Genomic DNA, 56,216 nt, shown 5'->3' with positions numbered 1-56,216 from the left:
CCTGCGGGGGCTTGACCAGCGGATCGTAATTACGCGCCACCGCGATCCGGGCCTTGAGGATCTCGGCGTCCCATTGTGCATCCAGCTGTTTGACCCGGCTGATCAGGTCACGGCAACGGGCATAGTCCAGGGTCGCGTCGGTGTCGGCCATGATGTATAGAAGCCCCAGCATCGCCACGAGCAGAAGGGCCAGGCGCGGCAGGAGGACCCGGTTCAGGAAGCCGCTGGTCTGCGTCATAGCGGTTTACCTCCCAGTTCGCCGGTCAGGGTCTTGAGAAACAGCACGATCAGGCGGATGTCCTCGGTGGACGGGACACGTCCCAGTTGGTAAGTGAACATGATATGGACGGCGTCTTCCAGGGTCTTGGCCGAGGCATCGTGAAAATACGGCGCGGTCAGTGCGACGTTGCGCAGGCTGGGGACCTTGAACACGTTGCGGTCGTCTTCTTCCCCGGTTGCCAGGAAGCGCCCCAGGTCGGCCTCGGTAGGGTTGCCCCGGGCCTTGAAGTAGTCGCCCATCACGCCGAACTTCTGGAACATGTTGCCGCCGATATTGACCCCCTGGTGGCAGGCGATGCAGCCGTAGTCCTTGAAACGCTGATAACCGTATTTCTCGTCGAGGGTCAGGATGTCGGTATTGCCCTTGAGGTACTGGTCGAAGCGCGAGTTGGGGGTCAGCAGGCTGCGCTCGTAGCTGGCCAGGGCATTCTGCACGTTGGTGATGGTCACGCCATCCTTATACGCCTCGCTGAAGGCCTCCTTGTAACTCTGGGTCTGGTTGAGGGTCTCGACCACATGGGGCCAGGTATTGCCCATTTCTATCGGGCTTTTCACCACCTCTTCGATCTGCGCCTCCAGGGTTTCGGAGCGACCGTTCCAGAACTGTTTGAAGTTCAGCGCGGCGTTGAGCACGGTCGGGGTGTTGATGCCCAGGCTGCCGCCCTGGAAACCGATGGAAAAGGGTTTGTCGTCCGCCCCGCCTTGCTCCAGGTGATGGCAAGTGGCGCAGGACGTGGTGTTATTGATCGACAGTTGCTTTTCATTGAACAACTGGCGCCCCAGCTCGACTTTGCGCGGATCCTGCACCGGGATATCCGGCAATGGCTTGAGCGGCTCGTCCAGCGGCGCGGCGACCAGGGGTGTGCAGAGCAACATCCCGCAGCAGGCGAGCGATCTCGCCAGCAACGACAGCGGTGCGCGAGGCATCATGAGCATGTCCTTGGCAAAAGAGGCGGATTCCGGGGTCAGGTCTGTGCCGGTCGTTCGAAGCGCTTGTCCTGCAACAGGCTCAGGAAAGTCTCGGCTTCGACCGCCTTGCTGAAGTAGTAACCCTGGCCTTCCTCGCAGTCATGGGCCTTGAGGAAGGACAACTGGTCCTGGGTTTCCACGCCTTCGGCGATGACGTTCAGGTGCAGGCTCTTGCCCAGGCTGATGATCGCGCTCACCAGCGCGGCGTCGTTGCTGTCGCCATTGAGGTCTCGGACGAACGACTGGTCGATCTTCAGTACATCGATGGGGAAACGTTGCAGGTAGCTGAGGCTCGAATAGCCGGTGCCGAAATCGTCGATGGCCAGGCGGATACCCAGGGTCTTGATGGCTTTCAGGGTTGCAATGGTGTGGTCGACATTCTGCATCAACACGCTTTCGGTGATTTCCAGCTCCAGCCGGGTCGGCTCCATGCCGGTTTCTTCCAGTATCTGGCGGATGCTGTCGAGGAAATCGCGCTGGCGGAAGTCCATTGCCGAGATATTGAGCGACAGGATCAGCGGTTCGCTGATCTGATCCTGCCAGGCCCGACCTTGCAGGCAGACCTGGCGCAACACCCAACTGCTCAATGGGACGATCAGGCCACTGTCTTCGGCCACCGGGATGAAATCCGCGGGGTGGAGCAGGCCGCGTTCGGGATGCTGCCAGCGGATCAGCGCCTCGGCACCGACCACCTTGGCGGTCTTTAGGTCCAGCTTGGGTTGGTAGTGCAGCACGAACTCGTTACGCTCCAGGGCCAGGCGAATACCGGACTCGATGGATTGATGCTCGCGGGCCCGCAGGTTCAGGTCCTCGATGAAAAAGCCGAAGTTGTTGGCGCCCTGTTCCTTGACGTTGCGCATGGCGGCTTCGGCTTTCTTGACCAGTACCAGCGGGTCCTCGCCATCGTCGGGGTAGAGGCTGATACCCAGGCTCGCGGTCACGCGCAGGCCATGGCCGGCGACTTCATGGGGCGTATTGACTGCCGCGAGGGCTTTCTCGGCGGTGCCACGGGTCTGTTGCGGGTGGAGGAACTCGGGCAGCACCAGGACAAACTCATCGGAGCGGTAACGAAACACCGAGTCTGATCGGCGCAACGCCCCGACCAGGCAGTCGGCGACATGCTTGAGCATTTCATCACCCGCCGGATAGCCCAGGGCATTGTTGATGCGTTTGAAGCGATCCAGCCCGATAAACATCACCGCCACCTGTTCGCCGTGCCGTTTGGCCAGGGCGATGGCCTGGCCCAGGCGGTCGCCGAGCAGGGTGCTGTTGGGCAGTTCGGTGAGCACATCGAATTGCAGCAACCGGGAAACCTGCAGCAGTTCCTGGACCCGCTCCTCGACGGTTCGCTCCAGAGTGGCCATCTTCAAGGCCATGTCCCGCGCCAGTTGCCACTTCCAGGTCAGGGCACTGGCCATCTGACGAATTTCCAGGGCGTCGAAAGGCTTTTTCAGGATCAGCAGTTGGTCACCGAAGGCGACGCGTTCGTCCATGGACTCCCAGGAGTAATCCGAGTAGGCGGTGCACAGGGCGATTTGCAACTCCGGGTCGACGGCCCACAGTTGCTCGATGGTTTCCAGGCCATCCCAGCCCGGTGGCATGCGCATGTCGAGAAAGGCCATGGCATAGGGGTTCTCGGCGGCCAGGGCCAGCTTCACCAGCTCCAGCGCCTCCTGCCCCTGATAGGCGGAATCGATCTCGAAGCTTTGGCGCTGTGGGCGAGTGGTGCCGAACAGCAGGTGTTCGGTGGAGTCCAGGCTCAGTTCGTCCTCCTGCTCGGGCCCGAGGATCTTGCGAAAGTCCTGATGGATCGACGCGGTATCGTCGATGATCAGGATGCGCTTGTTGGCGGCACCGGCTGCGCGGTTCATAGGCGGATCTCCGGCATTGGGCGAGGAGCGATATGACCGGCGTGCAGCAGCTCGCTGGCACGTTGGCTATCGACGGCCTTGCTGAAGTAATAGCCCTGGGCCGTCATCGGTGAGCCAGCGGCCATCAATGAATGGCGTTGCTCCTGGGTTTCCACGCCTTCGGCGATGATGCCGATCCCCACTTCGCGGGCAAAGTTGATGATTGCCCGCAAGGTGGTAGCGCTTTCCACGTCCTGGCTCGCGTGGTTGATCAGCGACTGGGCCAGCTTCAGGTGGTTGACGCGGTAGGTCTTGAGGTAGTCGAAGGACGAGTAGTCGGTGCCGAAATCGTCGATGGCGATCTTTACGCCGAGTTCGCGCAGCTTGGGCAGTACGTCGTTCTTTGTCCATTTGGTGTGGGCCAGGGTCGCTTCGGTGACGTCGAACTGCAGGTCCGCGGGCGACAACCCCCATTTGCCGGTGGTCTCGAGCACGTCCCGAATCAGTTCGCCGCCACTTTTGAGCTGGGCCAGAGACAGGTTGATGGCAATCACCGGCGGAGCCATGCCGTCCCTGCGCCATTGGTGCATCTGCCGGCAAGCCTGTTCCAGTACCCAGCGCCCCAAGGCGACAATGGTGCCGGTCTTTTCCGCGGCGGGGATGAACTGGTCGGCGCCGAGTATGCCGCGCTCGGGGTGGTTCCAGCGCACCAGCGCCTCCATGCCGAGGATCTTGCCGCTGCCCAGGTCGACTTCCGGCAGGTAGTGCAGTTCCAGTTCGTTCTGTTCGATGGCCTTTTTCAGGTCCTGGGTGATGGCGACCCGGTCGATGACTTCCTGGTTGATCTCCTCGGAATGGAAATGGTACTGGTTGCGCCCGCTGTCCTTGGAGCGATACAGCGCCATGTCGGCCTGGACCAGCATGCTGTCGGCGCTTTCGCTGTCCTGGGCATAGGTGCTGATGCCGACGCTGGCCGAAATCCGCACTTCATTGCCTTCCAGTTGGTAAGGCTCCACCAGGGCCTTGAGGATCTTGCTCGCCAGGGCGCCGGATTGCGCCGGGTCGAGCATTTCCATCTGCAACACCGCGAACTCATCGCCACCCAGGCGCGCCACCACATCGTTTTCCCGGGTGCAGGCCAGGATGCGTCGAGAGACTTCCTGCAGCAGCAGGTCGCCCACCGGATGCCCGAGGGTGTCGTTGATGCGCTTGAAGTGATCCAGGTCCAGGTAGAACACCGCGAACGACGAGGCGCCACGCCGGGCGCCGGCAAAGCTCTGGTGCAGGCGCTCGATCAGGGTCGAGCGGTTGGCCAGCCCGGTGAGCCCGTCGGTGCGGGCGAGCAGGGCGATTTTCTCTTCGGCGAGCTTGTGTTCGGTGATGTCGATGATGATGCCTTCGACTTCCAGCAGGCGTCCTTCCGGGTCGCGGACCGGTACGTAGCGGTTTTCCACCCAGCGCAACTGACCGTCACCGGTACGCAGGCGAAACTCGATGGACGCCCCCTCGGCGTCCTTGTCGAGGACCTTGGCCATGGCCGCGTCGACCTTCTCCTGGTCGTCGCCGTGGATCAACTCCGCGGCCCAGTCGGCCGAGGCCAGCAGGCCTTCGGCCGAATGCCCGAACTTGGTGATGTTGTGGGAGATGTACATCAGCGGGAACGACGGCTCGCCGCGCAGGCGATAGAGCAGGGTCGGGCTGTTCTGCACGATGATGTTGGCGTCGGACAGCTCGCGGGTGCGTTCTTCGACGGCCTGTTCGAGCTGGTCCATTTTCAGCGCGGCGTCTTCGGTCATCTGCCATTTGACGGTCAGGGTGCTGGCCAGTTGGCGAATCTCGATGGCATCGAAAGGTTTCTTCAGGATCAGCAGGCGATCGCCCATGTCGACCCGCTCGTTCATCTCTTCCAGGGAATAATCGGAATAGGCGGTGCACAGCGCGACTTGCAACTTGGGGTCGACCTGCCAGAGCCGTTCGAGGGTTTGCAGGCCGTCCCAGCCCGGCGGCATGCGCATGTCGATAAAAGCCATGGCGTAAGGCTGCCCTTGCAGCAGGGCCTGCTCGACCTTGGCCAGGCCTTCCTGGCCCTGGAAGGCCGAATCGAGCTCGAAACACTCGACCTTGCGGGCGACGGCGTCGCCGAACAAGGCTTGCTCAGCCATTTGCAAATGGTCTTCGACTTCTTCCGGGCAGAGGGTCTTGCGAAAGTCTTCGTGGATCGACGGCGTGTCGTCGATGATCAGGATGCGGCGATTGGCGCCCCCCGCGGGGCTGCTCATCGCAAGGCTCCGGTCATACTGACCGCGGGATGTACCGACTTCATGCGGAGTTCCTTTCCTGATAACCACGCTGGCTGTGGCGCGCTGGATTGCTTGCAGCATAGATCGGCTTGAGCTGATTTGCTGATAAACATGATGCCAATTGATGGTCGAACATCTACCCTTAGCGCAAAAGACAGGGACCGTCGGCTGTTCAAGGGGCCCTGGATAGAAGCCACACGCAGACATGAGGTGCTCCATGGATGAATCCGCAGTTGAAGTCGTGATCAAACCCCGTGTCCTGCTGGTCGACGATGAAGAGTCGATTCTCAACAGCCTGCGCCGTTTGCTGCGCAGCCAGGGTTATGAACTGTTCCTTGCCGACAGCGGCGCCCGTGCCTTGGAAATCATGGCCGAGCAGCCCATCGACCTGGTGATCAGCGATGCGCGCATGCCGAATATGGATGGTGCCACCCTGCTGGCGCGGATTCATGAGCTGTATCCGGCCTGCCTGCGGATCCTGCTGACCGGTTATGCCGACCTGGACATGATCGCCAAGGCGATCAACGAAGGGCGGATCTACCGTTACCTGAGTAAACCCTGGAACGATGAAGAGCTGTTGATGACCCTCACCCAGGGCCTGGCCTTCCAGCATTCGGAGCGTGAGCGCCAGCGCCTGCAGCTGTTGGTCCGCGAGCAGAACCGGCAGTTGCAGTCGCTCAATTCGACCCTGGAAAAGCGCGTGATCGCGCGCACCAGCGAAGTCCAGCAGACCGCCGACATGCTTGACCTGGCCTATGAAGAACTCAAGCGCAGCTACGCCGTCACGGCCGAGGTGTTCTCGCGGATGGTCGAGTGGCGCCTGCCCAAGGACAAGCAGACCAACCGGGCGATCATCGATCTGGTCAAGGTCTACTGCAAGGTCCATGTCATGAATGAGGCGACCAGCCGCGACCTGGCCATGGCCGCGGCCCTGCACAATATCGGCAAGATGAGTTGGACCGACAGCATGATGGGCGCGCCGGCCGACCTGTTGCACCACACTGATCGCGAGCGTTATCGCGGTTATCCGAAGCAGAGCGAGTCGCTGTTGATGACCCTGGAGCCGATGCAGGATGCGGCCCGGCTGATTCTGCATCATCAGGAGCGCTGGGACGGCACGGGGTTTCCCGACCACCTCAGGGGCGAGGCTATTCCCCTCGGGTCGCGGGTGTTGAAGCTGGCGGTGGACTTTATCGAGTTGCAGCGTGGCCTGATTCTCGAACGGCAGATGAACAGCGACGAGGCACTGCTCTTTATTCGCAAGTACGCCGGCAAACTCTACGACCCGGGCCTGGTCGAGGACTTCGTCAAGGTCTGTGCCGAGTACCTGAACGATGTGACCCTGGGCGACCCGTCGGTCAAGGTCCTGAGCACCCGCGAACTGGTGGCCGGGATGATCCTGGCGCGCAACCTCAATGCCGACAACGGCATGCTGCTGCTCAACGCCGGCAAGCTCCTCAGCGCGGCGCTGGTGGAGAAGCTGATTGCCTTCGAATCCATGGAGGGCGCCAAGTACAGTGTGTTCGTCAAGATTCCGGAAGAAATCCAGGCGCTGCTGGAACAGGCTGAATGACCTGCAAGACTATCCGCATTGCCGCCGCCCTGTTGATCGGTCCCGATGGCCGTACCCTGTTGGTGCGCAAACGCGGTACCCAGGCCTTCATGCAGCCGGGTGGCAAGATCGAAGCCCACGAGCAACCGGTCAATGCCCTGGCCCGTGAACTGGAAGAAGAGTTGGGGTTGGTCATCGACACGGCTGCCGCCACCTACCTCGGCCGGTTCGCAGCTCAGGCGGCCAATGAGCCGGGTCACGAGGTGGTTGCCGAGTTGTTCCGGGTGGATACCGGCATGGCGCCGGAGCCCGCCGCCGAGATCGAAGAAGTGGTCTGGATCGACCCCGCTGGCGATGGCGGCTTGTTTCTCGCGCCGTTGACACGGGATCTGATCCTGCCGTTTTATCGTGCTTCGCGGGTGCCCGGCGCCTGATGTTTCATGGCGCCGCGGTGGCTGCTGGAACCGCGCCGCGGCGGGTGACGCGCGAGCGCCGACGACGCTGCGGGGCTTCAGCGTACCGCGCTGACCCCATCGAGGGTCGAGAACGAAGTGTCCTTGGCCGTCAGCAGGAAGTCGCGCATGTAGGGCGCATCGAGCATGTCGGTGCGGACCGCCGCATACAGCGTGGCAAACAGGCCTTTCTCGCCCAGCCGCTTGGCCTTGACGTAGCCCCGCGAGCTGTATTCGTGTAGCGCCCAGTGCGGCATGCCGCAGACACCACGGCCGCTGGCCACCAATTGCATCATCATCACCGTCAGCTCGGAGGTGCGCACCTGCGCCGGCTCGACGTCGGCCGGTTCCAGGAAGCGGGTGAAGATATCCAGCCGATCGCGTTCCACCGGGTAGGTGATCAGGGTTTCCTTGAGCAGGTCCTCGGGCACGATATAGGGTTTGTTGGCCAGGGCATGCTGGTTGGCCACCGCCAGCATGGCTTCGTAGGTGAACAGTGGCACGTAGGTGATGCCCGCCAGTTCCAGCGGATCGGAGGTCACCACCAGGTCCAGGTCGCCACGGGCCAGGGCCGGCAACGGGGCGAAGGAAAATCCCGAGGCCAGGTCCAGTTCCACTTCCGGCCAGGCATCGCGGAACTGGTCGATGGTCGGCATCAGCCACTGGAAACAACTGTGGCATTCGATCGCCATGTGCAGGCGGCCGGCGGTGCCGCCGGCCAGGCGCGCGATATCCCGCTCCGCCCCGCGCAGCAGCGGCAAGGTGGCGTCGGCCAGTTGCAGCAGGCGCAGTCCGGCGCTGGTGAAGCGCACCGGTTTGGTCTTGCGCACGAACAACGGCATGCCCAGGCGCTCTTCCAGTTCCTTGAACTGGTGGGACAGGGCCGACTGGGTCAGGTGCAGGCGTTCGGCGGCCTCTACCAGGCTGTCGGCTTCGCGCAGCGCGTGAAGGGTTTTCAAGTGACGGATTTCCAGCACCTGGGACTCCATGAGTAGATTTTGTGAGTGACGGGAAGGGTATGAGTTTGTCTCATGTTGCCCTGGCTGTCGACAGGAGCGCTGTCGCCGGTAAGCCTACCTTCGGGTGTCACTCGGCAATCTTCATCAAACTGTCACTGAACTGTGGCAGCGCCGTTGAACAAATAACATCAAACTCGCGCCTCAATGGGGTTCTGCGTTTCGGTGTTTTCATGCGTGTAGTAATTTTCCTGGCCGCACTACTGTTCGGCCTGCCGTCTTTTGCGGCTTCAAGATGTGATGTCAATGTTCCGACCCAACAGGTCGAACTGGAAAAGGTCAGCCTGGCCTACCAGAGTATCGGGCGTGCCTCGGATCCGGCCTTGCTGCTGGTGATGGGGCTGGGCGGGCAACTGATCCACTGGCCGGACGAGGTGGTGGTCGCGCTCTGTCAGCAAGGGTTCCGGGTGATTCGCTATGACAATCGCGATGTCGGCCTGTCCACCTGGCGCCAGGCGCCGGCCAGCGCCAACCTGACCTTCGAGGTGTTGCGCTACAAGCTCGGCTTGCCGGTGGCGGCGCCTTATACCCTGACTGACATGGCCGGCGATGCCCTGGGCCTGATGGATGCGTTGCAGATCCAGCAGTTCCATGTGCTGGGTGCGAGCATGGGCGGGATGATCGCCCAGCACGTGGCAGCGATGGCGCCGGAGCGGGTCGAGAGCCTGACCCTGGTGATGAGCAGTTCCGGTGCCGAGGGCTTGCCGGCGCCCAGTGCGGCACTGGTGCAGTTGCTCTCGCGGCGCAGCGCGCCGAACCGTGAAGTGGCGATCGAGCAGCAGGCCGATCTGCTGGCGGCCCTGGGCAGCCCGGAGGTGCGCGACGACCGCAACAAGCTGTTGCAGCAGGCGGCGGCCTCCTATGACCGTGCCTTCAATCCGGAAGGGGTGAAGCGCCAGATCATGGCGATTCTCGCCGAGCCGAGCCGGGTGCCGTTGCTCAATCAACTGCGGGTGCCGACCCTGGTGGTCCATGGCACGGCCGATCCGTTGCTGCCGGTGATGCACGGCGTGCACCTGGCGGCGCATATCCAGGGCAGTCGACTGGTGTTGGTGCCGGGGATGGCCCATCGTTTCCAGGAGGCGTTCAAGGCGCCGTTGCTGGCGGCGGTGCTGCCATACCTGCGTCTGCATCAGGCGGATGTCAGTCGCTGGGCACAGCTCTGAGGGAACTCATCGTTATCGCGGCCAACCCCGTCCTGTAGGAGCGTGGCTTGCCCGCGAAGCTTTTAGCGGTCTCAAGGGCCTCTTCGCGGGCAAGCCACGCTCCTACAGGTTATGCGGGGCTTTCCGAACCCGCTTCAGCGGATGATCTTGTCGACGTGGATCGCCAGCTTCTTCAGGCGATACCAGAAGCTGCGTTCGGAAATCCCGATCAACTGCGCCGCGGCCGCCTGCACGCCATTGCTTTCCTGCAGGGCCGCGAGGATATAAGCCTTCTCCACGTCCGCCAGGGCCGCGTCGAGGTCTTTCGGCAGGCCGGGGGCAACGCCGGGTAGCGGGCTGGCGCTGCTCTGGGGCGGCGTCGACTCGAACAGGTAAGCCGGCAGGTCACTCTCTTCGATCACGTGCCCGGCCGCGACGATGGTCGCTCGCTCCACACAGTTCTGCAGTTCGCGGATATTCCCTGGCCAGGGGTAGTTGAGCATTGCCTGCAAGGCTTGCGCGCTGAAACCGTCGATGCGCTTGCCGGCCGTGGCGCCCAGGGTATGGGCGAAATGCCGGGCCAGCGGGGCGATGTCCTCGACCCGGTCACGCAGGGCGGGCAGGGGAATCGGGAAGACGTTCAGGCGGTAATACAGGTCTTCGCGAAACTCCTTGTCGGCCACCGCTTGCAGCAGGTTCTTGTTGGTTGCGGCAATCACCCGCACGTCGACCTTGCGCTCGCGGGGATCACCCACCGGCTCGATGATCCGCTCTTGCAGCGCACGGAGGATCTTGGCTTGCAACGCCAGCGGCATATCGCCGATCTCATCGAGAAACAGCGTGCCCTTGTCGGCCTGCATAAAACGTCCGACACGGTCCGCGACGGCCCCGGTAAAGGCGCCCTTGCGATGGCCGAACATCTCGCTTTCCAGCAAGCCTTCGGGAATCGCCGCGCAGTTGACCGCGACAAACGGCATATCGGCGCGGTTGCCATGCTTGTGGATGGCCCGGGCGACCATTTCCTTGCCGGTGCCGCTCTCGCCGGTCAGCAGGATCGTGGCGTTGCTTTCGCGCACCGAGTCCACGGCTTGCAGGACCCGGCGGAAGGTCGGGCTGTCGCCCACCAGGCTGTCGATCTGCTGGTGTTCGTCGAGCTCGGCGCGCAGGCGCGCATTGTCCCGCAGGATGTCGCGAAATTGCAGGGCCTTGTTGACGGTGATGTCCAGCTCGTCGATGTCGAACGGCTTGGCGATATAGTCGAAGGCGCCGTTGCGCATCGATTGCACGGCATTTTTCACGGTGCTGTAGGCAGTCATCACGATGACCGGCAACTGCGGGTAGCGCAGCTTGACCTCCGAGAGCAACTGCGGCCCGTCCATGCCGGGCATGCGCCAGTCGCTGATGACCAGGTCGATTTCTTCCTGTTCCAGCACCACCAGGGCTTCCAGGCCGTTGCCGGCGGTGAAGACCCGGATATCGTTCTGGCTCAATGCCGAGCTCAGCAGATCGCAGAGCTTGGGCTCGTCATCGACCACCAGGACGTTATGCGTCATCGTCTTCTTCCTCATCCTCGTGGTCCAGGTCGCCACCATGGGCCGGAATGTACAGGTTGAAGGTCGCGCCGGCATCTTTTTCGCTGATGCACTCGATACGCCCGTCATGGTTTTCCATGATCGAATAGACCTTCGCCAGGCCCAGGCCGGTGCCCGAGGCCTTGGTGGTGACGAACGGCGTGAAAATACGTTCGATCATGTCCGGCTCGATGCCCTGGCCGGTGTCGGTCACACTGATGATGGTGTAGCGCGGGTCCTTGGCAATGCCAATGGTCAGGCGCCCGCCCTTGGGCATGGCGTCGATGGCATTGAGGATCAGGTTCAGGCAGGCCTGTTTCAACTGCCGGGAGTCGGCATACAGGGTGGCGCCGGGCGCCTGGTCGTCGATCTGCGCGTCGATATTGTGGATCGCCAGTTCCGGAGCGCAGAAACCGAGGATTTCCTCGGCCAGCTCGCGGGCCGGGTAGAGCGCGCGAATCGGTGCGCTGGGCTTGGCGAAATCGAGGAATTCGGTGATCAGGTCGTTGATCCGCGAGACCTCGCTGATCACGTATTCCAGGTGCCGCTTGTCGGTGTCCGGCAGGTTGGCGCGGCGGTGCAGCAACTGCGTGGCGGTCTTGATGATGCCCAGCGGGTTGCGGATTTCGTGGGCCAGGCCCATGGCGACTTCGCCCAGGGCGTGCAAGCGGTCGCGGCGGCGCAGCTGGGCTTCGAGGTGATGCAGCTCGCCCAGGCGTTCGGTCATGTGGTTGAAGGTGTTGCTCAGTTCCGACAGCTCGTCGCTGCCGGTCACCGGGATACGCTTGCTGTAGTCGCCGGAAATCACCGCGCTGACGCCTTCGGCCAGGCCGCGCAAGGGCAGGGTCAGGCGCCGCGAGACCAGCCAGCCGACACTCAGCGATAGCACCGAACCGAGCATGAAGATCAGGATGAACAGGTTGCTCTGGTTGACCAGGCCCACCAGGCTGGTATGGCGCAGCAGGCCGCTGAAAATCACCCCCTGCAGGTCGCCGGTGTCGTTGAAGATCGGCCAGTACAGGCCGCTGTAGCGGTTGGTGAAGACTTCACTGGGCTGGCGGGTGTCGCGCAGAACGTCGGTGATGCTGTCAGGCACGTTGCTGGGGTGATCTTCGAAGCGCTGGGTGGAGAATATCTCGGAAAAACCCTGGGGGTTGGCCAGGTACAGGCGCAGATCCAGGGAGTGCACATCGGCGACGCTGTTGAGGAAACTGCTGTCCAGGTAGGTGGCGATGACCATCTGGTAGTCGACGCCGTCCTGGGTGGTGTCGAAGGTCGAGACCACCACGCCGGTGGTCACGCCAGCGATCTGAATGGTCTGCAACACCGCGTTGGGCGCGGTACTGATCTGCGAGACGATATCATCCGGCTGGGTGGTGAAGACCACCTTGTGGTCCTGGTTGCGCACCAGCGCCACCAGGTCGATGCCCATGGCGTCGGCGATGTCGGCGGTCAGCTTGTCGTGCTTGGCGGCGCGGTGCGAGCTGGGCGGCCGGGTGTAGAGCAGGAACAATTGTGCGACGCGGGCGTTGGAACGCTTGATCTCGCTGATCTCGTCCTTGACCACTTTGGTCGACTCTTGCAGCCAGATGCGCACGTTGCTGTCGAAAATCTGCGACAGGGTGGTGGCCGCCAGTTCCGCGGCAATCATGGTCGGTATCACGCTGACCAGCCAGAACGCCAGCAACAACTTGCGTTGCACGCTCCAGCGCGAGATCGAGAAGGGGCGTCGTTTTCGGCGGCGTTCTGGCGTGGTGCTCATCAGGTTTCGCTTATCGCAGCAGACATGGCAGGGTCGAATCGATCCGGGCGAACCAACAGTTTGACCCCTCTGAGGACATTGTTGATCAGCCAGTTGCGATGATGGAAAAACATATTGTTGCCCTGGAAGCTGCAGCCCAGGCGAATCTTGCTGGCATAACCGGCTTGCCCTGACTCGTAGACCGGGATCTGGTGGCGAATGCAGTAATCGACATTGGCCAGCCAATTGCGGAAATAGAGATTGGGCTCGCGGCTTTGGTTCACCTCATGACCGAAAAACTTGTCGATCAGGCGGTCGCCGTCGAACAGCACCAGGTTGAACGCCACGAGGCGCTCGCCGGCCCAGTACAGGACACAGGCCGCGCGTTCGTCCATGTGTTCGAGCACATGGGTGAAGTAACCCGCCGGCAGCCGCTCGAATTGCAGTTCGCTGCGCGCCAACGTGGCCTGGTACAGCTCCATGATCCGTGGCAGCACATCGTCGATATTGTGTCGCCATTCGATTCGCGGTCCGGGCGCTCGCAGTTTGCGCCGCAGGTCCTTGCGGGTTGCCTTATCCAGGGTCCCCAGGTAGGCGTCGATGGAGCCGAACGGGATCGGCAGCAGCGCGTTGGGCAGGCTGGGCATGGCCTGGTAGCCGGCGGCCTTGCAGCTGCGGCGCCAGTCGTTGTCGTCGCTGGGGGCGTCCTTGACGGCGATCAGGCGGATACCCAATTGCCGGGCGTCAGCGTGGGCCAGGGCGAGCAGCTGTTCGAGCAGGGCCTGGCGCCGTGCCGGCGGTACATGGCTGGCCGTTCCGGCCGTGCAGCGCTCCGCCACCGGCGAGCCGATGGCGTAGAGCGGAAATTTCAGCAAGCCCGGCAGGAATCGATTGATCCAGCCGGTGATGCGTTTAACCAAACCCTGCACCGTGGTGTCGAGTTTGTAGGAAGTCAGGAAGGCGGGGGCGACGGCCAGCAAACGGTCGTCTTCGAACAGCGCCAGGTAGCGCCATTCAAAGTCTTCGATGCCGGCTTTCTCCACCGCCAGGTAATACTCCCAATTCTCCAGGACGCCGACAAAGCAATCGTTCCAGGCGTTACGGTCGATAGCCTCGATGGTCGAGAAGGCTTGGGCGCTGATCACGGGTCTTTCCTTAGGCCTGTTGCCGCTGTGCTTCAGGCTCGCTCGAGATGCCGCTCAAACGCTCGACGTAGTCGGCGCTCAGCTCGATCACTTCCTTGTATTGCAGATCGACGGTGATCATGTGATAGCAGTTGTCGAGCATGACCTTGGTCACCGGACCGCCCAGGTGACGCTCGACGTAGTCGGCGTTCCATGGGCTGGTGATGTCGTCCTCGATGGAGTGGATCACCAGGGCCGGGGTCTTGATCGACGGCATGCGGCGCATGACCACGGCGTTCATCCGGTGCAGTTCGCGCACGGTGATGCCTTCCATGGTCAACAGCCCGGCATCGCTGCTCTGGCCGGCTTTCATCTGGCGCTCGACGATGGCCCGCAGGCGTTCGTTCTTGATGCCATAGGGCGGCTTTTCCTCGAAACGGCAGATGTGCACGCCGAACGGAATCTTCATCAGCAACGGCGTCAGGAATGCCAGCTTGTGAATGCTCCAGCCGTCGTAGCGCAGGGTCGTCGAGTACATCAGCAGCCCGGCGATCTGGCCCGGGTGTTCGGAGGCCATGTACATGGACATCACCGCGCCCATGGACAGACCGCCGACGAAAACCTGTTCGTGGCGCTCTTTCACCGCCACGAATGTCTTGCGTACGCCTTCATACCAGTCCAGCCAGCCGGTGGCCTGCAGGTCTTCGTTGCCGCCGCAGTGCCCGGCCAGGGTCGGCACGTAAACCGTGCAGTTGCCCTTCTTGGCCAGGCCCTGGGCCACCCGACGGAGTTCCGTCGGGGTGCCGGTCAGGCCGTGGATCAACAAGATCCCGACCGGACCCGAGCCGAGTACGAAGCCAGCATCACCTTCGCCCAGATCGATAGGTGTCATGTTCACCGCTTCATGGCTCGGTTCAGCAGCTGCTCGAGCAGTTTCAGACCCAGGTCGATTTCCGGGTAGCTGATTTCCAGCGACGGTGCCAGGGTGATCACGTTCTTGTAGTAGCCGCCGACGTCGAGGATCAGGCCGAGTTTCTGACCGTCAACCACCATGTCGCCCTTCATGCCTTCCTCGACCATGTAGTCCAGGGTGGCCTTGTCCGGGGTGAAGCCGTCGGTGGTGCAGATTTCGCAGCGCAGGGCCAGGCCCAGGCCATCGACGTCGCCGATGATCGGGAAGCGTTTCTGCAGCTCTTGCAGGCCTTCGAGGAAGTACTTGCCCTTGGCCATGACCATCGCGCCGTAGTCGACTTCGCTGGTCATTTTGAACATTTCCAAGCCAACGGCCGTACCCAGTGGGTTCGAGGCGAAGGTGGAGTGGGTGGAGCCTGGTGGGAAGATCTTCGGGTTGATCAGCTCTTCACGGGCCCAGATGCCGCCCAGCGGGTTCAGGCCGTTGGTCAGCGCCTTGCCGAAGACGATCACGTCCGGCTTGACGTCGAAGTGTTCGATCGACCACAGCTTGCCGGTACGCCAGAAGCCCATCTGGATTTCGTCGACGACCATCAGGATGCCGTGCTGGTCGAGGACCTGCTTCAGCTCGCTGTAGAAGTTCATCGGCGGGATCACGTAGCCGCCGGTGCCCTGGATCGGCTCGACGTAGAACGCGGCGTATTCGCTGCTACCGACTTTCGGGTCCCAGACACCGTTGTATTCGGTTTCGAACAGGCGGGCGAACTGCTGCACGCAGTGGCTGCCGTATTCTTCCTTGGTCATGCCTTTCGGGCCGCGGAAGTGGTACGGGAACGGGATGAACTGCGCGCGCTCGCCGAAGTGGCCGTAGCGGCGACGGTAGCGGTAGCTCGAAGTGATCGAGGACGCGCCCAGGGTCCGGCCGTGGTAGCCGCCTTCGAAGGCGAACATCAGGCTCTTGCCGTTGGTGGCGTTACGCACGACTTTCAGCGAGTCTTCGATGGACTGCGAACCACCGACGTTGAAGTGCACGCGACCGTCGAGGCCGAACTTGTTCTTGGCGTCGACCGCGATCATTTCCGACAGTTCGATCTTGCCTTTGTGCAAGTACTGGCTGGCGATCTGCGGCAGGGTGTCGATCTGCTTTTTCAGGGCGTTGTTCAGACGTGGGTTGGCGTAGCCGAAGTTGACCGCCGAGTACCACATTTGCAGGTCGAGGTAAGCTTGGTCTTCGGTGTCCCAGACGTAGGAACCTTCGCAGCGGCTGAAAATGCGCGGTGGTTCGATGTAGTGAACTGTATCGCCGTAGGAGCAATATTTGGCTTCTTTTTCCAGAAGCACCTGGTCTTCGGCTGTAGCGATACGAATATCAGACATGGTGGAAGAGTTCCTGTTGTTCAAGATCGATAGAGTAGTTGCCGGCGTTCGCCGCGATGTCGTTCGGCAGCAGGGCCAGCATGGCCGGCAGCTCGGCGAAGGAGTCGAAGCGCGCGTAAGGAATGTTGTTGCGTTCGCAATGCTCGGCCAGGCGGCCCTTGGCGAAAACGAAGTCGGCGGTGCCGGCCACGCACATGTCCGATTGACCGTCACCGATCACCAGGATGCGTTTGCCCTTGGGCGCGGACTTGCATTTGCAGTTGCCGGAGGCGGCGCGGCAGGCGTCGCTGGAATACGGGAAATCGATGCGCCAGCTATTGTGGTCGACCTGGCGCAGGCGGTTGGCGAGGATCGGCAGCAAGGTCACGTAGTTGCGCGAGAGGATCCGCGCGATGCCTTGTTCGATACCGTCGCTGACCACTTCGATGGAGGCGCCCAGGCCCATGACATGATCGACGAAGTCCGGGAAGTCCGGGTCGATATCGATGGTGTCGAAGTACGCCAGCAAGTCAGCCGGCGAAGCCTTGACCAGCGCCAGTTGGCGGCTGAGGCATTCACGCGAACCGATATGACCGTCCAGCCACTCTTGCTCGATGCTTTCCCAGCTCGGGTCGGCGAAACGCTCAAGGATGTTGTCGATCGCGTCGGTGCGGGAGATGGTCCCATCGAAATCACACACGATATGCCAGTGCATCATCTACTTGTACCTGTTGAATAAGAGCGCACACTGCGCATGCCCTACGCAGAGCACGGAGTGTGCCAAGTGCTCAAATCCGGTATTCTCGTGGAATATATCCGTTATATGTATCGGGTTTCGTACATGGAGCTACAAAAATTGTAGCTTCCTACAAACAACATCAGTGCTCGCCTACAAAAAGTCGTGTTTGTGAACGCGAAGGCATGTATCTACAAGGACACTTTCATGATTCGTCTCTCCTCCTCATTGCTGCTGGCCGGCCTTTTTTCCCTGGCTGGCTGGAGCCACGTGGCCCTGGCTGATGAAGGTCCGACCGGGCAAGTGGGGGTTGGGGTGGGCTATCAGCCCTATGATCCGTCGGGCAGCCGTTATGAAGTGACGCCACTGCCTTATGTGGACCTGGACTGGGGCAATGTCAGCCTCAGTGGTGATGACGGCCTGACCTGGGACGCGTTCAAGGCCAACGGTTTCAGCATCGGGCCTTTCGCCAATTACGTGCCCGGGCGCAACTCCAACGGCTCGTTGCGCGGTTTGCGCGATGTGCCGGACATGGGCGTGGTGGGTGGTTTCGTGGAATACGCACCGGCCGACTTCTGGCGGTTGTTCGCCGAGCTGGGCAGTGCCGTCGGCGGCGGTAGCGGGCAGGGCGGCGTGCTCGGGCGTTTGGGTGGAGAGCTGGGCTATCCGTTGGGCATGGGGATTATCGGCCGGAGCAATTTCACCGCGCACTATGCCGATGAGCGCCAGGCACAGACGTTCTTCGGTGTGAGTGCCCAGGAGGCGCAGGACTCGGGGATCCGCCAGTATCACGCCGGCGGTGGTTTCCAGAACCTGACCCTGACCCAGAGCTTTGCCATCCCCCTGGGCGGTAACTGGTCGCTGATGACCAGTGCCAGCTGGATTCACCTGGTGGGCTCGGCGGCCGACAGCAGCATCGTCAAACAGAAGGGCGACAGCGACCAGGGTCAGATCCAGACGGCGATCAGCTACAAGTTCTGAGGCCTGACCTTCTTTTGTAGGCGCTGGCGCCGGGATGGCGATGTCATATTCAATGACGCCATCGCCAGCAAGCTGGCTCCTACAGGGTTTTGGGCGCGACGATAATATGCGGCGTGACTCGGATCTGTAGGAGCCGGCTTGCTGGCGATAGCGCTGCGACATTCACCACCATCGCCGGCTAGTTTTTCTCACCTTCTGCCAGCAACGCAATCCCGCCGATAATCACCGCCACGCCGATCCAGTGCAGCAGGCTGATCTGCTCGTTCAGCCCCAGCCAGGACGCCAGCAGCACCGCGACAAACACCAGCGAACTCAGCGGAAACGCCAACGACAGCGTGCTGCGTCGCAGAATCAGCATCCAGACGAAAAACGCCCCGATATAACAGGCTACCGCCACCCAGACACCCGGGTTGAGCAGTACCGCGTGCAGCCATTGCAAACTGAAGTCGGTCTGCCCGAGTTGATCGCCGCCGACTTTGGTGGCGATCTGTCCGCCGCTTTCGCAAGCGATCAGCAAGGCCCAGAGCACGATGGTGCCGAAGCGCCCGTGCAGCCAATCAATGTGTTTTGAACCGCTCATCAACAATTTCCTTCGAACATGAATGGAGCCCTCAAGCGCCGGAAATGGCCACCAGCATCACGCCGGCGGTGATCACCAGCGTGCCGAGCCAGCGGCGGCGGCTGACGGTCTCGCCCAGCACCATCTTGCCGGCCAGCACCACGCCGCAATAGGCCAGGGCTCCGATGGGAAACACCAGGCTCAAGGGTGCCCGGGACAGGGCTTCGATCCAGACAAAAAACTCGATGACATAAGAACCGATCCCGCACCACAGCAGGGGGGCGTTGAACACCTGGCCCCAGAAGGCTTTCAGCCTGAAGCCACCCTCCAGCTCCGGCAGACGGTCCAGGCCCATCTTGAAACAGAGCTGGCCGATCACGTCCAGGACAACGGAAAAAAGTACCAGCAAAAAAACGCCAAGGGTCACGGAAACAGCTCCTAGAACAGCAGGGTCAACGCTTTATGGCGCGCCGGATTGCACAGTCGCTCGGCTTCGCTGCAGCGTCCATGAAGGCGCACAGCGTAAGGGCTTTGCCGGCAAATGCAAAGGACAGGCCAGCACAAAGCGGACGGGGCGCCGGGCGAGGGCGGCGGATCAGCCGTGAAAACGCAGCCAGAGGCTGACCAGCACACTGGCCGCCAGCAACCAGGCGAGTACCGCCAGGGCCAGCGATGTCTCCAGGCGCAGCCGGTCCACCAGCACATACAGGGTCGCCAGGTAGATGAAGTAGGGAATGATCGACCACATGCCGAACAGGATGGTGGTTTTCAGATCATCGATCGAACGACCCTTGCCGACGATGTAGTGCGCGATCAGGGCAAAGGTCGGGAACAGCGGCACCAGCCCGGCAATGTAGTAATTGCGGGTTTTCGACAGGGCGGCGAGCAGCACCACGACCAGGGCGCCGAGGGCGGCCTTCAACAGTAAATCCATCTTGCTTGCCTGCCGTCAGTGACTCAAACCGTACTTCTTGACCTTGTCGAACAAGGTGGTCTTGGCCATGCCCAGTTCGTGGCTGGCCTGGCTCAGGTTGCCGCCGCTGCGCTGCAGGGCCTCGTTGAGCAGGTTACGCTCGAAGGCTTCCACCGCTTCGGCAAAGCCCAGCCCGCCGCCGCTTTGCGCGCCGGCTTTCTTGAAGGGCGGCAGGCCGAGGGCGAAGCGCTCGGCGACGTTGCGCAGTTCGCGCACATTGCCCGGCCAGTCGTGGCTCATGAGGCTGGACAAGGTCTGGTTGTCCAGCTCCGGCGCGATACGGTCGAAACGCAGGGAGGACTGCTGCAGGAAGTGTTCGAACAATTGCAGGATGTCTTCGCGCCGCTCGCGCAGGGGCGGTAGCTCCAGGGTCACCACGTTCAGCCGGTAATACAGGTCGCTGCGAAACTCGCCGGCGCGGCCCCTTTCGTCGAGGTCGAACTTGGTGGCGGCGATAACGCGGCAATCGACGGCCACGCTCTGGTTCGAGCCCAGGCGTTCCAGGGTGCGCTCCTGCAAGACCCGCAGCAGTTTGATCTGCATGGGGATCGGCATGCTTTCCACTTCGTCGAGGAACAGCGTACCGCCATGGGCGTGCTCGATTTTGCCGATGCGGCGTTTGCCGGCACCGGTGAAGGCATTGGCCTCGTGGCCGAAGATTTCACTTTCGAACAGGTTCTCCGGCAGCCCGCCGCAGTTGAGCGCGACGAACTGTTGCGACTTGCGCCGGCTGAAGTCATGCAGGCAGCGGGCAACCAGTTCCTTGCCGGTGCCGGTCTCGCCTTCGATCAGCACATTGGCCGAGGTATCGGCGACATTGGCGATCAGTTCCCGCAGGTTCTGCATGGCCGGCGAGCGGCCGATGATCCGGCCCTCCAGCGAGTCGCGCTCGGCCAGTTGCCGGCGCAACGACCAGACTTCCCGGGCCAGGCCGCGTTGCTCCAGGGCACGGCGGGCGACGTCCACCAGGCGCTCCGGGGAAAAGGGCTTTTCCATGAAGTCATAGGCGCCGTTGCGCATGGCGCCGACAGCCATGGAGATATCGCCGTGGCCGGTAATCAGCACCACCGGCAGGCTGCTGTCGCGAGCCTTGAGCCGGGTCAACAGCTCCAGGCCGTCGATGCCCGGCAGGCGGATGTCGCTGATGACGATTCCGGGGAAGTTGTCGCCGATCCGTGCCAGGGCTTCCTCGGCACTGCCGACGCCTTCGCTGGGGATATCTTCCAGGGACAGCGCCTGCTGGCAGCCGAGCAGGACATGGGGGTCGTCCTCGACAATCAGGACAGTGAGGTCGTTGTTCATATCGGCTCGGCCTTGGCAGGGTTGACCCGCGGTAAAGTGAGGACGAAGGCGGTACCGCCCGTGAGGGGGTGTTCGACCCCGAGGTGGCCGCCGGCCGCCGCCGCGAGGCTGGCGGAGAGGGTCAGGCCGAGGCCGAGGCCCTGTTCTCCCGGCTTGGTGGTGAAGAAGGGTTCGAACAGGTGCTTGCGCGCCTCAGGCTCGATGCCATGGCCGTTGTCGCGTACCAGCAGGCGGTATTTGCCTTCGACGAAGTCGCCTTCCAGCCACAGTTCCGGCAGCGGTTGGGCCTGCATGGCGTCGAGGGCGTTGCCGACCAGGTTGACCAGGATCTGCTCCAGGCGGGTCTGGTCGATGGCCAGTTGCACGTCGTCGAAGTCGCGATGGACTTCCAGGTGCAGGGTTTCGACCCGGCTGCCGAGGACCTGCAGGGAGGCGTCGACGGCCTTGGCCAGGCTCGACTCGCCCTTGTCGTCACCGCGCCGGGCAAAGGCGCGCAGGCTGGCGGTGATCCGGCCCATGCGGTCGATCAGGTCGTTGATGGTGCGCAGGTTGGTGCTGGCGGTGTCCAGTTCGCCGCGTTCGAGGAAACGCACGGTATTGCCGGACAGGGTGCGCAACGCGGCCAACGGCTGGTTGAGTTCATGGGCGATGCTGGTGGACATCTGGCCGATGGCGGCCAGCTTGCCGGCCTGGACCAGTTCGTCCTGGGCGCGGCGCAGGGTTTCCTCGGCCTGGCGCCGTTCGCGGATCTGGTCCTTGAGCCGATCATTGCTGGCGCGCAGGTCGACCGTGCGCTCGGCGATCCGTCGTTCCAGCTGGCTGTTGGCTTCCTGCAGGGCTTCGCGGGCGGCCAGGCGGGTGGCGATGACCTTGCGCCGTTCGTTCCAGGCGATCAGCAGGAAGGCCACCAGGGCAAAGGCCACGGCCACCAGCATGCCCTGGTTGGCGGCTTCGCGGCGCAGGTCCTGCAAGGGGGTGAGCAGGGTGAGATGCCAGGGCGTGTCGCTCAGGCGCCGGGTCTGGGCCAGGTAGCTGACGCTGTCGCCGTCCTTGGCCAGCTCGGTGTTGGCCGGGAAGGTCAGGGTTTCGACGCCCTCGGCCAGGCGTTCGCGGGCCAGGGGTTGCAGCTCGTTCAGCGGCCACCAGTAATATTGCAGGCTGCGGGCCAGGCGTTCCTTGATCTCCGGGGTCAGCGGGCGCACGGACTTGAGGCGTCGGGCCGGGTCGCTGGAGAGGATGATGATGCCGTTCTCGTCCGTGACAAAAGCCTCCAGGCGGGCCCGTTGCCAGCGCTCTTCAAGGGCTTCGAGACGGACCTTGATCACGGCTACGCCGATGATCTTGCCTTGTTCTTCCAGGCCGTGGGCCAGGTAATAGCCGGGTTCGCCGCTGGTGCTGCCGATCCCGTAGAAACGCCCCGGCAGACCGCGCACGGCGTCCTGGAAATAGGCGCGAAAGGACAGGTCTTCACCGAGGTAACTGTCGGCATCGCGCCAGTTGCTGGTGGCCAATACCCGACCGCTGGTGTCCATGACATAGATGGCCCGACTGCGGCTGCGCCGGTTCAGGCCTTCGAGGTAGGCGTTGACCGCCTGGCGGTGTTCGGCGTCGGGCTCCTTGAGCAGGGCCGAGACGCTGGATTCAAGCTCCAGCAGGCTGGGCAGGTAGGTGTACTTGCTGATCTCGCTTTCGACGGTGCGGGCGTGCAGCTCCAGCTGGCGTTCGCCGTTTTCGCTGAGGGTGCGGATGCCATAGTGTTCGCTGATGCGATAGCCGGCGTAGCCCAGGCCGATCATCAGCAGGATGATCAGGGGCGGTAGGAACAGTTGGCGGATCAGGCGGGGTTTCACGGCGAATGAGGGCGGCGTCGCGCGATAGAGGTTGGGGTCGCATTTCATCACGTTTGCCTTGGGTCAACCAGACCGCGTGTCTGCACGGCCATCACCTGAACCCTGTAGGAGGGAGCTTGCTCGCGATGGTGGAGCAGGCGCCATGGGGCATCAGGTACCCCGTGTTATCGTTGACGTCCATCGCGAGCAAGCTCGACTCCTACAGGGGGGCCTGGGGTTTTAGTGCTGCAGGATCTTCTCGAGGAAATGCTGCGCACGTTCCGAACGGGCACTGATGTCGCCGAAGAACTCGTCCTTGTTGCAGTCCTCGATGATCTTGCCCTGGTCCATGAAGATCACACGGCTGGCGACCTTGCGGGCAAAGCCCATTTCGTGGGTCACGCACATCATGGTCATGCCTTCCTGGGCGAGCTGCACCATCACGTCGAGCACTTCGTTGACCATTTCCGGGTCGAGGGCCGAGGTCGGTTCGTCGAACAGCATCACCACCGGGTCCATCGCCAGGGCACGGGCAATCGCCACACGCTGTTGCTGGCCGCCGGAGAGTTGCCCCGGGTGCTTGTGGGCATGGGCCGACAGACCGACGCGATCCAGCAGTTGCAGGCCTTTGCTGGTCGCTTCTTCCTTGCTGCGGCCGAGGACCTTGATCTGCGCGATGGTCAGGTTTTCGGTGATGGTCAGGTGCGGGAACAGCTCGAAATGCTGGAACACCATGCCGACCCGCGAACGCAGCTTCGGCAGGTTGGTCTTCGGGTCGGCGATGGAGGTGCCGTCGACCACGATGTCGCCTTTCTGGAAGGGTTCCAGGGCGTTCACGCATTTGATCAGGGTGGACTTGCCCGAGCCCGAAGGACCGCAGACCACCACCACTTCACCCTTGCTGACCTCGGTGCTGCAATCGGTCAGCACCTGGAAGTCGCCATACCACTTGTTGATGTTCTTGATAGAGATCATACGGCAAACCTTTTTTGCAGACGCTTGACCAGCAGCGAGGCGGCAAAGCTGATTGTGAAGTAGACCAGACCTGCGAAGATCAGGAATTCATTGGAACGGCCGATGATGTCGCCGCTCGAGCGCGAGGCGTTGAGGAAATCCACCAGGCCCACGGTGTAGACCAGCGACGTGTCCTGGAACAGGATGATGCTCTGCTGCAACAGCAGCGGGGTCATCTTGCGGAACGCCTGGGGCAGGATGATCAGGCGCATGGTCTGGCCATAGCTCATGCCCAGGGCCTGGGCGGCGCCCATCTGGCCCTTGGCGATCGACTGCACGCCGGCGCGGACGATTTCGCAGAAGTACGCCGCTTCGAACATCATGAAGGCCACGATGCAGGAGGCGAACGCGCCGATCGGCGTGTCTTCTCCGGTGATCCAGCGCAGGACGAAGGGTACCGCCAGGTAGAACCAGGTGATCACCAGCAGCAGCGGGATCGAGCGGAAGTAGTTGACGTAGGCACCGGCGACGTTGGCCAGCAGCTTGTTCGAAGACAAGCGCATCAAGGCCAGGAGCGTACCGATGACCAGGCCGCCGACAACACCCAGCACCATCAGCTGCAGGGTCATCAGCATGCCGTTCCAGAGACCGGGAATGGCCGGGACGATGCCACTGAAATCGAAGTCCATTATTTACCCCCCACGGAGATCAGGCCGGGCACCGCGACTTTCTTCTCGACCAGGCGCATCAGCAACATCAGGCTCATGTTCAGGGTGAAGTAGATCAGCGTCGCCAGGGTGAAGGCTTCGAACAGGTTGGCGGAGAACTCGGCGGTCTGCTTGGTCTGCGCGAGCAGTTCCATCAAGCCGATCAGCGAGGCCACGGAGGAGTTCTTGAAGACGTTGAGGAATTCCGAGGTCAGCGGCGGAATGATGATCCGGTAGGCTTGCGGCAGCAGCACGTTCCAGTAGATCTGCGGCAGCTTGAAGCCCATGGCGCGGGCCGCCGATTCCTGGCCGCGGGGCAGCGCCTGGATGCCGGTGCGGACTTGTTCGCAGACCCGGGCGGCGGTGAACAGGCCCAGGCAGACGACGACGCTCAGGTAGGCCGAGGTGGTCGGATTGAGGTCCTGTTTGTACCAGTCCTGCAGGTTTTGCGGCAGCAGATCGGGTATCAGGAAGTACCAGATGAACAGTTGCACCAGCAGCGGCACGTTGCGGAAGATTTCCACGTAGACCGTGGCAATGCCCGATACCACGCGGTTCGGTACGGTACGCATCACGCCCAGCAGCGAGCCGAGGATCAGTGCAACGATCCAGGCCACCACGGCGATGGCGATGGTCCAGCCCAGTCCGGAGATGAACCAGTCGAGATAGGTCTCGCTGCCCACACCGGTGGACTTGAAGAACACGCCCCAGTCCCAGTTGTAATTCATTCGGGTCTCCCCTCGGATCAATCAGTGGTCACGCACGTGCTTCCCGGGACTCCGCCCCGCCTGACGTGCTTCGTCAGGCACACACGTTCCGCTCGCGGTCCGAGTGTCTTTCCCATCTCAATAGAAGAAGCCAGTACAGCAGATATCAACAAACTCCCGGATATGCGTTCGTGCCACCGGGAGTTCGCTCAGAGGTGCATCAGATCTTTTTGTCCGGTGCAGGCTTGTCGTTCGGATTGGCCAGCAGGGCCTTGAGCTCGTCGCTCATCGGGAAGTTCAGGTTCAGGCCTTTTGGTGGAATCGGCTGGGTGAACCACTTGGCGTAGATCTTGTTGATCTCGCCGGACTTGTAGGTTGCGACGATGGCGTCATCCACGGCTTTCTTGAAGGCCGGGTCGTCCTTGCGGACCATGCAGCCATAGATTTCGTAGGATTGCGGGGTGCCGGTCACGGCCCAGTCATCAGGCTTCTTGGCCTTGGCCATTTCCCCGGCGAGCAGGGCGTCGTCCATCATGAAGGCCACGGCGCGGCCGCTTTCGAGCATGTTGAAGGCTTCGCCATGGTCCTTGGCGGAGATGACGTTCATGCCCATCTGCTTGTCGGCGTTCATCGCCTTGATGATGCGCTCGGACGTGGTGCCGGCGGTGGTCACGACGTTCTTGCCCTTGAGGTCGGCGAAGTCCTTGTAGGTGGAGTCTTTCTTCGACAGCAGGCGGGTGCCGATTTCGAAGATGCCGACCGAGAAGTCCACTTGCTGGCCGCGTTCGGCGTTGTTGGTGGTGGAGCCACACTCAACATCGACGGTACCGTTCTGCACCAGCGGGATACGGGTCTGGGAAGTGACCAGGTTGTACTTGACCTTGAGCTCCGGCAGGCCGAGGTCTTTCTTGATGCCTTCGACGATGGCCAGCTGGATATCGTGGGAGTAGCCCACTGGCTTGCCGGACGCATCCGCGATGTAGGAGAACGGAATGGAGCTGTCGCGATGCCCGAGGGTGATGGTGCCGGACTCTTTGATCTTCTTCAGGGTGCCGGTCAGTTCAGCGGCGAAAACTGGAGTACTGATCAGAGCAACAGCGATAGCTGCGCCCAGAAGCTGGGGAACGATGCGCATCAGATGGTTTCCTCGAGATTGTTTTTCTTATGGAGTCGGTCAGCCGACTCTCGGGTACTTCGAAGCGCTCATCCGACCCCAAGGGCGGCCTGAGCATTCGGTATCGAGTGTAGAGCACGACTCATGCCAGGCTTGGGGGTGAGGTTTTAGTCATTGATTTTAAAGGGGAATCTGATTGTTTCGAGAGGTTTCGGAGCGTCTGGCGTCCGGTTTGCCGAATGGTTGGCGAAGGGCTGTTCGGAAAACCGAATGGGAAGGGGCTGTAGGAAGGGGCTTGTTTTGAGGGGTTGGTGATCGCAAGGGCCTCTTCGCGGGCAAGCCCTGCTCCTACAATGTGGTGTCGTACACAAAATGGGTGAACGACGATGAACTGTAGGAGCAGGGCTTGGTCCGGGCGGCGTTCCGACGAAGCTTTTGGCGGCTTTGAAACGTGCCCGAAATCAGGCCGCTTCGATCTTGCCGCGGTGCTGCTCGACCTTGTCCAGGTAGTGCTGTAACTGTTGCTGCTCGGCCGCCGTGGTGAACAGGCCCAGCTTGCTGCGCCGCCACAGGATATCCACGGCCGCGCAGGCCCACTCTTCGCTGCACAGGTAATCGACTTCGCGGGTATAGAGGCCACCACCCAGGTGTTCGCCCAGGTCGCTCAGGTTCTGCACGCCCTCCAGCAGGCGCCAGGTGCGGCTGCCGTAGGTGCTCGCCCAGCGCCGGGCGATCTCGGTTGGAATCCAGTCGAAGCGGGTACGGATCTCGTGGCTCAGGGCCTGGCGCGTGGTCATGTCTTCGCCGCCGGGCAAGGTCGAGGTGGCGGTCCAGCTCGGCTTCATGTTCTTGAAGAACGGTGCCAGCTGGGCCAGCGCCGATTCGGCGAGCTTGCGGTAGGTGGTCAGCTTGCCGCCGAACACCGACAGCAGCGGGGCTTCATCGTTGCCGCCGGAGAGCGCCAGGGTGTAATCGCGAGTCACCGCCGAAGGGTTGTCGGACTCGTCGTTGCACAGCGGCCGGACGCCGGAATAGCTGTGCAGGATATCGCCACGGGCCAGCTGCTTCTTGAAGTGTGCGTTGACCACCTTGAGCAGGTAGTCGGTTTCGGCTTCGGTGATGCTGACCTTGGCCGGGTCGCCCTGGTATTCGCGGTCGGTGGTGCCGATCAGGGTGAAACGGTCCAGATACGGAATGGTGAAGACGATGCGCTGGTCCTCGTTCTGCAGGATGTGCGCGTGTTCGCCTTCGTACAGCCGGGGCACGATCAGGTGGCTGCCCTGGATCAGGCGGATGCCGTAGGGCGATTCCAGCTTCAGGTCGTCCTTGATGAACTTGGCGACCCAGGGGCCGGCCGCGTTGACCAGGGCCTTGGCCTGGATCGAGAAACGCATGCCGTTGCCGTGTTCCATCTCCAGATGCCACAGGCCATTGCCGCGACGGGCGCTGACGCAGCGGGTGCGGGTGTGTACATGGGCGCCGTTCTCCCGCGCGGCCATGGCATTGAGCACCACCAGGCGCGCGTCGTCGACCCAGCAATCGGAGTATTCGAAACCCTTGGTGATTTCGGCCTTGAGCGCGCTGTCGGCGCCGAACTTCAGGCTTTTCGAACCGGCGAGTTTCTCGCGCTTGCCCAGATGGTCATACAGGAACAGGCCGGCACGAATCATCCAGGCCGGACGCAGGTGCGGACGATGGGGCAGGACGAAACGCATCGGCTTGACGATATGCGGGGCCTTGGCGAGCAGCACCTCACGTTCGGCCAGGGCTTCGCGCACCAGGCGGAATTCGTAGTGTTCCAGGTAACGCAGGCCACCGTGGATCAGCTTGCTGCTGGCCGAGGAGGTATGGCTGGCCAGGTCGTCCTTTTCGCAAAGGAACACCGAGAGACCGCGACCGGCTGCGTCCGCGGCAATCCCGACACCATTGATACCACCGCCAATCACGGCGATGTCATAGAGCTCGGCAAGGGGTGGGGCAGGCAAGGTGCTGGGGTTCATCGGTGAGCCTCGCAGGGTCTTCTCTATATTTGAATTCGAACATTAATGTTCACTTTCGAAAATAGTAGCGGATAAACGTGCTCACGACCAGTCAACCCTGATTGAAAAAATCCATCAGGATAGGTGGAAAGGAAAATTATCGAACATTGTAGGGCGAGAGAGGTGGTGCGCCCTTGTTACTGTAGGAGCAGCCGGTCGACGCTCGATTGCTCGCGATGGTCGCCAACGCCAACGCGGGGTATCTGAATAATCGCGGTGCCTTTACGTCCATCGCGAGCAAGCTCGCTCCTACAAGGGGGTCAGACCACTTCCAGGCGGATCTTGTGCTGCTGCAGCAGTTGGGCCAGCGCCGGTACGGGCGCCTGGTCGGTCACCAGGGCGTCGATCAGGGTGATGGGCCCCAGGCGAACCATGGCATTGCGCCCGAACTTGCTGGAGTCCGCGGCCAGGATGACCTTGCGCGCATTGGCGATGATCGCCTGGGAAACCCGCACTTCCTGGTAATCGAAGTCCAGCAGGCTGCCGTCTTCGTCGATGCCGCTGATGCCCACCAGGGCAAAGTCGACCTTGAACTGGTTGATGAAGTCGACGCTGGCCTGGCCCACTACACCGCCGTCACGGCGCACGTTACCGCCGGCCAGTTGGACTTCGAAATCATCCTTGGCGCTGAGGATCGAGGCCACGTGCAGGTTGTTGGTGATGATCTTCAAGTGGTTGTGATTGAGCAGCGCCCGGGCGATGGATTCGGTGGTGGTGCCGATATTGATGAACAGCGAGGCATGATCGGGGATATGGGCGGCGATGGCTTCGGCTATGCGTTGTTTTTCATCGCGCATCTGGTCGGCGCGCATGGCGTAGGCGGTGTTTTCCACGCTGGAGTCGTAGGCCGCGCCACCGTGGTAGCGACGGAGCAGATTGGAATCCGCCAGTTGGTTGATATCGCGGCGGATGGTTTGCGGGGTCACGACAAAAAGCTGGGCCATTTCCTCGATGCTGACATAACCGCGTTCGCGGACCAGTTCGAGGATTTGTTGCTGGCGGGGAGGCAGATTCATTGGGCGTCCTTTGGGCTGCCGTACAAATTCTTCCATCATGCCGCAGGAAGGACCTGTCTGCCACTTGCGGGGCCAATCAATCGCGGATGTGCGGTGGGGGTGTCGTACGTTGTTGCTGTTGAGGTCGCTCTTGTTTCAGCGGCCTGTTGAGCGTCGTCCGATCTCGGGAGCGCCACAAAACCTTGTAGGAGCCTGGCTTGCCAGCGAAGCTTTTGGCGTCTTCAAGGACGCCTTCGCGGGCAAGCCCTGCTCCTACAGGGCCGTGTTCAGCCTAATGAACAGCGTTCGGCTTAGTTGCTGTCTTCGTGCGGTTCCCAATCGCGGGTACGGCTAACCGCTTTCTGCCAGCCGGCGTAGAGTTTTTCCTTCTCGGCTTCAGGACGCTGCGGCTCGAACTCGCGCTCGATCACCGCCTTGCCCCGCAGTTCTTCCAGGCTGCCCCAGAAACCGCACGCCAGGCCGGCCAGGTAGGCCGCGCCGAGTGCCGTGGTTTCGCGCATTTGCGGACGCTCGACCTGGGTCCCGAGAATGTCGGCCTGGAACTGCATCAGGAAGTTGTTGGCCACCGCGCCGCCGTCCACGCGCAGGGCCTTGAGGCGTTCGCCCGAGTCCTGTTGCATGGCGTCCAGCACGTCGCGGGTCTGGTAGGCGATCGACTCCAGGGCGGCACGAATGATGTGATCCACCTTCACCCCACGGGTCAGGCCGAACAGTGCGCCACGGGCATAGGGATCCCAGTACGGAGCGCCCAGGCCGGTGAAGGCCGGTACCAGGTACACGCCGTTGCTGTCCTTGACCTTGCTGGCGAAGTATTCGGTATCGAAGGCGTCGTTGATCAGCTTCAGTTCGTCACGCAGCCATTGGATGGTCGAGCCACCGTTGAATACCGCGCCTTCCAGGGCGTAAGCCACTTCGCCGCGAGGGCCGCAGGCGATGGTGGTGAGCATGCCGTGCTTGGAGCGGACGGCCTTGGTGCCGGTGTTCATCAGCAGGAAGCAGCCAGTGCCGTAGGTGTTTTTCGCCTGGCCCGGTTCCACGCACATCTGGCCGAACAGGGCCGCTTGCTGGTCGCCGGCGATACCGCCGATGGCGATGCCGCTCTTGGTGTGGCCGTAGATTTCCGAGGACGACTTCACTTCCGGAAGCATTTCCCGGGGAATGTCGAGGATCTCCAGCATCTTCGCATCCCATTCCAGGGAGTGGATGTTGAAGAGCATGGTGCGCGAGGCGTTGGTGTAGTCGGTGACGTGGGTCTTGCCGCCGGTGAATTTCCAGATCAGCCAGCTGTCGATGGTGCCGAACAGCAGCTCGCCGCTGCGTGCGCGTTCACGGCTGCCTTCGACGTTGTCGAGGATCCACTTCAGCTTGGTGCCGGAGAAATACGGGTCGGTGACCAGACCGGTGGTTTCGCGGATGTACTCTTCGTGACCGTCGCGCTTGAGCTGTTGGCAGATCTCGGTGCTGCGGCGGCACTGCCAGACGATGGCGTTGTAGATCGGACGGCCGCTGACCTTGTCCCAGACCACGGTGGTTTCGCGCTGGTTGGTGATGCCGATGGCGGCGACCTGGTCGTGGTGCAGGCCGGCTTGCGCCAGGGCTTCAACCATGACCGCGCTCTGGGTGGCGAAGATTTCCATCGGGTCGTGTTCGACCCAGCCGGCTTGTGGATAGTGCTGCTGGAATTCGCGCTGGGCGGTGCCGACCACATTGGCGTCGCGATCGAAGATGATCGCCCGCGAGCTGGTCGTACCCTGGTCGAGGGCAATGATGTAGTTCTTATTCTGAGTGTCGGTCATTTTCGATTGCCTTGATGAATATAGGGAAAAAGTGCCGGGATGAGTGCCCTCAGGGAGAAGGGCGCTCACAGGGAGTGGCATCTTGCAGGTGTTTCAGGAAGCCTGGACCTTTTTGGCCGCGGTCGCGGGTTCTTCCTGTAGTGCGGGTTGGGCGCTGGGCAGATGGCGGGCAATCATCCCGCGATACAGCACGGCGCCCAGGCAGGCACCGACAATCGGTGCAAAGATCGGAATCAGGAAGTACGGAATGTCGCGTCCGCCGGTGAAGGCGATATCACCCCAGCCGAAGAGGAAGGTCATCAGCTTGGGGCCGAAATCCCGCGCGGGGTTCATCGCAAAACCGGTCAACGGACCCATCGCGCTGCCGATCACGGCGATCAGCAGGCCGATCAGCAGTGGGGCCAACGGGCCATTGGGCAGGCCGTTGTTGTCGTCGGTCAGGGACATGATCACGCCCATCAGGATCGCGGTGATCACCACCTCCACCAGGAACGCCTGGGCAGTGCTCAGGGCCGGGTTGGGGTAGGTGGAAAACACCGATGCCAGTTCCAGGCTGGCCTGGGAGCCGCGGATCATATGGTGGGTTTGTTCGAAATCGAAGAACAGGTTGCTGTAGAGCGTGTAAACCAACGCGGCGGCACAGAAGGCCCCGGCGACCTGGGCAAGGATGTAGAACGGCAGTTTGCGTTTATCGAAATCGGCGAACAGGCACAGCGCAATGCTCACGGCCGGGTTCAGGTGAGCGCCGGAAACGCCGGCGGTCAGGTAGATCGCCATGCTCACGCCCATGCCCCAGATGATGCTGATTTCCCACAGACCAAAGGTGGCACCCGCGACCTTGAGCGCGGCAACACAGCCGGTGCCGAAAAAGATCAACAGCGCGGTGCCGAGGAATTCGGCGATGCATTGGCCCGAGAGCGATGGTTGTTTCAAAGCGGTACTCATTGGACACCTCGATTTTTGTTGTTGTTAGACGTCCGTCCCAATGACGGACGTGGACTTGCACCGAAGCTCAGGAATCCCCATCTCTGATTTCGGCTTACCGCTCGTTGCTGCTGAGTGTAGGACTGTAATCTTCAGTTTCGAAAAAATATAGACAAGAAACGCTGATATCAAAGGTCGAAAATGAACGATAGTCCACTTTTTGGGGAATAGCTGCGTAAATGAGGATGATTTGTATGTAGGATCAAGGTGTTTTTTACGCATTTATTGGCTCTGGTTAGCCTAGGAAAATCTTGAGGCTTGGCTTGTCATAGAGCCTTTTCGTTGCGAATAGCCTAAAATCCACGCCTGTCTTTCGAGCCGACTGGACCTGCCATGACCCCCGCATTGGACCTGCTGAAAAAAGTTCGTGCCGAACATCGCGTACACAGTTATGAACACGATCCGAAAGCCGCTTCTTATGGTCTGGAGGCTGCGGAAAAACTGGGATTGGCTCCGGCGCAGGTGTTCAAGACGCTGCTCGCCAGTACGGAAAAGGCCGAATTGCTGGTGGCGGTAGTGCCGGTCGTCGGAAGTCTGGACCTGAAGGCGCTGGCCCAGGCGGCGGGGGCCAAGAAGGTCGAGATGGCGGATCCGGCGGCGGCCCAGCGGGCCACCGGCTATCTGCTGGGTGGGATCAGCCCGCTCGGGCAGAAGAAGCGCTTGCGCACGTTTATCGACCAGAGCGCGCAGCCCTTCGCGAGTATTTTCGTCAGTGCCGGCCGTCGTGGCCTGGAAGTTGAGTTGGCGCCGGCGGTGCTGGCCGAGCATACCCAGGCGAAGTTCGCCGATATCGGCCGCGCCTGATCCCGCTCACGGTCTACGCGGCGGGCTGGAACAGCACCAGATGCTCGGCTGTCACGCGAATACCTACCGATGTTCCCGGCAGGTGATCGACGTGACTGGGGAAAATCGATTCCAGCTGGCTGCCGCTGGGCAGTTGCAGGCGATACAGGGTCGAGGCTCCGAGGAAGGTCTTGCCGAGGACCGTGGCCTTCAGCGCGCTGTCCGGGGCATGGACGATGTCATCCGGCCGTAGCAGCACATCCACTGCACCGCCCAGCGGCCAGGCGTAGGCCCGATTGCCGCGCAGCACGCCCAGTTCGGTCTGCACTGACTCCTGGCTGCTCAGCTGCCCACGAATGAAGTAGCCCTGGCCGATAAAGCTCGCGACGAAAGGCGTCTGCGGTTGGTGATAAAGGTTGTAGGGCGTATCCCACTGTTCCAGACGGCCCTCCTTGAACACACCGACCTGGTCGCTGACGGCGAAGGCTTCTTCCTGGTCGTGGGTCACCAGGATCGCGCTGGTGCCGCGCTGCTTGAGGATATCCCGGACTTCCTGGCTGAGCTTGCGCCGCAACTCCACATCGAGGTTGGAAAACGGCTCGTCGAGCAACAGCAGTTGCGGCTCCGGCGCCAGGGCGCGGGCCAGGGCCACCCGTTGTTGCTGGCCGCCGGAGAGTTCATGGGGATAACGCTTGCCCAGTCCCTTGAGGTTGACCAGCTCGAGCATTTCCTCGGTGATCCGAGTCTTGCGCGGGTGCAGGCGAATGCCGAAGGCGATGTTGTCGGCGACGCTCAGGTGCGGAAACAGCGCGTAGTCCTGGAACACCATGCCGATCCGGCGTTTCTCCGGCGCGAGGGTGAAACCGGCGCGGGAGATGACGTTGCCCGCCAGCTGGATTTCGCCCTCGTGCACCGGCTCGAAACCGGCAATGGCTCGCAGGGTGGTGGTCTTGCCGCACCCGGACGCACCGAGGAGGCAACCGATGTCCCCGCTGTTGAGGTGCAGGTTGAGGTTCTGCACGACCCGTTGCGCTTGATAGCCGCAGGCCAGGTCATGCAGGTTCAACAGCGGCGAATGACTCATGCAGGGCGATACGCCGGCGCAACCAGGAATTCGAGCAGGGCCTTTTGTGCATGCAGGCGGTTCTCGGCCTGGTCCCAGGCGACCGAACGCGGGTCGTCGAGCAGGTCGAGGCTGATTTCCTCACCCCGGTGGGCCGGCAGGCAGTGCAGGAACAGCACGTCGGGCGCGGCCAGGTCGAGCAGTTCGCGGGTGACCTGCAGGGGCGCGAACAGGGCCAGGCGCTTGGCGGTTTCTTCTTCCTGGCCCATGGAAGTCCAGACATCGGTGCTCACCAGGTGCGCGCCGCGTACCGCTTCACGTGGATCGCGGACCAGTCGGACCCGCTCGCCAGCCTGGGCCAGCAGCGCCGGGCTGGGGTCATAACCTTCGGGGCAACTGACCCGCAGCTGGAAGTCGAACTGGATGGCCGCCTCGATATAGCTGTTGCACATGTTGTTGCCGTCGCCGATCCAGGTCACGGTCTTGCCCTGGATCGAGCCGCGATGTTCGAGGAACGTCTGCATGTCGGCGAGCAACTGGCAGGGATGCAGGTCATCGGACAGGCCGTTGATCACCGGGACCCGGGAGTTGGCGGCGAACTCGGTCAGGGTGCTGTGCTTGAAGGTGCGGAGCATGACCACATCGAGCATGCGCGACAGGACGATGGCGCTGTCGCCGATCGGCTCGCCCCGGCCCAGTTGGGTGTCGCGCGGCGAGAGGAAAATCGCCTGGCCGCCCAGCTGGATCATGCCGGCTTCGAAGGAGACGCGGGTGCGCGTCGAGGACTTCTCGAAAATCATCCCGAGAATTCGACCCTTGAGTGGCTCGAAGAGTACGCCGCGGTCACGCAGGTCCTTCAGCTCGATGCCTCGACGAATCACGCTGACCAGCTCTTCGGGCGTGCAATCCATCAGGGAGAGAAAGTGCCTTGCGCTCATCATTAACTACCTTTTTGCAACAGACCGCAGATACTCAAAGCCGGGTTTTACGGAAAAACGGGCGAGACCTGCGGCGTAAGCCGCACGGGGCGACGAAATAGGGGAAGACGCGATCGTATAAGAAAATGTCGCGTGTTACCAATAGGAGGCTTGGTTTCAGGGCGATTGAGGTCTGCATCGTCCTGCTGGGCATGACCTTTTCCCTGTCCGATACACGCCGGCCCACTGGCGACAGCGGGTCTTTGTACACTGTGCCCGGAACCCTTGGCAATCGAGGGCGACGGGCGCAGGCGGGTCCTGGTCGCTTTCTGACTGTCCGGGCGGGGTATTGGCGTGCAAGATGGCCGGTGTGGAAACATTTCCTAAACTAATCCGCTAGGTTGTAAAATGTGTCACCGCGGACACATGGAGGCTTTGGAATGGAATCGAAAGAGCAACAATTGATGGAATTGCTGAAGCTGACGGCGCAGGCACTGACCCATATGACCGCCTCCGTGACCTCGATGTCGTTCGAGTTGTTGCGCAGCGAAGATGAAGTGACCCGGGCGGCCGGTCGTCGGATGATCGATCGCATGGCGACCATCAGTTCCGGTCTCGACGAGCATTGGCGCCTGATCGGCGAGCTGACCGGGGTCCATATGGGCCAGGAGCAGCTCGAGACGATTGAGGAGATCCAGTTGCAACCTGCTCCCATGCTGCCCTCGGCCTGATTTCAGGGCTGCCATCGGCAGGCCTGATGCCCCCCGATTCACAAGATGAACGTCGCTGGCATGCTGCCCGGCGTAGGGCCATAGTTTTGTTCTCGCAACCGATCCGGGTTGCCTTGAACAAGACAGAGACTGGCCATGACCAAGACTCTCCACCACCGTGCCTGCCACCTGTGCGAGGCCATCTGCGGCCTGACCATCGAAACCACCACCACCGAAGCGTCGGTGCAGATCACCTCGATCAAGGGCGATCCGCTGGATACCTTCAGTCGCGGGCATATCTGTCCCAAGGCGGTGGCGCTGCAGGATATCCAGAACGATCCGGATCGTCTGCGCCAGCCGATGCGTCGAGTGGGCAGCGATTGGTTGCCGATCGAGTGGGATGAGGCCTTTGCCCTGGTGGCCGAACGCCTGGCGGCGATCCAGGCCCGGCATGGCCAGAATGCCGTGGCGATCTATCAGGGCAACCCCAGTGTGCACAACTATGGGTTGATGACCCACAGCAACTACTTTCTCGGCCTGTTGAAAACCCGCAATCGTTTTTCCGCGACCTCCGTCGATCAATTGCCGCACCACCTGAGCAGCCACCTGATGTATGGCCATGGCCTGTTGCTGCCGATTCCGGATATCGATCACACCGATTTCATGTTGATCCTGGGCGGTAATCCACTGGCTTCCAACGGCAGCATCATGACCGTGCCGGATGTGGAAAAGCGCCTGAAGGCGATCCAGGCCCGGGGCGGCAAAGTCGTAGTGGTCGATCCTCGGCGCAGCGAAACGGCGGCCATGGCCGACCAGCACCTGTTCGTGCGTCCGGGCGGGGATGCGGCCTTGCTGTTCGGCCTGCTCAATACCTTGTTCGCTGAAGGGCTGACGCGTGCCAGCCATTTGCCGGTGGACGGCCTCGATGAAGTGCGCCAGGCCGTGGCCGGTTTCAGCGCCGAATCCATGAGCCCGCTGTGTGCGGTGCCGGCGGCGCAGATCCGCCAGTTGGCCCGGGACTTCGCCGCGGCGGACAAGGCGGTCTGCTATGGACGGATGGGCGTCTCGACCCAGTCGTTCGGCACCTTGTGTCACTGGCTGGTGCAGTTGATCAACCTGGTGACCGGCAATCTCGATCGGGTCGGTGGGGCCTTGTGCACCGAGCCTGCGGTGGACCTGGTGGCCTCGACCTCCGGCGGCCACTTCAATCGCTGGCAGAGCCGGGTGTCCGGGCTGCCGGAGTACAGTGGCGAATTGCCGGTGTCGGCCCTGGCCGAGGAAATGCTCAGCGAAGGGGAAGGGCAGGTGCGGGCCCTGGTGACGATCGCCGGCAACCCGGTGTTGTCCACGCCCAATGGCCGGCAACTGGAGCAGGCACTGGACGGCCTGGAGTTCATGGTCAGTATCGACCTGTACATCAACGAAACCACCCGTTATGCCGACCTGATCCTGCCGTCGACCTCGGCCCTGGAAAACGATCACTACGACACCACCTTCAATATGTTCGCGGTGCGTAACGTCAGCCGTTTCAACAAGGCGATCCTGGCCAAGCCTGCCGGTGCGTTGCACGACTGGGAGATTTTTGTCGGCCTGGCCAAGGCGTTTTCCAGCCTGACCGGCCAGGTGCTCAAGCCGACCATGGCCCCGGCGCAGATGATCGACATGGGCTTGCGCATGGGGCTGTATGGCGATGCCTCGTCGCACCAGCTGTCGCTCAAGACCCTGGAGGACTTTCCCCATGGCGTCGATCTCGGCGCGCTCAAGCCGAACCTGGTGCCACGCCTCAAGACGCCCGGGCAGCGGGTCCAGGCGGCGCCGGCGGTGATCCTCGCCGACCTCGCTCGCTTCGCCGCGCAACAGGCACCACAAGTCGGGGAGTTGCTGATGATCGGCCGCCGGCATGTACGTAGCAATAATTCGTGGATGCACAACTATCACCGCCTGGTGAAGGGCAAGCCGCGCCATCAACTGCTGATGCACCCCGATGACCTGGCCAGCCGCAGTCTCGAGGATGGGCAGCGGGTGCAGGTCAGCTCGCGGGTCGGCATGATCGAGGTGGAGGTGCTCGCCAGCCTGGAGATGATGCCTGGCGTTGTGAGCCTGCCCCATGGTTGGGGGCATGCGCGGCCCGGGGTGAAGATGGCGATTGCCAGTGGCCAGCCGGGCTCCAGCGCCAACGACCTGACCGATGAACGCCAATTGGACGTCTTGTCTGGCAACGCGGCGCTGAACGGCGTGCCAGTCACGGTGGCGGCGGCCTGACAACGGCCATGGTGGCGGATATCGGGCAGACCGAGCACCACGCTCGGCTTTCCGTTACAATGCCTCACCGTGCCGACAACAGAGTCGGAAAGTTCAGAAGAGGTGCCTTGTGGATATCATCGAAACGATTAAAGAGCAGATTGCCAACAACACCATTCTGCTTTACATGAAAGGCTCGCCGAATGCTCCACAGTGCGGCTTTTCCGCCAAGGCCGCGCAGGCCGTGATGGGCTGTGGCGAGAAGTTCGCCTACGTGGACATCCTGCAGAATCCGGAAATCCGCGCCAACCTGCCGAAGTACGCCAACTGGCCGACGTTCCCACAACTGTGGGTCGGTGGCGAACTGGTCGGCGGCAGCGACATCATGGCGGAAATGTTCGCCAACGGTGAGTTACAGGCCCTGGTCAAGGATGCAGCGACCAAAGCGGCAGCGGCCAAGACCGAAGCCTGAGTCGATTGCACGCAATCCTGTAGGAGCCGGCTTGCCGGCGATGACGTCCGCAAGATCGATACAAGACTTACGGGCCTCATCGCCGGCAAGCCAGTGCCTACAGGGATAGGTGTTTGTTTATTCGGCACCTGTAAAAAAGCCCCGCACTCTGAACAAGAAGGCGGGGCTTTTTAATGGGCGCTGTTTATTCGCCCATTTGCGACTGCAGGTAGTTCTCGAGACCGACTTTGTCGATCAGGCCCAGTTGGGTTTCCAGCCAGTCGATATGCTCTTCCTCGGATTCGAGGATATCCTCCAGCAGTTCGCGGCTGCCGAAGTCGCCCGTGGCTTCACAGTGGGCAATGGCCACTTTCAGGTCGGCATGGCCGCTGCGTTCGATGCGCAGGTCGCACTCGAGCATTTCCTTGGTGTGTTCGCCGATGTGCAGCTTGCCCAGGTCCTGCACGTTGGGCAGGCCCTCGAGGAACAGGATGCGCTTGATCAGCTTGTCCGCGTGCTTCATCTCGTCGATGGACTCGTGGTACTCGTGCTTGCCCAGCTTGTTCAGGCCCCAGTCTTCATACATGCGTGCGTGCAGGAAGTATTGGTTGATCGCGACCAGCTCATTGGCAAGGATCTTGTTGAGATGCTGGATGACCGTGATATCGCCTTTCATGGTGTGGACCTGTCCTGTAATAACTGACTATAAGGCAGAGTTTGATCCCGGCAACTTCGAGTGTCAAACCTAAGTTGTTGAATCATATATAAAAATTAATCGGAATAAGAATGTTTGTGTTCCGCGTCTTAGTCCTAAGCGATTGAATTACAGGCATAAAAAAACCGGACGCGAGGTCCGGCTCTTTTAAAGTTCGTTCTTTACGCGGCGGAAAATTCTACCGGGTAAGGGATCGCCGCCTGCTGGCTTTGCAGCTCGGTCAGGGTCTCGCGCACCACCTGCTTGGCCAGGCACGCACATTTGCCGCATTGGCTGGCCACGCCGGTGGCTTGTCGCACTTCGCGATAGCTGCAGCAACCTTCATAAATCGCTTCGCGGATTTGCCCATCGGTGACGCCAGTGCAGAGGCAGACATACATAAGGTGAGAACCATCGCTGATTAAGGCTCGATTGCGCTGGATCTTAATGTTAACGAGAATGATTGTCAAAGTGCTTTCGGTAAAGCTTTTGTCCGCGCGCTGCTTGTCTGACGAACGGTGTCACCGCCTTGGCGGGCGAGTTTGTAAAAAGCGTTGGGGACAGTCGAAAAACGCGGTGTATGATGGTCGGTCCTTAGGAAGGTAGGTCACGTCACAGTCTTGTCGTCTGCTTATGGCAGGCTGGGCTGGACCTTGTTCTTTACCGCATCAACACCAGGAGATATCCAATGAGCGTACTCGTAGGCAAACAAGCCCCCGACTTCACCGTCCCTGCCGTACTGGGCAATGGCGAAATCGTTGAAAGCTTCACCCTGTCCTCGGCCATCAAAGGCAAATACGGCCTGGTGTTCTTCTACCCGCTGGACTTCACCTTCGTCTGCCCGTCCGAGCTGATCGCCCTGGACCACCGCATGGACGATTTCAAGGCGCGCAACGTTGAAGTCGTGGCCGTTTCGATCGACTCGCACTTCACCCACAACGCCTGGCGCAACACCGCCATCAATGACGGCGGCATCGGCAAAGTCAAATACACCATGGCTGCCGACATGAAGCACGACATCGCCAAGGCCTACGACGTTGAGTCCGAAGGCGGCGTGGCCTTCCGTGGCGCGTTCCTGATCGACGACAAGGGCGTTGTCCGCTCGCAGATCATCAACGACCTGCCGCTGGGCCGTAACATGGAAGAACTGATTCGTCTGGTCGACGCCCTGCAATTCCACGAAGAGCACGGCGAAGTCTGCCCAGCCAACTGGAAAAAAGGCGACAAGGGCATGGACGCTTCGCCAGAAGGCGTTGCCAAGTACCTGACCGAGAACGCCGGCAAGCTGTAAGCGCCAGCTTCATGCATAAAAAAACCGGTCTTGATGACCGGTTTTTTTATGGGCGGGGATTGCTTCGTCGACCGGATCAGTCGTTGTAGTCTTCCCAGCCACCCATTTGTTTCCAGCGGTTGACGATGCCGCAGAACAGATCGGCGGTCTTCTCGGTGTCGTAGCGGGCCGAGTGGGCTTCGCGTCCGTCAAAGTCGATATCGGCCGCCTGGCAGGCCTTGGCCAATACGGTCTGGCCGTAGGCGAGGCCGGCGAGGGTGGCGGTGTCGAAGCTGGAGAACGGGTGGAACGGGTTGCGCTTCATGTCCAGCCGCGCCACGGCGGCGTTGAGGAAGCCCAGGTCGAAGCTGCTGTTGTGACCGACCAGGATCGCGCGTTTGCAACCGTTGGCCTTCAGGGCCTTGCGCACACCACGGAAAATGTCGGTCAGTGCGGCTTCTTCGCTGACCGCCATGCGCAGTGGGTGATCGAGCTTGATCCCGGTGAACTCCAGGGCAGCGGCTTCGATATTGGCGCCTTCGAACGGCTCGACGCGGAAGAAATAGGTGTGCTCCGGGAACACAAAGCCTTTTTCGTCCATGCCGATGGTGGTCGCGGCGATTTCCAGCAGGGCGTCGGTGGCGGCGTTGAAACCTCCGGTCTCGACATCGACGACAACCGGCAGGTAGCCACGAAAGCGCGCGGCCATCGGGTGCCGGGAACCGGTACCGCCGCCATTGCCTTCTTGTTCGTCGTCGAAATGCTCTTCACTCACAGCGTTTTCTCCAGCAGGCGCCAGCGCAGTTTTTCACCGGCGCGCAGCGGGATGACTGACAGCTCGCCGAATGGCAGGCTGGTCGGGGCGGTCCATTCTTCACGGACCAGGGTGATCTGTTCGGTGTTCGCCGGCAGGCCGTAGAAGCGCGGGCCATGCAGGCTGGCGAAACCTTCGAGCTTGTCCAGCGCATTGCGCTGTTCGAAGGCTTCGGCATACAGCTCGATCGCGGCATAGGCGGTGTAGCAGCCGGCGCAACCGCAGGCGGCTTCCTTGGCGTGCTGGGCATGGGGCGCCGAGTCGGTGCCGAGGAAAAACTTCGGATTGTCGCTGGTCGCCGCCGTCAGCAGGGCTTCCTGGTGCGTGCCGCGCTTGAGGATCGGCAGGCAGTAGAAGTGCGGACGGATACCGCCCACCAGCATGTGGTTGCGGTTGTACAGCAGGTGATGGGCGGTAATGGTCGCGCCGACGTTGGCCGGGGCCTCGCTGACAAACTGCACCGCATCCGCCGTGGTGATGTGTTCGAACACCACCCTCAGGCTCGGGAAACGCTCGACGACGCGGCGCATATGCTCGTCGATGAAGAGTTTTTCGCGGTCGAACACATCGACCTCGCCACGGGTGACTTCACCGTGGATCAACAGCGGCATGCCGACTTCGGCCATGGCTTCCAGGACCGGGAAGATCGTGTCGATGCGGGTGACGCCGGAGTCCGAGTTGGTGGTCGCGCCGGCCGGGTAGAGCTTGGCGGCGTGGACGAAACCACTGGCCTTGGCGGCGCGGATGTCCTCGGGCTGGGTCCGGTCGGTGAGGTAGAGCACCATCAACGGTTCGAAGCGGCTGCCGGCCGGGCGCGCGGCGAGAATACGCTGGCGATAGGCGTCGGCTTCCGCGGCGTTGCGCACCGGTGGCACCAGGTTTGGCATGATGATGGCGCGGCCGAAGGTGCGCGCAACATCCGCGACAGTGTGGGGTAACGCAGCACCATCGCGAAGATGAATATGCCAGTCGTCGGGACGCAGCAGGGTCAGGCGGTCGGACATTGGGGATTCCAGGCGGGTCGAACTGAAGGGAATGCTACCGGAAAAGACGGCCTCAGGCACTCGCTATCAAGTTTTGCCACGGGCAACCGATACCACAGAGGTAGGGCGTGGAATCGGCATGCCTGTCTTGACGATGTAGACATTCAGTGGAGCCTCCCGTGCGCCAGCGTTATTTAGCCTTGCTCAGTATGTTCGCCAGCCTGCCCGCCATGGCCATGACTTTCCAGACCCGTCTGGAGAGCATCGAGTGGAAGGTGGAAGGGGACAAGTTCGAGTGTCGGCTGAGCCAGCCGATCACCGACTTCGGTGCCGGTGAGTTCGTGCGCCGGGCCGGCGAGCAGGTGATCTTTCGCCTGAAATCCTACAACCACGTACTCGGTGGCGGTTCGGCGACCCTGCTGGCCGCTGCGGCACCGTGGCAGCCGGGGCGCGGCGACATCAACCTGGGCTCGGTGCAGATCGGCAGTGGCGATGTGCTGTTTAACAGCTCCCAGGGCCAGGCCGGGCGTCTGGTCAGTGGCCTGATGGAGGGCCGCAGCCCGTTGGTTCGTCACTACTCCAGAGACGGTGGCGTTTCGGAAATACGCCTGCTGCCGGTGAAGTTCAGCAAGGCCTACAGCGACTACCAGGAGTGCACCGCGAAACTGCTGCCGAAGAATTTCGAGCAAGTGAAACAGGCGCAGATCGGTTTTCCCGGCACCGGCGTCGACCTCGATGCCCAGGCCAAGGCCGAGTTGCAGGTGATGCTCGACTTCATCAAGGCCGACCCGACCGTCAACCATATCGAGCTCGACGGGCACTCCGACAATGCCGGCAATCGCCTGGCCAACCGTGACCTGTCACGCCGCCGGGCGCTGGCGGTGATGGACTTCTTCAAGGCCAATGGCATCCCCGAATCGGAGATTGTCATGCGCTTCCACGGCGAACGTTATCCGCTGGTGCCGAACAACAGTGCGGCCAACCGGGCGAAGAATCGCCGGGTCAATATCCATCTGGAGCGTGTCCCGGTCGCCGAGAAGTCCGCGCCGGCTCCTGCTCCCGCGCCTGTCGCCAATGCGGCGAGTGCCGCGAAGACCTCCTGAAGCGGCTGTTTTCGTCGCCGCCTCGACATTATCTGTCGCTTTGCCGTCCTAAGCTGTCGCGCCTCTGTAAATCCACCGGTTTGAGCGTTAGAATCGACGCCTTTCCGTACAACCCCGTGGAGTGATGGCATGGCCGACGTAAACAAGGTCGTTCTGGCGTATTCCGGCGGCCTGGACACTTCGGTGATCCTCAAGTGGCTGCAGGATACTTATAACTGTGAAGTGGTGACCTTCACCGCTGACCTGGGTCAGGGCGAAGAGGTCGAACCTGCACGTGCCAAGGCGCAAGCCATGGGCGTGAAAGAGATCTACATCGACGACCTGCGCGAAGAGTTCGTGCGCGATTTCGTGTTCCCGATGTTTCGTGCCAATACCGTCTACGAAGGCGAGTACCTGCTGGGTACTTCCATTGCGCGTCCGCTGATCGCCAAGCGCCTGATCGAAATCGCCAACGAAACCGGCGCCGACGCCATTTCCCACGGCGCTACCGGCAAGGGCAACGACCAGGTCCGTTTCGAACTGGGTGCCTACGCCCTCAAGCCCGGCGTGAAAGTCATTGCTCCGTGGCGTGAATGGGACCTGCTGTCCCGTGAAAAGCTGATGGATTACGCTGAAAAGCACAACATCCCGATCGAGCGTCACGGCAAGAAAAAATCCCCGTACTCGATGGATGCCAACCTGCTGCACATTTCCTATGAAGGCGGCGTGCTGGAAGACACCTGGACCGAGCACGAAGAAGACATGTGGCGTTGGACCGTCTCCCCGGAGAACGCGCCTGACAAGCCGCAGTACCTGGAACTGACCTACCGCAACGGCGATATCGTCGCGCTGGACGGCGTCGAAATGACCCCGGCCACCGTGCTGGCGACCCTGAACCGTATCGGTGGCGAACACGGTATCGGTCGTCTGGACATCGTCGAGAACCGTTATGTGGGCATGAAGTCCCGCGGCTGCTACGAAACCCCGGGCGGCACCATCATGCTGCGCGCGCACCGGGCGATCGAGTCGATCACCCTGGACCGCGAAGTCGCTCACCTGAAAGACGAGCTGATGCCCAAGTACGCCAGCCTGATCTACACCGGCTACTGGTGGAGCCCTGAGCGTCTGATGCTGCAGCAGATGATCGATGCTTCCCAGGCCCACGTGAACGGTGTGGTTCGCCTGAAGCTGTACAAGGGCAACGTCATCGTCACCGGCCGCAAGTCCGACGAGTCGCTGTTCGATGCCAACATCGCCACCTTCGAAGAAGACGGCGGCGCCTACAACCAGGCCGACGCGGCCGGCTTCATCAAGCTCAATGCGCTGCGCATGCGCATTGCGGCGAACAAAGGCCGTCGCTTGTTCTGATCGGTTGTTGCCCTGAAAAGCCCCGGCCACTGGCCGGGGCTTTTTTTTGCCGCCGGGACGGTATTATTCATCCCGATGGTCGTTGCGGTGATTGAGTTCGAAGCGGTAGTTTTTCCCGAGTTCGCAGACCTGGCGCACGGTCAGGTCGAGTTTTTGTGCGATTTCGATGGCGGTGTAACCGAGCGCGCAATAGTGCATGGCATGTCCGGCTATCGCATCCTGGGCGAACTCCGCGGTGGCGGAGTGCGACGCCCGGCATTTTCGAGTGAGGTGCAGCGAGCGGCTCTGGACGATCTTCAGACCGTTTTCCCGGGCCATGCGCTTTATCTCGTTCTTGTTCATCTTGAGCGAGTACTGCAGGGCGCAGATGCCCGCTCCTTTGGTAATCAGCTCGCGCAGCAGTTCGGTTTTGCGGGCTCTTTCCTGTTCCTCTTCCTCCGATGTGGGGGCGTGATCACCAGTGTCCGGCGGTGCTTGCTCGCAGACCGGGCCTTGCACGCGATCAATGGTGCCGCCGCGTTTGAGGAAGTCGTCTATGGCCAGATCCAGGTCAAGATCCAGAGGTTTGTGTGGGCTGAGATGCTTTTTGAAGGTGTGGTCGTTCATTATATATGGCCTGCTCGTCCGAGTCGTAGGATAGACCTTTGCTAATGTCATTCGATGTTAGGAATTGAATAAACGATTGGGTGGTGTTCGAAGGTCTTGAAGTGAGTCAGCAAGTATCGAGTTTGCAGCCCGCCAGGAAAGGATCAAGTCAGAGGGGGGGGCTTTCGGGCGATGCTTGTAGAATTGAAGGTAAGCGTTCTTGGCGGGGTGTAGTCCATTTCCTGTTCTTTTTATCGGTTGTGGATTGGCGTTTTTAAAGTGTGAGGTTTTACGGCTGTTAATGCTGAGGGCCGGGCGATATGGAGGTTGAACGACTCAGGGCAGATTGTGTAGGGACGCGCGAAGAGCGCATGCAAGTTGTCAAACGTTTCTGGTGACTGAATCTTAGAATAAACATCTTTTTGATAATGCGGTCTTTACTTATGTGTATGCCGGAGCGTTTTATGGCCACTTCCCGAGCCTGGCCCCGTGTGGCCCATGGACACGGGTGTCACCTGTCCAGGCAACGAGCGCGGGCGCGCGGCCAGGGCAGGGCTTGCCACACAGGGATGCATTATTTCTTGTTGCAGAAATCCATTAGACACACCATCGCCTTGCGTTCTAATGTTTGAAACCGGCAAAACGAAGCAAGAGGATGTCGTTCTGCTGGGGCCATAATGAAACTCTTCCGGGGAGGGGTGTTTATCATGGACTGTATGGCGCCCGGACGACTGGTTGTCCTCTGAGGCGTTGCACTTTTTATGATGGTGCTTTTTTTGTAGGGCAAATCTCTGTTGTTTGTAGGGAATGTCTTTGGCTGGTACTGCCCGGTGGAGGCGCTATGCCCAGGAGGGTATGACTAGGCTATTGTGCTGACTCTGAAAATTCGAACAGCGAAAATTGGACTTGCCCATGAATAAAGTGCTGATCGTGGATGATCATCCCGTCATTCGTCTTGCTGTACGTATGCTGATGGAACGTCATGGCTACGAAGTCATTGCGGAGACGGATAACGGTGTAGATGCTTTACAGCTGGCGCGGGAACATGCGCCGGACATTGTTATACTCGATATCGGGATCCCCAAACTGGACGGGCTGGAAGTCATTGCCCGTTTAACGTCTATGGGACTTTCTTTCAAAGTTCTGGTGTTGACCTCGCAGGCCCCGGGGCATTTCTCCATGCGTTGCATGCAGGCCGGCGCCGCGGGTTATGTGTGCAAACAGCAGGACCTGACTGAAATGCTCAGCGCCATCAAGGCGGTGCTATCCGGCTACAGCTATTTCCCCAACCAGGCCTTGCACACGGTGCGCTCCAGCCTGGGGAATGCCAGCGAGGCCGATATGGTCAACCGGCTTTCCGGCCGTGAAATGATGGTGTTGCAGCAATTGGCCAGAGGGAAGAGCAACAAGGAAATTGCCGATGGCATGTTCTTGAGCAACAAGACCGTCAGTACCTACAAAACGCGTTTATTGCTCAAGCTCAATGCCCGCTCGCTGGTTGACCTGATCGAGCTGGCACAGCGTAACGGCCTGGTTTAACGGCTGGCATTTGGCAGAGGACGCTTGGAGAAGGGGGAAGGCAGCAGGGACGACAAGGAGAGCCCCTGGTATTTAGCCGGCAGGAGAGGGCCGCCGGTGCGGCATCGATGATGCTCCGTGTGAACAACGACACCTCTATAAACCGAAAAGCCTCCGCAAAGGAGGCTTTTGAGTGGGCGCATGTTAATTACAAGTCGAAATCATAATCTGCCAATTGCCTTTTCAGGCGGCGCTCTTCCAGCAGGTTATCGATGGTGCGGCGCTTGCTGAGGTTGGTTTTGGCGACTTCCACCACGGGTTCGCTGTCCTCGGTTTCGGCAGCGATGAAGTCGTCTTCTACGTCCAGTTGCTCTTTGTCGGTGCTCATAAACATAACTCCGGGCTAAGACTGCCGTTGGCGCCCCTTATATCGATAAATGCCCGTCTGGTAAAAAAGATTTTTTCAATCGCCTCATCAATAAAACCAATAGCGCCTCAATCGTCCGAGGTCTTGTCCTTGTAATCGCACAGGTCTTCGATCCGGCAACTGCCACAACGCGGTTTGCGCGCCTGGCAGACGTAACGCCCGTGGAGGATCAACCAGTGGTGGGCGTCGAGCAGGTAAGGCTTGGGTACAAACTTCATCAATTGCTTCTCGACCGCCACCACATCTTTGCCTGGCGCCAGGCCGGTGCGGTTGCTGACCCGGAAAATATGCGTGTCGACGGCCATGGTCAGCTGCCGGAACGCGGTGTTGAGCACCACATTGGCGGTCTTGCGGCCGACGCCGGGCAGGGCTTCCAGGGCCTCGCGGGTTTGCGGCACTTCGCCGCCGTGGTTTTCCACCAACAGGCGGCAGGTCTCGATCACGTTCTTGGCCTTGCTGTTGAACAGGCCGATGGTCTTGATATACGCCGACAGCCCTTCGACCCCGAGGGCGTGGATGGCTTGTGGGGTGTTGGCCACGGGATAGAGCTTGGCGGTCGCCTTGTTCACGCTGACGTCGGTGGCCTGGGCGGAGAGAATCACCGCGATCAACAGTTCAAAGGGGCTCGAGTAAGCCAGCTCGGTCTTGGGATCGGGATTGTCTTCGTGGAATCTGCGAAAGATCTCCAGGCGTTTGGCGGCGTTCATGGGGCGGTGGATTCCTTTGAAATTGAGGTTGGGCCCGGCTTGGCTGGCTGGCGCTGGCTCCAGGCCTGCCTGGCGGCCAGCAGCAGGCCCAGAAGGATAAAGGCCCCCGGCGTCAGGCTGGCCAGGTGCAGCCCGTCCTGGGTGGTCCACAGGCGTGGCAGCTCGCTCGCGCTCGGGACCAGCCAGCGCATATGATCCAGCAAGGTGCCGTTACCCAGCAGTTCTCGTAGCGTTCCCATGAGCAGCAGGCCTACCCCGAGGCTGGCGAGCAGGGTGGCGCTGGTCGTCAGGTGACGGCGCTCGAATGCTCCCAGGCGTTCCAATAGCAGGCATTGCAGGCTGATCAGGGCCGGGTAGATGCCCAGGGCCTGGTGCAGTTCCCAGGCCCAGGCCTGAAGGCCGAGCGACAGGCAACTGACCAGGGTGGCGGCGAGCAGGATGCTGCCCAGCGCGGCCAGCCCCGGGTGAATCCAGGGCTTGAGAGCCCGGCTCAACAAGCCATAGGCGCTGATCGTGATCAGGCTCAGGAGCCCGATCGAGAACGCCTTGAGCAGCGAGTCGCTGGCACCGAGCAACGGCGCCAGGACCAACGTTCCCTGGAACATCGCGGGTCTATTCATGAGCAGTTGTTCCCATGAGTGGCGCCAGGTGTTCATCGAAGTAGCGCAGGGCATCATGAATGGCGTCGACGGCGGCGCGGGAGGTGATCGTTGCGCCGGCGATCTGGTCGAATTGCCCGCCATCTTTTTTCAGTTTCCAGTCGTTATCGGGGGTATCCGCACTGGATTTGCCCAACCACTGTCGCCACCAGAGATTACCCGGGTCAGCGATTTTTGCTCCCAGCCCGGGTGTTTCCGAGTGCGACAAGGTCTTGACCCCGAGCAACCTGCCGTTGGCGCCAATCCCGATCATCAGTTCCAGCGGGCCAGCGTAACCCTGGGTCCGACTTTGCAGGACAACCGCTGCCGGTTGTCCATCCTTGAGCATCAGGACGGCACTGATCAGCAAGCTGTGGGGTTGCTGCGGCGCCTCCAGCAACAGTGGGCGGTTCTGGTATTGCCCTGGCGGCAAGACATCGAGCAGCCTGCGGTTTTCAATCGCCTCGCGTTGCTCCTGGACCCGCGGCCACGCGTGTTGCCGTGCCTGCCAGGTCAGGCCGATCCCCAGCCCGGCGATGGCCAGCAGGATAAGTGCCGAGGCGGTTCTGTTCATGCTGTCGGCTCCTTCACAGGGCTGGCCGTCAGGCGTTCCAGGGACGGTACCGCGAGGTTCATCAGCAGCACGGCAAAGGCCACGCCATCGGGGTAGCTGCCCCAGGTGCGGATCACGTAGGTCAGCGTGCCGACACCGATGCCGAACAGCAGGCGTGCCCTGGGGCTTCTGGCGCCGGAGACCGGCTCGGTGACGATGAAAAATGCACCGAGCATCGTCGCGCCAGTCAGTAGGTGAAACAGCGGCGAGCCGTGGGAATCCGAGCCGGAACCATTCCAGAACAGCAGGCTGAGGATAAACAGGCTGCCCAGCATCCCCGCCGGCGCATGCCAACTGAAGACTTTTTGCCTGAGCAGAAAGGCGCCGCCGGCAAGAAAGGCCAGATTGAGCCATTCGCTGCCCTTGCCGCCAAAATGCCCGAACGCGGGGTTGCCGGCAAAGAGCTCGTCCATGGTCAGGCTTTTGTTGATACGCAGGGTATCGAGTGCGGTGGCCTGGACCCAGGCGTCCGGCTGCCCGTCGAGATGCACGCCGAAGACCGATTGCAGGCCGCCGAGCAGGTCCAGGCCATGGTTGACCGACCAATGGGTCATGGTGCCGGGAAAGCTGACGAGGACCAGGGCATAACCGAGCATGGCCGGATTGAATGGATTTTTCCCCACTCCGCCATACAGGTGTTTGCCCAACAGCAAGGCGCTGGCTGCCGCCGTGACGGTCAACCACCAGGGGCAATAGGGCGGCAGGGCGATGGCCAGCAGGACGGCGCTGACCAGGGCGCTGCCGTCCATCAACGCGGGGCGTACCGGACGGCGACGCAAACCGAGGGCCAGCGCTTCGGCCGCCAGCGCGGTGGTACCGGCCAGCAGCAGGTTGATCAGGATGGCCCAGCCCGTGAGCCAGAGCAGCACCGCGATTCCAGGCAAGGTGGCGAGCAACACCCATTGCATGGCCTGGCGGGTGCGTTCGTCTGGCGTTTCAAGGGGCCGCATGGGCTTTCTCGGCGTCGCGCAGGGCCTGTTCCGCCGCCTCGAATTGCTCTTGCAGCAGCACCAGTTGCGCGGCCTGTTCGGCAATGGGCGGGTGGCCGAAAGCTTTCAGCGATTTGTTCAACTGCGCCCGGCTCATGGCCAGAGTGATCTTGGCTTTTTTCAGGGCCGCGTCGGCGGCCTCGGCTTTCTGCGCCTTGATCCGCGCAATGGCGTCCTGCACCGGGTTGGTCGCAACGGGCTCGGGTTGCGCCGCACGCTGCGTACGGGCCAGGCGTTCGGCCTGCTTGCGCTGTTCTTCGGCGTGCAGCCGGGCGTTACGGTTTTCGAAGCGCCGCCGGGCGCGATTGCGTTTTTCCGTGCGCGCCTGTCGTTCTTCGGTGCTGTTGGCCAGGCCGCCGACCACCGGCACGACCTGGGCGATGGGCAGCGGATGCATTTCGATGCAATCCACCGGGCAGGGCGCCACGCACAGGTCGCAGCCGGTGCACTCGTCGACGATCACGCTGTGCATCCACTTGGCCGCGCCGACAATGGCATCCACCGGGCAGGCCTGGATGCACTTGGTGCAACCGATGCACTCGGCCTCGCGGATAAACGCGACCTGGGCCGGGGCGCTGCCGCGTTCCGGATCCAGCAGCAGGACCGGCACGTGCAGCAGTTCGGCCAGGGCGGCAATGGTTTCGCCACCGCCCGGCGGGCATTTGTTGATCGCTTCGCCCTGGGCGATGCCTTCGGCGTAGGGCTTGCAGCCCGGGTGCCCGCATTTACCGCATTGGGTCTGCGGCAGCAGGGCATCGATACGTTGAATCAGGCTCATGGTTTGACCAATGCAGTGAAACCGAGGAAAGCCACGCCCATCAAACCGGCGCCGATCAGCTCGATCGGCAGGCCGCGAAAGGGTAATGGAACCTCCTCGTGGAAAGTACGCTGGCGCAGGTCGTTGAACAGGCTCAGGACCAGCCAGAAACCCAGTCCGGCACCCAGGCTGGTGAGGAGCGCCTGGGCCAGTCCCTGGTCATTGGCGGCGTTGAGCAGGCTCAAGCCGAGGATGCCGGCATTGCCCAGCAGCAGCGTTGTGAGTCCGGCAAACGGCAGGCGTGGCAGGCAGCGCGCAAGCAGGGTCAGGACCGGGCCGATCAGCAATACGCTGGTGGGCAGGAAGACGAACAGCTTGAAGGCCTCCAGGCCCTGGGGCAGCAGCACATAGTGGTAGAGGCTGTGGCTGATCAGCGTTGTGATCAGCATCAGGGTGCTGGTGGCAATTCCCAGCGCGTGGAGTGCCAGGCGTTCGCCGGCGGCGTCTGGCCTGGCCTGCAGCAGTGGATCGACGCCCAGGGGCCAGTGCAACACGAAATTGTTGAGCAGGGCTGCGCTGACGAGGGGAAAAACAAAATCGATCATGATCATGCCGGATTAGCGAACAACACTGATTATCCGGCAAGGAGGGACTGCGTACCAGTTTTGCGACATCGCGGGCCATGAATGCACATGGCCCGCGAGCAGGGGCGGACGGTTACTTGATCCGCTGGCCTGGCTTTGCGCCGGTATCCGGGCTCAGCAGGTAGATTTCTTCACCGCCGGGGCCGGCCGCCATCACCATGCCTTCGGAGATGCCGAAGCGCATTTTCCGTGGCTTGAGGTTGGCGATCATCATGGTCAGGCGACCTTCCAGTTCGGCCGGGTTCGGGTAGGCGCTCTTGATCCCGGAAAACACGTTGCGTTGCTCATCGCCGATATCCAGGGTCAGGCGCAGCAGCTTGTCCGCGCCTTCGACGGCTTCGGCCTTGAGAATCAGCGCTACGCGCAGGTCGACGGCGGCAAAGGCGTCGAAGTCGATTTCCGCCGACAGCGGGTCCTTGGCCAGCTCGCCGTTGCCTTGCGGGGCGGCGCTACCGGTGTCGGTCTGGCTGGCGGTGAGGTCTTCCTTCGAGGCGTCGGTCATGGCTTGTACTTTTACCGGGTCGATACGGGTCATCAAGGGCTTGAACTCGTTCAACTGATGGTTGGCGAGCAAGGTGGCGTGATCGTTCCAGGTCAGCGGCGCGACATTCAGGAAGGCCTCGGCATCGGCGGCCAGCAGCGGCAGCACCGGCTTGAGGAAGATGATCAACTGGCGGAACAGGTTGATGCCCACGGCACAGACGGCCTGGACTTCATCCTGCTTGCCTTCCTGCTTGGCCAGGGACCAGGGTGCCTTGTCGGCGATCCAGGCGTTGGCGCGGTCGGCCAGGCCCATGATTTCGCGCATGGCCCGGGCGAAATCCCGTGCCTCGTAGGCCTCGGCGATGCTCGGGGTGGCGGCGAGGAAGGCGTCGGTCAGTTCCGGCGCGGCGTTGCCGGCCACCAGCACACCGGCATTGCCCTTGTGGATAAACCCGGCGCAACGGCTGGCGATGTTGACTACCTTGCCCACCAGGTCCGAGTTGACCTTCTGCACGAAGTCTTCCAGGTTCAGGTCGAGGTCGTCGACGCCTTTGCCCAGCTTGGCCGCGTAGTAGTAACGCAGGTATTCCGGTGACAGGTGGTCCAGGTAGGTACGGGCCTTGATAAAGGTGCCGCGGGACTTGGACATTTTCTGGCCGTTGACGGTCAGGTAGCCGTGCACGTTGATCCCGGTCGGCTTGCGGTAGCCCGCGCCTTCGAGCATCGCCGGCCAGAACAGGGCGTGGAAGTTGACGATGTCCTTGCCGATGAAGTGGTACAGCTCGGCGGTGGAGTCCTTGCCCCAGAACGCGTCGAAGTCCAGTTCCGGACGCCGTGCGCAGAGGTTCTTGAAGCTGGCCATGTAGCCGATCGGCGCGTCCAGCCAGACGTAGAAATACTTGCCAGGCTCATCCGGGATCTCGAAGCCGAAATACGGCGCATCGCGGGAGATGTCCCACTGTTGCAGGCCGGCATCCAGCCATTCGGCGATCTTGTTCGCCACGGCGTCCTGCAAGGTGCCGCTGCGGGTCCAGGTTTGCAGCATGGCCTGGAAGTCCGGCAGCTTGAAGAAGAAGTGCTGGGAATCCTTGAGCACCGGCGTCGCCCCGGAAATCGCCGATTTCGGGTCTTTCAGGTCGGTCGGTGCATAGGTGGCGCCGCATTTCTCGCAGTTGTCGCCGTACTGGTCTTCGGTGCCGCATTTCGGGCAGGTGCCCTTGATGAAGCGGTCGGCCAGGAACATCTGCTTTTCCGGGTCGAAATACTGGGTGATCGAACGCGTGGCGATATGCCCGGCGTCGCGCAGGCGCAGGTAGATCTGATTGGACAGTTCGCGGTTTTCCTCGGCGTGGGTCGAATGGAAATTATCGAACTCCACGAGGAAGTCGGCGAAGTCGCCGCTGTGCTCGACCTGGACGTTGGCGATCAACTGTTCCGGGGTGATGCCTTCCTTCTCGGCGCGCAACATGATGGCCGAGCCGTGGGCGTCGTCAGCGCAGACGTAGATGCATTGATTGCCGCGGTGCTTCTGGAAGCGCACCCACATGTCCGTCTGGACATACTCGACCATGTGGCCAAGGTGAATGGAACCATTGGCATAGGGCAGGGCGCTGGTGACGAGGATCTGGCGTGGCTCGGACATGGGGCTCGGCTACTTGAAGTGAAACGGAGATCGGCCACTATAAAGCCCCGGCGCACATAATTCACCCCTTGTGGAATGTCTCTGCGCTTCAGAACGGTTAGGATAGCTGCCTGTTTTACTCAGTCTTTTTCGGGAGTTGCCCATGAGCGCAGTCAATCGCGCAGCGGTGGAGGCCGTCCTCCGCCAGTACACCGACCCTTATCTGAACCAGGACCCGGTCAGCGCCGGCTGCGTGCGGGCCATCGATATCCAGGGTGATCGCGTAACGGTCCGGCTGGAGCTGGGTTATGCCGCCGGCCTGTTCAAGAGTGGCTGGGCGCAGATGCTGCAGATGGCCGTCGAAGGCCTGGACGGCGTGGCTTCGGCCAAGGTCGAGATCGATTGCGTGATCGCCGCGCACAAGGCCCAGGCGCAGATTCCGGGCCTGGCCAACGTGAAGAACGTGGTGGCGGTGGCCTCGGGCAAGGGCGGGGTGGGCAAGTCGACCACGGCGGCCAACCTGGCGCTGGCGCTGGCTCGCGAAGGGGCTCGGGTGGGGATTCTCGACGCCGATATCTACGGGCCGAGCCAGGGCATCATGTTCGGCGTCGCCGAAGGCACGCGGCCGAAGATCAAGGACCAGAAATGGTTCGTGCCCATCGAGTCCCATGGCGTGGAAGTGATGTCCATGGCTTTCCTAACCGACGACAACACGCCGATGGTCTGGCGCGGTCCGATGGTGTCCGGGGCTTTGTTGCAATTGGTGACCCAGACCGACTGGGGCAACCTGGACTACCTGGTGATCGATATGCCGCCCGGGACTGGCGATATCCAGCTGACCCTGGCGCAGAAGGTTCCGGTGGCCGGCGCGGTGATCGTCACCACTCCCCAGGACCTGGCCTTGCTGGATGCGCGCAAGGGCGTGGAGATGTTCCGCAAGGTGAATATCCCGGTGCTGGGTGTCGTGGAGAACATGGCGGTACACATCTGTTCGAACTGCGGTCATGCCGAGCACCTGTTCGGCGAGGGGGGCGGTGAGAAGCTGGCGAGCCAATATGGTGTCGAGCTGCTGGCTTCGTTGCCGTTGTCGATGCTGATCCGTGAGCAGGCCGATGGTGGCAAGCCGACGGTGATCGCCGAGCCGGACAGCCAGATCGCCATGGTCTACCAGGAGCTGGCACGGCATGTGGGCGCGCGGATCGTGTTGCAGGAAGCGGCCAGCCAGGCGATGCCGAATATCACCATCAGCGACGATTGATGCCGTTGCGCCTCAATCGAGGCGCAGCGCGGTCCCTGTAGGCGCCGGCTTGCTGGCGATTGCGATCTGACAGTCGACATCATGGTCGCCAGATAAACCGCTATCGCCAGCAAGCCGGCTCCTACAGGATTTGTGTCGTACGCTGGGTTGGCCTAGGTCCCGGTACCTGGCGCAAGCTGGCAAAAACACCCGGGCACAAAAAAGCCCCGCTTTTGAGGGCGGGGCTTTTTTACTGGATCAGTACAAGTTAGATAACTTGAACTTCTTCAGCTTGCATGCCTTTCTGACCGCGGGTAGCGATGAAAGAAACCTGTTGGCCTTCTTTCAGGCTTTTGAAGCCGTCGGATTGGATTGCTTTGAAGTGTACGAACAGGTCGTCACCGGATTGTGGAGTGATGAAGCCGAAGCCTTTTTCATCGTTGAACCACTTAACGGTACCGGTTTGGCGATTAGACATTTGATGTCTCCTTGGACAAAGTTAACTGCGACTCAGGAAAAGCCCTGGCCGAGACTGAGTGCAAAGAGCAGGAAAAATTCTTGGAGATGGTTGGATCGAAATTCAACATCGTGTAGAGATTCTCAGTGACACAAGCAGCACAGTGGCGCCACCATACCCCACTTTCCGAGACGTGCCAATGGTCTTCACCAAGGTTTCTCCTATTTCGTGACTGACGGCGCTCGGCCAGGGGGACAACCCCGCTCAAATAGCCGATTTGTCAGGCCCGGGGACAACGTCATCGCGAGAAGCGGCGTCGGCGCTTTAACCCGGCGGCGCACCCCGGTAAGATGCCGGACAGAATTTCTCCACCTCGCTATATCAGGACACCCGCCATGAGCATCAAATCGGACAAGTGGATTCGCCGCATGGCGCAAGAACACGGCATGATCGAGCCTTTCGTCGAGCGCCAGGTGCGTGGCGAAGCCGACAACCGGGTGATTTCCTTCGGTGTCTCGAGCTATGGCTACGATGTGCGCTGCGCCGACGAATTCAAGGTGTTCACCAACATCAATTCGGCGACCGTCGATCCGAAAAACTTCGACGCGGGCAGCTTCGTCGATGTGAAGAGCGACGTCTGCATCATTCCGCCCAACTCCTTCGCCCTGGCCCGCACCGTCGAATACTTCCGTATTCCGCGCAATGTGCTGACCATCTGCCTGGGCAAGAGCACCTACGCCCGTTGCGGGATCATCGTCAACGTCACGCCGCTGGAACCGGAATGGGAAGGCCACGTGACCCTGGAGTTCTCCAACACCACCACGCTGCCGGCGAAGATCTACGCCAACGAGGGCGTGGCGCAGATGTTGTTCCTGGAGTCCGACGAAGAATGCGAAGTGTCCTATAAGGACCGTGGCGGCAAGTATCAGGGCCAGCGTGGCGTGACCCTGCCGCGGACCTGACGAAGGGCCCGTCGAAACAGGGAATTCCTCGGCGCGGGTGCACTCTACTGGGTGCACTGTCCCGGTTTGTGCAAGACAGGCCGGGCTTCCACGCTCAGGAGTACCCCCATGAAGAACGATCCAAGTATCAGCGCTCAACTGGCGAAACTTGAACCCAATCAAGTGGGTCTGTTGGCCTGGTCGTTGCTGGCGCATCCCCAGGGCATGACCAGTGGCATCCCGGGTATCCCGGGGCAAC

At 61.4% G+C, this 56,216-nt stretch carries 54 protein-coding genes and 1 pseudogene (2 of these 55 running past the window's edge); 15 read left to right on the top strand and 40 right to left on the bottom strand.

Annotated features, from left to right (window positions below):
- The 4 genes from HX830_RS23010 to HX830_RS22995 all read right to left on the bottom strand — a co-directional run.
- On the bottom strand, window positions 1-238 hold the 5' end (the start) of the coding sequence (locus tag HX830_RS23010; RefSeq protein WP_152740923.1) for a DAHL domain-containing protein. It extends 1,577 nt beyond the left edge of the window; 238 of the gene's 1,815 nt are visible here — the first part of the coding sequence; its start codon is at window positions 236-238; the stop codon falls past the left edge of the window.
- Entirely contained in the window at window positions 235-1,155 is a 921-nt protein-coding gene (locus HX830_RS23005; protein ID WP_248746407.1) for a cytochrome-c peroxidase, read from the bottom strand. Before HX830_RS23005 ends, HX830_RS23010 begins: the two co-directional genes overlap by 4 nt.
- Window positions 1,156-1,244: 89 nt before the next feature.
- The gene (locus HX830_RS23000; RefSeq protein ID WP_177102792.1) at window positions 1,245-3,119 is read right to left on the bottom strand and encodes a putative bifunctional diguanylate cyclase/phosphodiesterase; all 1,875 of its coding nucleotides are present in this window, start codon (window positions 3,117-3,119) and stop codon (window positions 1,245-1,247) included.
- Window positions 3,116-5,377 (bottom strand): GGDEF/EAL domain-containing response regulator, encoded by a 2,262-nt coding sequence (locus HX830_RS22995; RefSeq protein ID WP_177102789.1) that lies wholly within the window; start codon window positions 5,375-5,377, stop codon window positions 3,116-3,118. Before HX830_RS22995 ends, HX830_RS23000 begins: the two co-directional genes overlap by 4 nt.
- Before the next feature lie 238 nt (window positions 5,378-5,615).
- Here HX830_RS22995 and HX830_RS22990 point away from each other — a divergent pair, with 238 nt between their 5' ends.
- Together HX830_RS22990 and HX830_RS22985 are read left to right on the top strand one after the other, a co-directional pair.
- A complete protein-coding gene (locus HX830_RS22990) occupies window positions 5,616-6,971 on the top strand; it encodes an HD domain-containing phosphohydrolase (protein WP_177102787.1) in 1,356 nt (451 codons plus the stop codon).
- Window positions 6,968-7,384, top strand: a complete 417-nt coding sequence (locus tag HX830_RS22985) for an NUDIX hydrolase (protein WP_152740919.1) — start codon at window positions 6,968-6,970, stop codon at window positions 7,382-7,384. The genes HX830_RS22990 and HX830_RS22985 overlap by 4 nt, the downstream gene beginning before the upstream one ends.
- Window positions 7,385-7,461: 77 nt before the next feature.
- Here the strand turns inward: HX830_RS22985 and metR are convergent, their stop codons facing one another.
- Window positions 7,462-8,379 carry a transcriptional regulator MetR gene (gene metR / locus HX830_RS22980; protein ID WP_103499384.1) on the bottom strand — a complete coding sequence of 306 codons (918 nt, stop codon included), beginning with the start codon at window positions 8,377-8,379 and terminating at the stop codon, window positions 7,462-7,464.
- A 212-nt stretch (window positions 8,380-8,591) separates the two neighbouring features.
- On the opposite strand from metR, the gene HX830_RS22975 reads away from it, so the two are divergent.
- Window positions 8,592-9,584 carry an alpha/beta fold hydrolase gene (locus tag HX830_RS22975; RefSeq protein ID WP_103499385.1) on the top strand — a complete coding sequence of 331 codons (993 nt, stop codon included), beginning with the start codon at window positions 8,592-8,594 and terminating at the stop codon, window positions 9,582-9,584.
- A gap of 134 nt (window positions 9,585-9,718) precedes the next feature.
- Here HX830_RS22975 and HX830_RS22970 read toward each other — a convergent pair whose 3' ends face one another.
- The 6 genes from HX830_RS22970 to HX830_RS22945 are packed head-to-tail and all read right to left on the bottom strand — an operon-like array spanning window position 9,719 to window position 16,985.
- Window positions 9,719-11,116 carry a sigma-54-dependent transcriptional regulator gene (locus tag HX830_RS22970; RefSeq protein WP_152740917.1) on the bottom strand — a complete coding sequence of 466 codons (1,398 nt, stop codon included), beginning with the start codon at window positions 11,114-11,116 and terminating at the stop codon, window positions 9,719-9,721.
- Window positions 11,106-12,896 carry a sensor histidine kinase gene (locus tag HX830_RS22965; protein WP_177102785.1) on the bottom strand — a complete coding sequence of 597 codons (1,791 nt, stop codon included), beginning with the start codon at window positions 12,894-12,896 and terminating at the stop codon, window positions 11,106-11,108. Before HX830_RS22965 ends, HX830_RS22970 begins: the two co-directional genes overlap by 11 nt.
- A complete protein-coding gene (locus HX830_RS22960; protein WP_177102783.1) occupies window positions 12,896-14,020 on the bottom strand; it encodes a GNAT family N-acetyltransferase in 1,125 nt (374 codons plus the stop codon). Before HX830_RS22960 ends, HX830_RS22965 begins: the two co-directional genes overlap by 1 nt.
- Before the next feature lie 10 nt (window positions 14,021-14,030).
- Entirely contained in the window at window positions 14,031-14,897 is an 867-nt protein-coding gene (locus HX830_RS22955) for an alpha/beta hydrolase (protein ID WP_177102781.1), read from the bottom strand.
- Window positions 14,894-16,288 carry an aspartate aminotransferase family protein gene (locus tag HX830_RS22950; protein ID WP_177102779.1) on the bottom strand — a complete coding sequence of 465 codons (1,395 nt, stop codon included), beginning with the start codon at window positions 16,286-16,288 and terminating at the stop codon, window positions 14,894-14,896. Before HX830_RS22950 ends, HX830_RS22955 begins: the two co-directional genes overlap by 4 nt.
- Window positions 16,281-16,985: an HAD-IB family phosphatase gene (locus HX830_RS22945; RefSeq protein ID WP_100944506.1), complete on the bottom strand. Its 705-nt coding sequence runs from the start codon at window positions 16,983-16,985 to the stop codon at window positions 16,281-16,283. Before HX830_RS22945 ends, HX830_RS22950 begins: the two co-directional genes overlap by 8 nt.
- A gap of 225 nt (window positions 16,986-17,210) precedes the next feature.
- Between HX830_RS22945 and HX830_RS22940 the strand changes: the two genes are divergently transcribed.
- On the top strand, window positions 17,211-17,984 hold the full coding sequence (locus tag HX830_RS22940) for a MipA/OmpV family protein (protein ID WP_152740912.1): 774 nt from the start codon (window positions 17,211-17,213) through the stop codon (window positions 17,982-17,984).
- Window positions 17,985-18,162: 178 nt separating this feature from the next.
- On the opposite strand, the gene HX830_RS22935 is transcribed toward HX830_RS22940, so the two are convergent.
- From HX830_RS22935 to HX830_RS22875, 13 genes are all read right to left on the bottom strand, one after another.
- A complete protein-coding gene (locus HX830_RS22935) occupies window positions 18,163-18,564 on the bottom strand; it encodes an EamA family transporter (protein WP_103494186.1) in 402 nt (133 codons plus the stop codon).
- Between the two features lie 31 nt (window positions 18,565-18,595).
- Window positions 18,596-18,970, bottom strand: a complete 375-nt coding sequence (locus tag HX830_RS22930; protein WP_103494185.1) for an EamA family transporter — start codon at window positions 18,968-18,970, stop codon at window positions 18,596-18,598.
- A 168-nt stretch (window positions 18,971-19,138) separates the two neighbouring features.
- Window positions 19,139-19,468 (bottom strand): GlpM family protein, encoded by a 330-nt coding sequence (locus HX830_RS22925; protein WP_177102831.1) that lies wholly within the window; start codon window positions 19,466-19,468, stop codon window positions 19,139-19,141.
- A gap of 24 nt (window positions 19,469-19,492) precedes the next feature.
- Window positions 19,493-20,818, bottom strand: coding sequence for a sigma-54-dependent transcriptional regulator (locus HX830_RS22920; protein WP_152740910.1), 1,326 nt, complete (start codon window positions 20,816-20,818; stop codon window positions 19,493-19,495).
- Window positions 20,815-22,716 (bottom strand): sensor histidine kinase, encoded by a 1,902-nt coding sequence (locus HX830_RS22915; protein WP_177102777.1) that lies wholly within the window; start codon window positions 22,714-22,716, stop codon window positions 20,815-20,817. Before HX830_RS22915 ends, HX830_RS22920 begins: the two co-directional genes overlap by 4 nt.
- Window positions 22,717-22,887: 171 nt before the next feature.
- Window positions 22,888-23,622, bottom strand: coding sequence for an amino acid ABC transporter ATP-binding protein (locus tag HX830_RS22910; protein WP_103494181.1), 735 nt, complete (start codon window positions 23,620-23,622; stop codon window positions 22,888-22,890).
- Window positions 23,619-24,290: an amino acid ABC transporter permease gene (locus tag HX830_RS22905; protein ID WP_103494180.1), complete on the bottom strand. Its 672-nt coding sequence runs from the start codon at window positions 24,288-24,290 to the stop codon at window positions 23,619-23,621. Before HX830_RS22905 ends, HX830_RS22910 begins: the two co-directional genes overlap by 4 nt.
- Window positions 24,290-25,036, bottom strand: a complete 747-nt coding sequence (locus tag HX830_RS22900) for an amino acid ABC transporter permease (protein WP_121134291.1) — start codon at window positions 25,034-25,036, stop codon at window positions 24,290-24,292. Before HX830_RS22900 ends, HX830_RS22905 begins: the two co-directional genes overlap by 1 nt.
- A 199-nt stretch (window positions 25,037-25,235) precedes the next feature.
- Entirely contained in the window at window positions 25,236-26,150 is a 915-nt protein-coding gene (locus HX830_RS22895; protein WP_177102774.1) for a glutamate/aspartate ABC transporter substrate-binding protein, read from the bottom strand.
- A gap of 440 nt (window positions 26,151-26,590) precedes the next feature.
- Window positions 26,591-28,129 carry a glycerol-3-phosphate dehydrogenase gene (gene glpD / locus HX830_RS22890; RefSeq protein WP_152740908.1) on the bottom strand — a complete coding sequence of 513 codons (1,539 nt, stop codon included), beginning with the start codon at window positions 28,127-28,129 and terminating at the stop codon, window positions 26,591-26,593.
- 299 nt (window positions 28,130-28,428) lie between these two features.
- On the bottom strand, window positions 28,429-29,184 hold the full coding sequence (locus tag HX830_RS22885) for a DeoR/GlpR family transcriptional regulator (protein ID WP_103494176.1): 756 nt from the start codon (window positions 29,182-29,184) through the stop codon (window positions 28,429-28,431).
- 290 nt (window positions 29,185-29,474) lie between these two features.
- Entirely contained in the window at window positions 29,475-30,980 is a 1,506-nt protein-coding gene (gene glpK / locus HX830_RS22880) for a glycerol kinase GlpK (protein WP_177102772.1), read from the bottom strand.
- 93 nt (window positions 30,981-31,073) lie between these two features.
- Window positions 31,074-31,925, bottom strand: coding sequence for an MIP/aquaporin family protein (locus HX830_RS22875; protein ID WP_103494174.1), 852 nt, complete (start codon window positions 31,923-31,925; stop codon window positions 31,074-31,076).
- 372 nt (window positions 31,926-32,297) lie between these two features.
- Here HX830_RS22875 and ybaK point away from each other — a divergent pair, with 372 nt between their 5' ends.
- Window positions 32,298-32,768: a Cys-tRNA(Pro) deacylase gene (gene ybaK / locus HX830_RS22870; protein WP_103494173.1), complete on the top strand. Its 471-nt coding sequence runs from the start codon at window positions 32,298-32,300 to the stop codon at window positions 32,766-32,768.
- Between the two features lie 13 nt (window positions 32,769-32,781).
- Here the strand turns inward: ybaK and HX830_RS22865 are convergent, their stop codons facing one another.
- Together HX830_RS22865 and argF are read right to left on the bottom strand one after the other, a co-directional pair.
- Window positions 32,782-33,831 carry an ABC transporter ATP-binding protein gene (locus HX830_RS22865; protein ID WP_152740905.1) on the bottom strand — a complete coding sequence of 350 codons (1,050 nt, stop codon included), beginning with the start codon at window positions 33,829-33,831 and terminating at the stop codon, window positions 32,782-32,784.
- Window positions 33,828-34,748, bottom strand: a complete 921-nt coding sequence (gene argF, locus HX830_RS22860; RefSeq protein WP_152740904.1) for an ornithine carbamoyltransferase — start codon at window positions 34,746-34,748, stop codon at window positions 33,828-33,830. Before argF ends, HX830_RS22865 begins: the two co-directional genes overlap by 4 nt.
- A gap of 419 nt (window positions 34,749-35,167) precedes the next feature.
- On the opposite strand from argF, the gene HX830_RS22855 reads away from it, so the two are divergent.
- The 3 genes from HX830_RS22855 (at window position 35,168) to grxD (ending at window position 38,150) form a co-directional block, all read left to right on the top strand.
- A complete protein-coding gene (locus HX830_RS22855; RefSeq protein ID WP_103494171.1) occupies window positions 35,168-35,458 on the top strand; it encodes a hypothetical protein in 291 nt (96 codons plus the stop codon).
- Window positions 35,459-35,593: 135 nt separating this feature from the next.
- Window positions 35,594-37,699, top strand: a complete 2,106-nt coding sequence (locus HX830_RS22850; protein ID WP_177102770.1) for a molybdopterin oxidoreductase family protein — start codon at window positions 35,594-35,596, stop codon at window positions 37,697-37,699.
- A gap of 109 nt (window positions 37,700-37,808) precedes the next feature.
- Window positions 37,809-38,150 carry a Grx4 family monothiol glutaredoxin gene (gene grxD, locus HX830_RS22845; protein WP_103494169.1) on the top strand — a complete coding sequence of 114 codons (342 nt, stop codon included), beginning with the start codon at window positions 37,809-37,811 and terminating at the stop codon, window positions 38,148-38,150.
- A gap of 184 nt (window positions 38,151-38,334) precedes the next feature.
- On the opposite strand, the gene bfr is transcribed toward grxD, so the two are convergent.
- Together bfr and HX830_RS22835 are read right to left on the bottom strand one after the other, a co-directional pair.
- Window positions 38,335-38,805 (bottom strand): bacterioferritin, encoded by a 471-nt coding sequence (bfr, locus tag HX830_RS22840; RefSeq protein ID WP_152740902.1) that lies wholly within the window; start codon window positions 38,803-38,805, stop codon window positions 38,335-38,337.
- Between the two features lie 200 nt (window positions 38,806-39,005).
- Window positions 39,006-39,224: a bacterioferritin-associated ferredoxin gene (locus HX830_RS22835; RefSeq protein ID WP_103494167.1), complete on the bottom strand. Its 219-nt coding sequence runs from the start codon at window positions 39,222-39,224 to the stop codon at window positions 39,006-39,008.
- A gap of 287 nt (window positions 39,225-39,511) precedes the next feature.
- Between HX830_RS22835 and HX830_RS22830 the strand changes: the two genes are divergently transcribed.
- Entirely contained in the window at window positions 39,512-40,114 is a 603-nt protein-coding gene (locus tag HX830_RS22830) for a peroxiredoxin (protein WP_103494166.1), read from the top strand.
- A gap of 76 nt (window positions 40,115-40,190) precedes the next feature.
- On the opposite strand, the gene rnt is transcribed toward HX830_RS22830, so the two are convergent.
- Together rnt and pyrC are read right to left on the bottom strand one after the other, a co-directional pair.
- Window positions 40,191-40,868, bottom strand: coding sequence for a ribonuclease T (rnt, locus tag HX830_RS22825; RefSeq protein ID WP_103494165.1), 678 nt, complete (start codon window positions 40,866-40,868; stop codon window positions 40,191-40,193).
- Complete coding sequence (gene pyrC, locus HX830_RS22820; RefSeq protein WP_177102768.1) at window positions 40,865-41,911, bottom strand: dihydroorotase; 1,047 nt, start codon at window positions 41,909-41,911, stop codon at window positions 40,865-40,867. Before pyrC ends, rnt begins: the two co-directional genes overlap by 4 nt.
- 158 nt (window positions 41,912-42,069) lie before the next feature.
- Between pyrC and HX830_RS22815 the strand changes: the two genes are divergently transcribed.
- Complete coding sequence (locus HX830_RS22815) at window positions 42,070-42,993, top strand: OmpA family protein (RefSeq protein ID WP_177102766.1); 924 nt, start codon at window positions 42,070-42,072, stop codon at window positions 42,991-42,993.
- Between the two features lie 129 nt (window positions 42,994-43,122).
- A complete protein-coding gene (locus HX830_RS22810; protein WP_100944481.1) occupies window positions 43,123-44,340 on the top strand; it encodes an argininosuccinate synthase in 1,218 nt (405 codons plus the stop codon).
- Window positions 44,341-44,403: 63 nt separating this feature from the next.
- On the opposite strand, the gene HX830_RS22805 is transcribed toward HX830_RS22810, so the two are convergent.
- A complete protein-coding gene (locus HX830_RS22805; RefSeq protein WP_152741342.1) occupies window positions 44,404-44,946 on the bottom strand; it encodes a hypothetical protein in 543 nt (180 codons plus the stop codon).
- An 891-nt stretch (window positions 44,947-45,837) separates the two neighbouring features.
- On the opposite strand from HX830_RS22805, the gene HX830_RS22800 reads away from it, so the two are divergent.
- On the top strand, window positions 45,838-46,464 hold the full coding sequence (locus HX830_RS22800; protein ID WP_040070340.1) for a response regulator transcription factor: 627 nt from the start codon (window positions 45,838-45,840) through the stop codon (window positions 46,462-46,464).
- Between the two features lie 187 nt (window positions 46,465-46,651).
- Here HX830_RS22800 and HX830_RS22795 read toward each other — a convergent pair whose 3' ends face one another.
- From HX830_RS22795 to metG, 8 genes and pseudogenes are all read right to left on the bottom strand, one after another.
- Window positions 46,652-46,831, bottom strand: a complete 180-nt coding sequence (locus HX830_RS22795) for a PA3496 family putative envelope integrity protein (protein ID WP_100944479.1) — start codon at window positions 46,829-46,831, stop codon at window positions 46,652-46,654.
- A 107-nt stretch (window positions 46,832-46,938) separates the two neighbouring features.
- The gene (gene nth / locus HX830_RS22790) at window positions 46,939-47,577 is read right to left on the bottom strand and encodes an endonuclease III (protein ID WP_103494161.1); all 639 of its coding nucleotides are present in this window, start codon (window positions 47,575-47,577) and stop codon (window positions 46,939-46,941) included.
- Window positions 47,574-48,197 (bottom strand): Rnf-Nqr domain containing protein, encoded by a 624-nt coding sequence (locus tag HX830_RS22785; protein WP_177102764.1) that lies wholly within the window; start codon window positions 48,195-48,197, stop codon window positions 47,574-47,576. The genes nth and HX830_RS22785 overlap by 4 nt, the downstream gene beginning before the upstream one ends.
- Window positions 48,190-48,789, bottom strand: coding sequence for an RnfABCDGE type electron transport complex subunit G (locus tag HX830_RS22780; RefSeq protein WP_152741340.1), 600 nt, complete (start codon window positions 48,787-48,789; stop codon window positions 48,190-48,192). The genes HX830_RS22785 and HX830_RS22780 overlap by 8 nt, the downstream gene beginning before the upstream one ends.
- Window positions 48,786-49,778 (bottom strand): RnfABCDGE type electron transport complex subunit D, encoded by a 993-nt coding sequence (locus HX830_RS22775; protein WP_177102762.1) that lies wholly within the window; start codon window positions 49,776-49,778, stop codon window positions 48,786-48,788. Before HX830_RS22775 ends, HX830_RS22780 begins: the two co-directional genes overlap by 4 nt.
- A gap of 4 nt (window positions 49,779-49,782) precedes the next feature.
- Window positions 49,783-50,595, bottom strand: a pseudogene (gene rsxB / locus HX830_RS22770) (electron transport complex subunit RsxB); the annotation flags it as partial.
- Window positions 50,592-51,179, bottom strand: a complete 588-nt coding sequence (locus tag HX830_RS22765) for an Rnf-Nqr domain containing protein (protein ID WP_152741338.1) — start codon at window positions 51,177-51,179, stop codon at window positions 50,592-50,594. The gene HX830_RS22765 and the pseudogene rsxB, both read right to left, overlap by 4 nt.
- Window positions 51,180-51,291: 112 nt before the next feature.
- Complete coding sequence (metG, locus tag HX830_RS22760; RefSeq protein ID WP_152741337.1) at window positions 51,292-53,343, bottom strand: methionine--tRNA ligase; 2,052 nt, start codon at window positions 53,341-53,343, stop codon at window positions 51,292-51,294.
- Window positions 53,344-53,485: 142 nt separating this feature from the next.
- On the opposite strand from metG, the gene apbC reads away from it, so the two are divergent.
- Window positions 53,486-54,580 (top strand): iron-sulfur cluster carrier protein ApbC, encoded by a 1,095-nt coding sequence (gene apbC, locus HX830_RS22755; RefSeq protein WP_177102760.1) that lies wholly within the window; start codon window positions 53,486-53,488, stop codon window positions 54,578-54,580.
- 247 nt (window positions 54,581-54,827) lie between these two features.
- Here the strand turns inward: apbC and HX830_RS22750 are convergent, their stop codons facing one another.
- Window positions 54,828-55,037, bottom strand: coding sequence for a cold-shock protein (locus tag HX830_RS22750; RefSeq protein WP_002554837.1), 210 nt, complete (start codon window positions 55,035-55,037; stop codon window positions 54,828-54,830).
- Window positions 55,038-55,411: 374 nt separating this feature from the next.
- Here HX830_RS22750 and dcd point away from each other — a divergent pair, with 374 nt between their 5' ends.
- Together dcd and HX830_RS22740 are read left to right on the top strand one after the other, a co-directional pair.
- Window positions 55,412-55,978 (top strand): dCTP deaminase, encoded by a 567-nt coding sequence (dcd, locus tag HX830_RS22745; protein ID WP_100944471.1) that lies wholly within the window; start codon window positions 55,412-55,414, stop codon window positions 55,976-55,978.
- Between the two features lie 108 nt (window positions 55,979-56,086).
- Window positions 56,087-56,216: the 5' portion of a hypothetical protein gene (locus HX830_RS22740; protein WP_103498263.1), read on the top strand. The gene runs 104 nt beyond the window's last position; only the first 130 of its 234 coding nucleotides appear in the window; its start codon is at window positions 56,087-56,089; its stop codon lies off the right edge, out of view.

Source organism: Pseudomonas gingeri (assembly GCF_013385425.1).
GTDB lineage: Bacteria > Pseudomonadota > Gammaproteobacteria > Pseudomonadales > Pseudomonadaceae > Aquipseudomonas > Aquipseudomonas gingeri_D.
Note: the sequence above shows the minus strand (reverse complement) of the source record. Positions and strands in the feature narration are given on the sequence as shown.

Excerpts from the sequence above, each read along its gene's own strand:
- HX830_RS22910 (WP_103494181.1), bottom strand. The coding sequence starts at position 23,622 with ATGATCTCTATCAAGAACATCAACAAGTGGTATGGCGACTTCCAGGTG.
- HX830_RS22780 (WP_152741340.1), bottom strand. The coding sequence starts at position 48,789 with ATGAACAGAACCGCCTCGGCACTTATCCTGCTGGCCATCGCCGGGCTG.
- HX830_RS22920 (WP_152740910.1), bottom strand. The coding sequence starts at position 20,818 with ATGAACAACGACCTCACTGTCCTGATTGTCGAGGACGACCCCCATGTC.
- HX830_RS22855 (WP_103494171.1), top strand. The coding sequence starts at position 35,168 with ATGGAATCGAAAGAGCAACAATTGATGGAATTGCTGAAGCTGACGGCG.
- HX830_RS22975 (WP_103499385.1), top strand. The coding sequence starts at position 8,592 with ATGCGTGTAGTAATTTTCCTGGCCGCACTACTGTTCGGCCTGCCGTCT.
- glpK (WP_177102772.1), bottom strand. The coding sequence starts at position 30,980 with ATGACCGACACTCAGAATAAGAACTACATCATTGCCCTCGACCAGGGT.
- HX830_RS22805 (WP_152741342.1), bottom strand. The coding sequence starts at position 44,946 with ATGAACGACCACACCTTCAAAAAGCATCTCAGCCCACACAAACCTCTG.
- HX830_RS22765 (WP_152741338.1), bottom strand. The coding sequence starts at position 51,179 with ATGATCGATTTTGTTTTTCCCCTCGTCAGCGCAGCCCTGCTCAACAAT.
- dcd (WP_100944471.1), top strand. The coding sequence starts at position 55,412 with ATGAGCATCAAATCGGACAAGTGGATTCGCCGCATGGCGCAAGAACAC.
- HX830_RS22990 (WP_177102787.1), top strand. The coding sequence starts at position 5,616 with ATGGATGAATCCGCAGTTGAAGTCGTGATCAAACCCCGTGTCCTGCTG.
- bfr (WP_152740902.1), bottom strand. The coding sequence starts at position 38,805 with ATGAAAGGCGATATCACGGTCATCCAGCATCTCAACAAGATCCTTGCC.
- HX830_RS22895 (WP_177102774.1), bottom strand. The coding sequence starts at position 26,150 with ATGCGCATCGTTCCCCAGCTTCTGGGCGCAGCTATCGCTGTTGCTCTG.
- HX830_RS22795 (WP_100944479.1), bottom strand. The coding sequence starts at position 46,831 with ATGAGCACCGACAAAGAGCAACTGGACGTAGAAGACGACTTCATCGCT.
- HX830_RS22950 (WP_177102779.1), bottom strand. The coding sequence starts at position 16,288 with ATGTCTGATATTCGTATCGCTACAGCCGAAGACCAGGTGCTTCTGGAA.
- HX830_RS22830 (WP_103494166.1), top strand. The coding sequence starts at position 39,512 with ATGAGCGTACTCGTAGGCAAACAAGCCCCCGACTTCACCGTCCCTGCC.
- HX830_RS22900 (WP_121134291.1), bottom strand. The coding sequence starts at position 25,036 with ATGAATTACAACTGGGACTGGGGCGTGTTCTTCAAGTCCACCGGTGTG.
- pyrC (WP_177102768.1), bottom strand. The coding sequence starts at position 41,911 with ATGTCCGACCGCCTGACCCTGCTGCGTCCCGACGACTGGCATATTCAT.
- HX830_RS22835 (WP_103494167.1), bottom strand. The coding sequence starts at position 39,224 with ATGTATGTCTGCCTCTGCACTGGCGTCACCGATGGGCAAATCCGCGAA.
- nth (WP_103494161.1), bottom strand. The coding sequence starts at position 47,577 with ATGAACGCCGCCAAACGCCTGGAGATCTTTCGCAGATTCCACGAAGAC.
- HX830_RS22785 (WP_177102764.1), bottom strand. The coding sequence starts at position 48,197 with ATGAATAGACCCGCGATGTTCCAGGGAACGTTGGTCCTGGCGCCGTTG.
- metG (WP_152741337.1), bottom strand. The coding sequence starts at position 53,343 with ATGTCCGAGCCACGCCAGATCCTCGTCACCAGCGCCCTGCCCTATGCC.
- HX830_RS22875 (WP_103494174.1), bottom strand. The coding sequence starts at position 31,925 with ATGAGTACCGCTTTGAAACAACCATCGCTCTCGGGCCAATGCATCGCC.
- HX830_RS22985 (WP_152740919.1), top strand. The coding sequence starts at position 6,968 with ATGACCTGCAAGACTATCCGCATTGCCGCCGCCCTGTTGATCGGTCCC.
- HX830_RS22750 (WP_002554837.1), bottom strand. The coding sequence starts at position 55,037 with ATGTCTAATCGCCAAACCGGTACCGTTAAGTGGTTCAACGATGAAAAA.
- HX830_RS22800 (WP_040070340.1), top strand. The coding sequence starts at position 45,838 with ATGAATAAAGTGCTGATCGTGGATGATCATCCCGTCATTCGTCTTGCT.
- HX830_RS22905 (WP_103494180.1), bottom strand. The coding sequence starts at position 24,290 with ATGGACTTCGATTTCAGTGGCATCGTCCCGGCCATTCCCGGTCTCTGG.
- HX830_RS22850 (WP_177102770.1), top strand. The coding sequence starts at position 35,594 with ATGACCAAGACTCTCCACCACCGTGCCTGCCACCTGTGCGAGGCCATC.
- HX830_RS22995 (WP_177102789.1), bottom strand. The coding sequence starts at position 5,377 with ATGAGCAGCCCCGCGGGGGGCGCCAATCGCCGCATCCTGATCATCGAC.
- glpD (WP_152740908.1), bottom strand. The coding sequence starts at position 28,129 with ATGAACCCCAGCACCTTGCCTGCCCCACCCCTTGCCGAGCTCTATGAC.
- HX830_RS23005 (WP_248746407.1), bottom strand. The coding sequence starts at position 1,155 with ATGTTGCTCTGCACACCCCTGGTCGCCGCGCCGCTGGACGAGCCGCTC.
- HX830_RS22965 (WP_177102785.1), bottom strand. The coding sequence starts at position 12,896 with ATGAGCACCACGCCAGAACGCCGCCGAAAACGACGCCCCTTCTCGATC.
- HX830_RS22810 (WP_100944481.1), top strand. The coding sequence starts at position 43,123 with ATGGCCGACGTAAACAAGGTCGTTCTGGCGTATTCCGGCGGCCTGGAC.
- HX830_RS22935 (WP_103494186.1), bottom strand. The coding sequence starts at position 18,564 with ATGAGCGGTTCAAAACACATTGATTGGCTGCACGGGCGCTTCGGCACC.
- argF (WP_152740904.1), bottom strand. The coding sequence starts at position 34,748 with ATGAGCGCAAGGCACTTTCTCTCCCTGATGGATTGCACGCCCGAAGAG.
- HX830_RS22970 (WP_152740917.1), bottom strand. The coding sequence starts at position 11,116 with ATGACGCATAACGTCCTGGTGGTCGATGACGAGCCCAAGCTCTGCGAT.
- HX830_RS22885 (WP_103494176.1), bottom strand. The coding sequence starts at position 29,184 with ATGAATCTGCCTCCCCGCCAGCAACAAATCCTCGAACTGGTCCGCGAA.
- HX830_RS22940 (WP_152740912.1), top strand. The coding sequence starts at position 17,211 with ATGATTCGTCTCTCCTCCTCATTGCTGCTGGCCGGCCTTTTTTCCCTG.
- HX830_RS22945 (WP_100944506.1), bottom strand. The coding sequence starts at position 16,985 with ATGATGCACTGGCATATCGTGTGTGATTTCGATGGGACCATCTCCCGC.
- HX830_RS23000 (WP_177102792.1), bottom strand. The coding sequence starts at position 3,119 with ATGAACCGCGCAGCCGGTGCCGCCAACAAGCGCATCCTGATCATCGAC.
- HX830_RS22915 (WP_177102777.1), bottom strand. The coding sequence starts at position 22,716 with ATGAAATGCGACCCCAACCTCTATCGCGCGACGCCGCCCTCATTCGCC.
- ybaK (WP_103494173.1), top strand. The coding sequence starts at position 32,298 with ATGACCCCCGCATTGGACCTGCTGAAAAAAGTTCGTGCCGAACATCGC.
- apbC (WP_177102760.1), top strand. The coding sequence starts at position 53,486 with ATGAGCGCAGTCAATCGCGCAGCGGTGGAGGCCGTCCTCCGCCAGTAC.
- HX830_RS22865 (WP_152740905.1), bottom strand. The coding sequence starts at position 33,831 with ATGAGTCATTCGCCGCTGTTGAACCTGCATGACCTGGCCTGCGGCTAT.
- HX830_RS22775 (WP_177102762.1), bottom strand. The coding sequence starts at position 49,778 with ATGCGGCCCCTTGAAACGCCAGACGAACGCACCCGCCAGGCCATGCAA.